The sequence below is a fragment of the Vreelandella hamiltonii genome (assembly GCF_014651795.1).
Taxonomy (GTDB): Bacteria; Pseudomonadota; Gammaproteobacteria; order Pseudomonadales; family Halomonadaceae; genus Vreelandella; species Vreelandella hamiltonii.
The window spans coordinates 1-57413 of sequence record NZ_BMXO01000004.1 but is presented as its reverse complement, the minus strand read 5'-3'; the positions used below and the strand labels follow the sequence as shown (position 1 = coordinate 57413).

Here is a 57413-nt window from a genome sequence, read left to right as displayed (position 1 = left end):
CCAGCACGCTGTCGGCGGGTTCGAAGAGGATGTTGTTCCACTCCAGCAGAGTGGCGTAGCCGCGCGACTGCTCGTCCTCGGGCAGGTACTTGCGCAGTAGGCGCTTGACCTGAAAGTCGTTGGCCAACTGGAAGGAGAGGATCGGGTCGTAGATCTCCTTGCGGGAGACCTTGTCGATGTACTGGGCCGGGGTCAGCTCGCCAGCATGCTGGTGATACTCGGGAATGCGCCCGCCGGCGAGAATGGCGCGCAGGTTGTGGGAGCGGCACAGCTCCTTGCGCGCTTCGTACAAACGGCGGCCCAAGCGGTAGCCACGGTAGTCGGGGTGGATCAGGACATCCAGCCCGTACATGGCGTCGCCGTCGGGGTTGTTGAGAATGATTTCCCGATGGCCGATCAGGTCGTCGTACTTGTGTGGGTTGGGGAACTCGTCGTAATCCACTTGTACCGTCAAGGCCACGCCCACCAGCACGCCGTCGTCTTCGATGGCAATCTGGCCATCAGGAAACTCCTGGATCAGCTTGGCGATGGTGTGCTCGGGCCAGGCGCCACCAATATCATGATACACCGCGTCCATCAGCGACTTCAGTTGTTCGTAATCGTCGCTACTCAGGTTACGCAGATTAAGGTGCAGTTCTTCCAGGGACATAGGTCAGGGGTTCCCATTCAGCGAATGATGTTAGCCCATTGTATCATTGCTGGGCGTTGCTCGTTTTACCGGCCGCCACGCGGCTGACCAAGGGGCGGGTCAAGGTCTGCGCCATGATCACGCCTGCCAGGATCAGCAGTCCGCCAATGAAGTGGAAGCCCGCCACCCGCTCACCCAAAAACGCCATGGCAATCAGAGCGCTGAACAGCGGCATCAGATTGATGAAAATACTCGACTGGTTGGCCCCGATTTGACGGACGGCACGCATCCACAGGAAGGTCGTGATCACCGAGGCCGGAATGCCCGCGTAGAGAATCAGCCAGACGTTGCTACTATCGACTGGGGTCATGGGACCCATCAGGTACGGTGGTAGCAGGAACAGCACGGCAAAACAGACCTGGGCATAGAGCATTACCCAAGGCGGAAGGTTCATGGCCCAGCGTTTCAACATGACGCCGTACAGCGCATAGCAGGTGGCCGCCACCACCATCAGCGCATCGCCCTGGGCCACCTGGAGTTGCAGCAGCGACAGCGGGTTGCCTCGCCCCAGCAGTACCGTCACGCCAATGAAGGCCAGTACGCCGCCCGCCACGCCGCCCAGCGTGGGGGGCTCACGCAGAATCAGCGCGCTGAGCAGCACCGTCAGCAGGGGTACCATGGCCGCCAGAATGCCCATGTTGGTGGCGGTGGTGGTTTCGGCTGCCACGTAGGCAAGCCCCTGCCACAGGCCCATGCCCAGCAGCCCAAGCAGCGCCAGCTTCAGCCAGTTGCGGCGAATCTCGTCGCGGTGACGCAATACCGCAGGCAGCACGAAAGGGGTCATGACCGCCAGCGCCAGCAGCCAGCGTAAAAAGGCGATACTGCTGGGCGCAATCGCGCCGACCGTCAACTGGTTGATGGTCATGTTCCCCGACCAGATCAGCACGGTGGCTAGTGGGGGCAAGAAGTAGATCAATGGCATAGCGCATTCCCTGAAGACAATCCCTTGGAGGATGTTTACAAATGTCACGAGCGACGGTCAGGCAAGGCGAAATCAGCCGAAAAAGCGGAGTTTACAGAGTGTAAATGAGCATTTTGAGGCTGATTTCAACGCCGCATGGCCTAGCGCAGTAGTTTGTAAGCATCCTCTTATCGTTAGTCGGTTAATGTGACCTTCTTTTCCATGATGAGCAAGGGGGCAACGGGGGTAAAAGGCTGTACGCCGAAGGAACTATGTCATACGCTTGTTTGAATATGAGAGGCTTGTCTTTCTAACAACTCCAAAGGAGCGCCGTGATGCACGCTTATCCGCACCTTTTTCGCCCCTTGACCGTGGGCCACCTGACGCTGCCCAACCGGGTGCTGATGGGCTCCATGCACACCAACCTGGAAGAGGCCCCCAACGGCTTTGCACGTTTGGCGGCGTTCTATGCCGAGCGGGCGCGGGCGGGGGTCAGCTTGATCGTCACTGGCGGCATTGCGCCGAATGCCGAGGGTGCGGTGTTCCAGGGGGCACATGCGCTCACCGAAGCCAGCCAGCTCGAAGAGCACCGCCAGGTGGTAGATGCCGTTCACCAAGCGGGCGGACATCTGTGCATGCAGATTCTGCACGCCGGTCGCTACGCTTACTCCCCTGAGCTGGTGGCGCCTTCGGCGTTGCAGGCACCCATCAATCCGTTCGTGCCCCGTGCGCTGACCAGCGACGAGGTCGAGCAGCAAATTGCCGACTACGTGCGCTGTGCCACGCTGGCCCAGCAGGCGGGCTACGATGGGGTCGAAGTGATGGGCTCCGAGGGGTACCTGATCAATCAGTTCATTTGTCGCCGCACCAACCACCGGGACGATGAGTGGGGCGGTGACTTCGCAGGGCGTATACGCTTTGCGGTGGAGATCGTCAGACGCGTTCGTGAAGCCGTGGGCAACCGCTTCCTGATCATCTTCCGGCTGTCGATGATCGACCTGGTGGAGGAGGGCAGCACTTGGGAAGAGGTCGTGCAGCTTGGCCAGGCCATCGAAGCGGCGGGCGCCAACCTGATCAATACCGGCATTGGCTGGCACGAAGCGCGGGTACCCACCATCGTCACCAGCGTGCCTCGCGCAGCCTTCAGCGAGGTGACCAAACGGATTCGCAGCGCGCTGTCGATCCCGCTGATCACCACCAACCGCATCAATATGCCCGATGTGGCCGAGCGTCTGCTGGCGTCAGGGCACGCGGACATGGTCTCCATGGCGCGGCCTTTCCTGGCAGACCCTGAATGGGTGCAGAAGGCCGAGGCCGACAAGGCCGAAGAGATCAATACCTGTATCGCCTGTAATCAGGCGTGCCTCGACCATACCTTCATGGGCAAGCTGACCTCTTGCCTGGTCAATCCGCGTGCATGCCACGAAACCGAACTGCCTTTGGTGGCTGCCGAGTCTCCCAAGCGAGTGGCCGTGGTCGGCGGTGGGCCTGCCGGGCTTGCCACCGCCGTGGAAGCCGCCCGCCGAGGTCATCGGGTGGTGCTGTTCGAACGGCGCAGCGAGCTTGGCGGGCAGTTCAACTTTGCGCGCAAGATTCCGGGCAAGGAAGAGTTCAACGAAACGCTGCGCTACTTCCGCGTCATGCTTGAGAAGCACGGCGTGGAGGTGCGCTTGAATACCGAGGCCACGCTGGAGGCGCTGGCTGCCTTCGACGACGTGGTGCTGGCCACCGGCGTGACGCCCCGCGAGCTGACCCTGCCCGGCGCCGACCATCCCAGTGTGTTGAGTTACGCCGAAGCCATCGCGCAGCCCGAGCGCGTGGGCCACCGGGTGGCCGTGATTGGTGCCGGAGGTATCGGCTTCGATGTGTCGGAACTGCTGGCGCATCATGGCCACCCGGCCCTGGATCTGCAGTCCTGGTGTGAAGAGTGGGGCGTGGACCTCACGGTGAGTGAGCCAGGCGGGCTGAAAGCTCCCACACCGCCCGTCTCGCCACGCAGCATCGTGATGTTGCAGCGCAAAAGCTCCAAACCGGGTAAAAATCTGGGCAAGACCTCGGGCTGGGTACATCGCGCGTCGCTCAAACAGCGTGGGGTGCGCACCCTGACCGGCTGCGAGTACCTGAAAATCGACGATGCCGGGCTGCATGTTCGCCAAGGCGAAGAGGCGCAGGTGCTGGCGGTGGACACCATCGTGGTGTGCGCGGGTCAGGAGTCGGTGCGTGACCTGCTGGCGCCTCTGGAGCAGGCGGGCAAACGTGTGCATGTGATTGGTGGCGCAGACGAAGCGGCCGAGCTGGATGCCAAGCGGGCGATTGACCAGGGCACCCGTCTGGCTGCCACGCTGTAGCGGCATTGAGCGCGTGACGTTAATGCTCAAATGACGATAGACTGAAGGTCAACCCTAACGACTAAGCCCTGTTAGGGAATTAAGGCGCAGGTGGCACCCAGCCTGCGCTGCACGACCGCCAGAGAAAAAGGATAATCGTCATGCCCTCGGAGTGTACCCCACGATTTTTAGCCAGTGACAACACCTCGGGTATTTGCCCGGAAGCGATGCAGTACCTGCTGGAAGCCAATCAGGCCGATGACCTGGCCTACGGCAACGACCGCTGGACTGCCCGTGCCGCCGACCGCTTTCGTGAGATGTTCGACTACGATTGCGATGTGTTCTTCGTGTTCAACGGCACCGCTGCCAATTCACTGGCGCTTTCCGCGATGGGGCGCAGCTACCACAGCGTGATTTGTCATGAGTTGGCCCACATCGAAACCGACGAGTGTGGCGGCCCGGAGTTCTTCTCCAACGGGGCCAAGCTGCTCACCTCCCCGGGTGCCAATGGCAAGCTGACCCCTCAAGGGATCGAGGCGCTGGTCACCAAGCGTAGCGATATCCACTACCCAAAACCCAAGGTCGTGTCGCTGACCCAGGCCACCGAAGTGGGTACGGTCTACTCCCGTGAAGAGCTGTTGGCGATTCGCGCCATGGCCGACAAGCATGACCTGCGCCTGCATATGGATGGCGCGCGCTTTGCCAATGCCTGCGCCAGCCTGAAGGCGTCACCGGCCGAGCTGACCTGGCAGGTTGGGGTGGATGCGCTGTGCTTTTCAGGCACCAAGAACGGCCTGGCGTTTGGCGAAGCCATCCTGTTTTTCAATCGGGAACTGGCCGAGGATTTCTCCTTCCGCTGCAAGCAGGCGGGCCAGCTCGCCTCCAAGATGCGCTATGTTTCGGCGCCCTGGCTGGGCTTGCTGGAAAGCGGCGCCTGGTTGACCAATGCCGAGCACGCCAACGCCATGGCCCGCTATCTGTCGGAAGGGTTGCAGGCGCTGCCAGGCGTCTCGCTGATGTTCCCCACCGAAGCCAACAGCGTTTTCGTTGAATTGCCTCCGCAAGCCATCGAAGCGTTGAAAGCGCGCGGATGGACCTTTTATACCTTCATTGGTGCGGGCGGCGCTCGCTTCGTGTGCGCCTGGAACACTACCATCGAGCTGCTGGACCAGCTGCTGGCCGACGTCAAATCCGTGCTGGAGTAAGCCGCCAGCAAGGCCCGGTTGTGGTCGTCGCGCCGCCTGTTCAGGCGGCGCGTTGCGTTGTTGGAGAGGATTCTTGTCAGCCCGGTGTTTTCAACGCAACTATTTTGCCTCGCCTTTGCTCATAGCCATATAAGACGCGGATCGTTGCGCTGCGTTGAAGGTTTCGTCATCACATTTTGCTAATGCTGACTACGCTGATAGAGCGACACTTCGCACGGCAGGCGGCCTGGGGGTTTGGGTCAGGCGATGGCTGCCGGGGATGGGCCACAGGAGAGTTCCATGAGCATCTTTGATCACGTTCAAGACCGTTTTGCCCGCGTTCAGCAAGAGGACATGAGCCTGGAGGAGTATCTGGCGCTGTGCCGCCGTGATCCCAAGGTGTATGCCAGCGCCGCCGAGCGCATGCTGGAAGCCATAGGCGAGCCTGAGGTGATCGACACGGCGAAAGACCCGCGTCTGTCACGTATCTTTTCCAACAAGGTGATTCGCCGTTACCCTGCGTTTGCCGAATTTCACGGCATGGAAGAGGCCATCGAGCAGATCGTGGCCTACTTCCGTCACGCCGCCCAGGGCCTGGAAGAGCGCAAGCAGATTCTCTACCTGCTGGGGCCGGTGGGCGGCGGTAAATCGTCGCTGGCCGAGCGTTTGAAGCTTCTCATGGAGCGTATCCCGTTTTACGCTATCAAGGGCTCGCCGGTGTACGAATCCCCGCTGGGGCTGTTTTCACCGGAAGAGGACGGCAAGCTGCTGGAGCAGGAGTACGGTATTGCCAGCCGCTACTTGCGCAGCGTCATGTCACCCTGGGCCGCCAAGCGTTTGAAGGAGTACGGTGGGGATATCTCCCAATTCCGCGTGGTGCGGCTCTATCCCTCGCGCTTGAACCAGATCGCCATCTCCAAGACCGAACCCGGTGACGAGAACAACCAGGATATCTCCTCGCTGGTGGGCAAGGTGGATATCCGCCAGCTGGAGCTCTACTCTCAGGACGACCCGGACGCGTATAGCTTCTCGGGCGGGCTGTGCCGCGCCAACCAGGGCCTGATGGAGTTCGTGGAGATGTTCAAGGCACCCATCAAGGTGCTGCATCCGCTGCTGACCGCCACCCAAGAGGGGAACTACAACCCCACCGAAGGCATGGGCGCGATCCCCTTCGATGGCGTCATTCTGGCCCACTCCAACGAATCCGAATGGCAGGCCTTCCGCAACAACCGCAATAACGAGGCGTTCCTCGACCGTGTATACATCGTCAAGGTGCCTTACTGCCTGCGCGTCTCCGAAGAGATCAAGATCTACCAGAAACTGCTGGAAGACTCGTCCCTGAACGCCGCGCCTTGTGCCCCGGACACGCTGCGCATGCTGGCCCAGTTCTCCGTGCTGTCCCGGCTGAAAGTGCCCGAAAACTCCAGTATCTACTCCAAGATGCGTGTCTATGACGGCGACAACCTCAAGGATACCGACCCCCGCGCCAAGTCCATTCAGGAGTATCGCGACGCGGCAGGCGTCGATGAAGGCATGCAGGGGCTGTCGACCCGCTTTGCCTTCAAGATCCTCTCGCGGGTATTCAACTTCGACAGCCAGGAAGTGGCAGCCAACCCGGTTCATCTGCTGTACGTGCTGGAGCAGGCGCTTGAGCGGGAGCAACTGCCGTCGGAAGTATTCGAGCGCTACCTGGGCTTCATCAAGGAGTTTCTGGCCCCGCGTTACGTGGATTTCATCGGCAAGGAGATTCAGACCGCGTACCTGGAGTCCTACAGCGAGTATGGTCAGAACATTTTCGACCGCTATGTCACCTATGCCGACTTCTGGATTCAGGATCAGGAGTACCGCGACCCCGAAACCGGCGAGCTGTTGAACCGCCAGTCGCTGAACGAAGAGCTGGAGAAGATCGAAAAACCGGCCGGGATCTCCAATCCCAAGGACTTCCGTCATGAAGTGGTCAACTTCGTGCTGCGGGCGCGGGCGCAGAACAACGGCATGAACCCTAGCTGGCAGTCCTACGAGAAGCTCAAGGGCGTCATCGAGCACAAGATGTTTGCCAATACCGAGGAGCTTTTGCCGGTCATCTCGTTCAACGCCAAGGCATCCAGGTCCGATCAGAAGAAACACGAGGATTTCGTGGCGCGCATGGTGGACCGCGGCTATACCGAAAAGCAGGTGCGGTTGCTTTCCGAGTGGTATCTGCGCGTTCGCAAGTCCCAGTAGCCAGCCGGTTACGGGGGTGACCCTCACGATGGGCGGGCGCGGATGTTCAGCGCTCCCGCCTGAGGTATCAAGGAGGTCGAATGACCTACTTCATTGATCGCAGACCTAACGCCAAGCACAAGAGTGCGGTCAATCGGCAGCGCTTTCTGGAGCGTTACCGCAAGCACATCAAGCGTTCGGTCGAGGAAACCGTGAACCGTCGCTCCATCACCGACATGGAGCGCGGCGAGAAAATCTCGATTCCCGCCAGAGACATCTCCGAGCCGGTGTTCCAGCACGGCAGCGGCGGCGCCCGCACCATCGTTTCCCCCGGCAACAAGGAGTTTCTGCAGGGGGACAAGATTCGTCGCCCCGGTGGGCAGGGCGGCGGCGGTGGCGGCGCGGGAGAAGGCGGGGCGGCCAACCAGGGGGAGGGCAACGACGAGTTTGCCTTCACCCTCAGCCGCGAGGAGTTTCTGGAATTCGTCTTCGACGGTCTGGAGCTGCCACACTTGCAGCGCAAGCCCTTGAAGTCGCTGGAAGAGATCAAGATGGTGCGGGCCGGGCTGGCCCGTGACGGCGTGCCTTCGCGCATCAGCATTACCCGCTCCATGCGCGAAGCCTACGCCCGCCGCATTGCCATGCGCGCCCCCATCAAACGGGCCTTGAAAGAGGCCGAAGAGGCGCTGGCGGCGGAAGAGCGCAAGGACCCCGTGCTGCGCAACCCGGCCCGGGTGGCGGAGCTCAAGGCCGAGGTGGAGCGGCTGGAGAAGCGCATCGAGGCGATTCCGTTCATCGATACCTACGACCTGCGCTATCACCAACTTGCCGCCCAGCCACAGCCCTCGAGCCAGGCGGTGATGTTTTGCGTGATGGACGTTTCCGGCTCGATGACCCAGAACCACAAGGATATCGCCAAGCGGTTTTTCCTGCTGCTCTACCTGTTTCTGGAGAAGCACTACGAAAAGGTCGAGCTGGTGTTCGTGCGCCACCATACTGCCGCTCGGGAGGTCAACGAGGAGGAGTTCTTCTACTCCCGCGAAACCGGCGGAACCATCGTCTCCAGCGCGCTGACGCTGGTAAACAGGATCATCGAAAAGCGCTACCCGGCAGGCCAGTGGAATCTATACGTGGCCCAGGCCTCCGACGGCGACAACTGGGACGATGACTCCAATATCTGCCGCGACTTGCTGGTCAAGCAGCTGATGCCGCAGCTGCAGTATTACGCCTACGTGGAGATCACTCCCCATGATCATCAGTCGCTGTGGCATGAGTATGAAACCGTGGCTGCCCAGTTTCCCGAGCGTTTTGCCATGCGCCAGATCGTCAATACCGGGGATATCTATCCCGTCTTCCGTGAGTTGTTCAAGCGCCGCTTGAGCCAGGAGCGCTAGCGCGCGTTAAGGAGTGGGCCATGAGTGTCGACCGCAACCCCATCGCGACGGGTTCCGACTGGAACTTCGGGATTCTGGAGCGCTTTGACGAAGCGCTGGCGCGGCTGGCTGACGAGTATCGGCTGGATACCTATCCCAATCAGATAGAAGTGATCACCACCGAGCAGATGATGGATGCCTACGCCAGCGTGGGGATGCCGGTGGGCTATCACCACTGGTCGTTTGGCAAGCAGTTTCTGGCCGTGGAACAGGCCTACAAGCGGGGCCAGATGGGCCTGGCCTACGAGTTGGTGATCAACTCCAACCCCTGTATCGCTTACCTGATGGAGGAGAACACGTTGATGATGCAGGTGCTGGTGATTGCCCACGCCTGCTACGGCCATAACTCCTTCTTCAAGGGCAACTACCTGTTTCGTACCTGGACCGATGCCGAGTCCATCGTCGATTATCTGGTATTTGCCCGCAAGTACATCGCCCAGTGCGAAGAGCGCCACGGTTCCCACGCCGTGGAGCAACTGCTGGATGCCTGCCACGCCCTGCAGAACTACGGGGTCGACCGTTACAAGCGGCCTTCGCCCATGTCGGCCGAGGAGGAGGCCAGGCGCCAGGAGGAGCGAGAGGCCTACCTGCAAACCCAGGTCAACATGCTCTGGCGTACCATTCCCGAGCCGCCGACGGGTGCCGTGCCGCTACCCGGGGCGCTGCACAGCGACGATGACCCGCTAGGGCTGCACAGTGGCGGGCGCTACCCCTCGGAGCCCCAGGAGAACCTGCTCTACTTCATCGAGAAGAACGCGCCGCTGTTGGCCCCCTGGCAGCGGGAGATCGTGCGCATCGTGCGCAAGCTGGCGCAGTACTTCTACCCTCAGCGGCAAACCCAGGTAATGAATGAGGGCTGGGCGTGCTTCTGGCACTACACCCTGATGAATCGGCTCTATGACGAGGGCAAGGTGGACGAAGGGCTGATGCTGGAGTTTCTGCAGTCCCACGCGGCGGTCATCAATCAGCCTGGGTTCGATAGCCCTTACTACAGCGGCCTGAACCCCTACGCGCTGGGCTTTGCGATGTTCATGGATATCAAGCGTATCTGCGAAGACCCCACTGCCGAAGATCGCGAATGGTTTCCGGACATTGCCGGCAGCCCCTGGCGAGCCACGCTGGAGTTCGCCATGCGTAACTTCAAGGACGAGTCGTTCATTCAGCAGTTTCTATCACCCAAGGTGATGCGTGACCTGAAGCTGTTCATGATCGTCGACGACGACCAGTCGGAAATGTTGGAAGTGGCGGCGATTCATGACGAACGGGGGTATCGGCGGGTGCGCGAAGCGCTATCGACCCAGTATGCGCTATCGGTACGCGAGCCCAATATTCAAGTGGTGGAGGCCGACATTCGGGGGGATCGTTCCCTGACACTGCATCACGTTCAGGACCATCGTCGTCCGCTGGCCAGAAGCGTGTATCCGGTGATTCGTCACCTTCAGCAGCTGTGGGGGTTTCCGGTGCACCTGGTGTCGCTGGACGAAGGGCGGGTGACTCGCCGCTACCAGTGGCCGGTAGAAGAAGAAAACAAGGAAAGCCATCCCTGAAAACAGTGACCCCGCGGCGAGCGCGGGGTCCAGGGCATCAGCCTTGTGCGGTCCAGGACTGGCACCAGCCGTCCGGCTCGACACTGCTTTCCGGGAACAGCTGGCAGCCTTCGGTGCCTTCCACGAAAAACATGCAGTTGGAGCACAGTTCACCCTCTTCGAAAGCCGGGTGGTCGCTGGCGTCGCTGGCATTTTCAACGTAGTTCAGTGCCTGGGCCGTCGGTGAGGACGGGTCCAGACGGGGCAGCTCCTGAGCAAAAGCAGTTTTCGACAGGATACCCGCACCAAACGGCAGGGCAGCAAGCCCCAGCACGCTGTTACGCATGAACTTACGACGGCTCTGATTAGCCATGGTGTCTCCTTATCGCCACGGTCTGACGGTGTGCTACGGTGATCGGGTGGTGGGCCACCTCTATAAAACTCCGACAGCGAAACGCTGCTGGAGATCTCTAGTACATGCTAGCGCAAGCGTAAAATTAGTGCGAATAACCTTATGAAAAGCGCGACAATTGACCACGCTGGTCGCCAAGGCTTGGCCCCGCCGGGCAGGCTGCTATACTCGCTGCGTCGTGCAGTATTCATCTTACCGCCACTCATTTGCGAGGACGCCATGCAAAGCGCAGTCATCCTGATCAATACCGAAAAAGGCCAGATCAAGGCCGTGGCCGAACGCCTGGCCGATGTGGAAGGCATCAGTGAGGTGTACTCCACCTGCGGCCGTTACGATCTGGTGGCCATTGCGCGCACCCGCGATTTCGAAAGCCTGGCCGAGCTGGTGACCGAGCGGTTGAATGCCGTGGAAGGCATCAGCGATACCGAGACGCTGAACGCCATGCAGGTTCACTCACGCCATGACCTGGAAACCATGTTTTCCGTTGGTTGGTAACGCCCCGGCTTTGCAAAGCCAATGAAACGAATGATGAAACGCCGCTGAGAGGGTGTTTACAAATGTCACGAGCGACGGCCAGGCAAGGCGAAATCAGCCGAAAAAGCGGAGTTTACGGGCTGTAAATGAGCATTTTGAGGTTGATTTCAACGCCGCATGGCCAAGCGCAGTAGTTTGAAAACACCCTCTGATAAGGCGTCTTGAAAGATAGCAGGGGAGTCCTCCGTTGGCTAAATCACTTTTGCGCTGGCGTCGTCAAGGGCGACGCCTGGGCATTGCCGTGCTGTTCGTGCTGGTCGGTACGGGCTTGTGGGAGTATCAGGGGCGCCAGCACCAGCAGGCTTATACCTGGATGGGCGTACCCACCTGGGAAACATTGCACCCTACCAGCCTGCACCGTGTACTGCGTAACGATGGCTTTTTAGTGGGGTGGTCGGATGTACGGGTGGGGGCCTTGTGGGTCAGCTACCAGGTAGAGGCCGTGCCTGAGGATATGCGCATTGGGCCCAGGCCCAATTTCCAGCCAGACTGGCGCATGCTGTGGCCGGTGAGTACCGATAGCTATTCCGGCAGTGGCTACGACAGAGGTCATCTGGCGCCCAACTACGCCATTGCTGCCGTGCATGGGCGCAGCGCGCAGGTGGACACGTTCTTGATGAGCAACATGCTGCCCCAGCGGCCGAATCTGAATCGCCAGCTCTGGCAGCGGCTCGAAGCCTCCGTCATGGATCACTTTGCGCCGCGTTTCGAGCGCTTGCAGGTGATTACCGGGCCGGTCTACCCCGAGCGCTTCATGGATAACGTCTTCAACCGCGTGGGGTGGGTGGAAATACCCGAAGCCTTTTACAAGATCATCGTGGCACCCCATGATGAGGCGCCCTTGGCGCTGGCCTTCATCATGCCCCAGGACGTGCAGGGCAATGAGCCACTAAACGACTACTTGGTGACCATCGATGAGATCGAAGCCCGCACCGGGCTGAATTTTTTCCCGAATCTCTCACCCCAGCTTGAAGCCGTGCTGGAAGGCGAGCTTCGCACCCAGGGGTGGGCGCTGGAGGAGGTATCTCGTCGCCCAGGCCGGTTCCAGTAGTACGATACGCTGCATGCTGGCAGGCCAAGGCGTTGCCCTGGCCTGCCGCTTGAGCGCAGATACGGCAATGCTCGAACGGCATGGGCTCGATATACATGAAATAGACAGGCAGAAGAGAAGGCAGGCAGAAGAGAAATAGTGGGGAAGAAAAAGTATCAGAGCAAAAGGGTATCAGAGAATAGAAGCATACAGATGAGAGTGCGCCAAAACAGGGCGACTAATGAGGGACAGCAAACAGATAGAAATGCATCAGAGGGGCTAATACGAAAGCAGGAGCGATACGGGGCATCAATGGTGCCCAGGAGAGGACTTGAACCTCCACGTCCGTACGGACACTAGCACCTGAAGCTAGCGCGTCTACCAATTCCGCCACCTGGGCGTATCGACTCTTTCACTGCGGTACTGCTTTCACAATACATTCGGCCATTACGTCAGTGTTCGCATGGTGCCCAGGAGAGGACTTGAACCTCCACGACCATACGGTCACTAGCACCTGAAGCTAGCGCGTCTACCAATTCCGCCACCTGGGCGAACACAAACGTACTGCCTTTCTTTCACTGCTTTACTTGCCGCCGCACCGTGCTGATTCATGAAAGGGGATAACATGAAACAGTTGGTGCCCAGAAGAGGACTTGAACCTCCACGACCATACGGTCACTAGCACCTGAAGCTAGCGCGTCTACCAATTCCGCCATCTGGGCAAGTGGCGCGTATGATACCGAGACTATGGCTAAATGCAAGCCCCTGGGTGATTTTTTAATGTAAAAAACCGGGGTTTGCAGCGCCAAGTGGTTGGGTGATTGAACGGGCGGCGCTATACTGCGCCCATGACCAAACAAAACATGACTTATTTCAACTCATCGTTAGTTGAACACGACGCCCTTCGAGGCGCACATGCCTTTCGCCCGCAGTGCACGCTGCTTGCGCTTTTTGTTCGCCTCCCGCAACCGTTATCAAGGATGTTGATCGCATGAAGTACTGGACGTTGAGTGATGATCCGCACGCCGAGCGCGAGGCGAAGAATTACGATAACCCGGCTCCTAGCCGTGAATACCTGTTGGCTGCCCTGGAAAGCTATGGCAAGCCGATTACCCATGAAAACATGAGCCGCATGCTGGGCATCGAAGATGAAGACCATCTGGAAGCGGTGCGTCGGCGTATGGCGGCCATGGAGCGCGACGGCCAGGTGCTGCGCGACCGCCGAGGCGCCTATGCCCTGATCGACAAGCTCGACCTGATCAAGGGCAAGGTGCTGGGCCATCGGGATGGATTTGGCTTCGTGCTGCGTGATGACGGCAAGAAGCCGGACCTGCTGCTGCCGCCCCGTCAGATGCGTCGCGTCTTCCACGGAGACCATGTGCTGGTACGCGTCAGTGGGCGAGACCGTCGCGGCCGCGACGAAGCCACGATTGCCGAAGTGATTGCCCGCAATACCGAGACCATGGTGGGCGTATACCGCAGCAATACGCCGGAATTCGGGATTCTCATTCCCGAAAACCCGCGGATTACCCAGGAAGTGATCATCCCGCACACCGTTAGTGGTGGTGCCAAGGATGGTCAGGTGATCTCTGCCAGGATCGTCCAGCAGCCCGCCACTCGGGTTCAGCCGGTGGGTGAAGTGATCGAAGTGTTGGGGGAGCGTATGGACCCCGGCATGGAGATCGATATCGCCATCCGCAGCTACGACATTCCTGCCGAGTTCCCGCCGGAGGTGCAGGACCAGATCAGCGAAATCTCCGCTGAAGTGCTGGAAGCCGACAAGCAGCACCGCGTCGATCTGCGCGATTTGCCGCTGGTGACCATCGACGACGAGTCCGCCAAGGATTTCGACGATGCGGTGTGTGCCTGGAAGACCAAGTCCGGTAGCTGGAAGCTGGTCGTCGCGATTGCCGACGTTTCTCATTATGTGCGCCCTGGTACCGCGCTGGATGACGAAGCGCGCACCCGCGGCAACTCGGTCTACTTCCCGGGGCAAGTGGTGCCCATGCTGCCCGAGCTGCTTTCCAACGGTCTTTGTTCATTGAATCCGCACGTCGACCGGCTGGTGATGGTGTGCGAAATGAACATTTCCAAGACCGGTGCCATCAGCCGCTACTCCTTCTATGAAGCCGTGATGAATTCCCATGCCCGACTCACCTATAACAAGGTGGCGGCCATGCTGGACGGCGATAGTGAAGAAGGGGAGGCGCTGCGTCGGGAGCACGCCGAGCTGGTCAAGCCGCTCAAGAACCTGCATGAGCTGTACGGCCTGCTGCGCGCTGCCCGGGAAGAGCGTGGGGCGATCGACTTCGATACCACGGAAACGGCGATCATCTTCAATGAAGAGCGCAAGATCGAGAAGATCGTGCCGCGCAGCCGTAATGATGCCCACAAGCTGATCGAGGAGTGCATGCTGGCCGCCAACGTGGCGACGGCGCGTTTCCTCGACAAGCACGACCTGCCGGCGCTGTATCGTATCCACGAGCGTCCAACGCCTGAGCGGCTCGACAAGCTGCGCCTGTTCCTGAGTGAGCTGGGGCTTTCGGTGGGCGGCGGCGACGAGCCGACGCCTCAGGATTACCAGGCACTGCGGGAAGCGATTGCCGACCGCCCGGATGCCGACATCATCCAGACCGTGATGCTGCGCTCGATGAATCAGGCGGTCTATTCGCCGCAGAACGAGGGGCACTTCGGCCTTGCTTACCAGGCCTACGCCCATTTCACGTCGCCCATTCGGCGTTATCCTGACCTGCTGGTGCACCGGGCCATTCGCTCGGTGATTCGCGGGCCGCGCCAGACCGCTACCGTGGTGCGGGTAGAGGGTGCGCCGGTGGATCCGCCGAGCAAGTGGTGCCCCTACACCTTCGAGCAGATGCTGGAGCTGGGCGAACACTGCTCCATGACCGAGCGGCGGGCCGATGAAGCCACCCGTGACGTGGAGAGCTGGCTCAAGTGCGAGTTCATGTCGGACAAGCTGGGCGAAACCTTTGAGGGCACCATCGCCTCGGTGACCCAGTTCGGGCTCTTCGTGCGTCTCGATGACTTCTTTGTGGAAGGGCTGGTGCACGTCACGTCACTGCCTTCCGACTACTACCACTACGAAGCCGAGAAGCATCGTCTCAAGGGTGAGCGCACCGGCACCACCTATCGCCTGGGCGATGGCCTGACCGTGCAAGTGGCGCGGGTGGACATGGATGATCGCAAGATCGACTTTGGTCTTGCCGATGACAAGCCGCGCCCGCAGCGTCAGCCGCGCAAGCGTCGTAGTGAAAGCTCTGGTGAAAAAGGCGCTGGAGCAGGAGCAAAGGCGGCTGCCGGTGAGCAGCCCGCCCGTCGTGGCCCGCGCCGTACGCGCAGCGGGTCGCGTAAACCATCTTCGAAAAAGGGTTGAGCATGAAATCGGCGTCGTCTCGACGTAGCCCGCGCCCGGCTACGCGCACTCCTGTCCGTACGCCTGATGGCCTGGATCACGTCTATGGAGTGCATGCCCTGGAGAGCCTGCTGGCACGGGGCGAGTCGCCCAAGGAGCTGTGGGTGCAGCAGGGCGCAGGTCAGCGTTTGCAAACGCTGGTGGCCGATGCCCGAGCCAGCGGTGCGGCGGTCAAGGAGCAGCCGCGTGACGTGCTCGACCAGTTGACCCAAGGGGCGGCGCATCAGGGGGTGGTTGCCTTCTGCGCACCCTTGATGGCAGAAGGAGAGGAGTCCTTGTGGCTCAAGCTCCGCGCCTGGCCGTCGGATACGCCTCCCTTGCTGCTGGTGCTGGATGGCGTCACCGACGTGCATAACTTTGGCGCGTGCCTGCGCAGTGCCGATGCCTCGGGTGCCCATGGAGTGATCGTAGCCAAGGACAAGGCGGCGCCGCTCAACGCCACGGTCAGAAAAGTCGCCTGTGGTGCCGCAGAGGTGGTGCCGGTCTATCAGGTCACCAATCTGGCGCGCACGCTGGCCAGGCTCAAGGAAGAGGGCGTGTGGATCACCGGCACCGCCGGTGAGGCACAGGCCAGCGTATTCGATATCGACTTCACCGGCCCGACCGCGCTGGTGATGGGTGCCGAAGGCAAGGGGTTGCGCCGGTTGACGCGGGAAGCGTGTGATCATCTGGCCAAGCTGCCCATGGCGGGGCAGGTATCTAGCCTGAATGTCTCGGTGGCTGCCGGAATCTGTCTGTTTGAAGCGGTGCGTCAGCGGCAGCTTGCAAGTTAGCCTCCGTCCCACTAGAATGCTTGCGCCCGTTTATACATAAGCGGGCGTTCGTATTGGTAACCCCTCTACGACACTGGTTTTATCTGCTTGATGTTCTTTTCAGCCATACGTGGCTTGCCAAGGGCATTTCAGTCAACTCCTTGCTTCCCAGTCGCTGTCAGAGCATATGCTCCGGCACACTCAGGAAGCTGCCAAACCGCAAGGAGATTCCATGCGTCATTATGAAATCGTGTTCATGGTCCACCCGGATCAGAGCGAGCAAGTACCGGCAATGGTCGAGCGCTACACCAGCATCGTCACCGAAAGCGGCGGTACTGTGCATCGTCTGGAAGATTGGGGCCGTCGTCACCTGGCTTACCCGATCAACAAGATCCACAAAGCCCACTACGTGCTGATGAACGTTGAGTGCACCGGCGAGACTCTCGAAGAAATCGAGAACATCTTCCGCTTCAACGACGCCATCATCCGCAGCCTGGTTGTGCGCTGCAAGGAAGCCGTTACCGAAGCTTCTCCGATGATGAAGCCGGCAGAAGAAAAGCGTCCGCGTCGCGAAGAAAAGCCGCGCGCTGAAGCTGAAGAAACTGCCTGATTCTATCCACTGCACGTTTTAAGGAGCTAGTCCATGGCACGTTTTTTCCGTCGCCGCAAGTTTTGCCGCTTCACTGCTGAAGGCGTCAAGCAGATCGACTACAAAGATCTCGACACGCTGAAGGCTTACATCACGGAAACCGGCAAGATCGTTCCGAGCCGTATCACCGGCACCAAAGCACGCTATCAGCGTCAGCTGGCGACCGCTATCAAGCGTTCACGCTACCTGGCACTGCTGCCCTACTCCGATAGCCATCAGTAAGCGTTTAACGTGATGCTGGCACTGGCAAGATGGCTGATGCGCGGAACGCCCTATGCCGTAGGCGGGGCGGCCCTGGCATCGCTGGTGCCCTGGCTGTTTTGGCTAGGCGCCGCCATTGCCGCGCTGGTGACCTTGCGCAAGGGGTTCGCTCCTGCGCTGCCGGTCATCATCGCCGCTGCTCTGCCTGCCGGTTTCTGGTGGGCACAAGGTGATGTGATACCACTGGCCAGCGTTCTGCTGGTCACGCTGATGTCCGTCATCCTGCGCGAGCGGATGCGCTGGAGCGAAGCCTTGATTGTGGGCACATTGGCTGCCGCCGTCATGGTTCAGCTGGGCATCTTCAGCCCGCCGGGGGGTACCCAGCTCATGCTGGAGCAGCTGCGGGAGAGCTCTACCGAGATCGACCGTATGCTCACCGAGTTTGCCAACCAGGGCGTCGACACGACGGCCTTGGCTGCCATGGTCATCGGTGGTGTGACGGGCTTGGTCGTGTTGCTGGCCGCCATTATCTGCCTGGCGCTGGCCCGCAGCTGGCAAGCCGGGCTGTACAACCCCGGTGGCTTTCGCGAAGAGTTTCATGCGTTGCGCCTGACCCCCCGTGAGCTTGTCGTTCTGGTGGTGCTGGGAGTGGCAGGCATGGCGCTTGGTGCGCAGGCACTGGCGATGCTGTGTTGGGTTCCGCTGCTGATTGCCGGTATTGCGTTGGTGCATGGTTTTATTGGAATAAAGGGGATGAACGGGCTGTGGCTGGTGGCATTTTATGTGCTGCTGATCACGACCTGGCCCACGATTCTCATTGTGCTGCTGTTGGGGCTGATCGATACATTTGCGAACGTTCGCGCACGCCTTGCCCGCAGCAACTGACAAGAGGTTTACGAGATGGAAGTCATTCTGCTCGACAAGATTGGTAAGCTGGGCGGCCTGGGTGACAAGGTCACTGTCAAGCCTGGTTATGGTCGTAACTACCTGGTGCCTTACGGCTTAGCCGTACCGGCCACCAAGGACAACATCGAAGCGTTCGAAGCGCAGCGTGCCGAGCTCGAAGCGCAAGCCGCTGAGCGTAAGGCAGAAGCCCAGGCGCGTGCCGAGCAACTCAACGACATCGAACTGTCGTTGGTGTCCAAGGCAGGCGACGAAGGCAAGCTGTTCGGCTCTATCGGTCCTCGTGACCTGGCCGACGCGATCTCCTCTGCGGGAATCGACGTCGCCAAGAGCGAAGTACGCATGCCGCAAGGCCCGATTCGTCAAACTGGCGAATACGACATCGACCTCCACCTGCATGCAGAAGTGGACGCCGTTGTACGCGTGGTCGTTGTCGCCGAGTAATCATACTCGCCAACGCTGACGCCTCAAAGGGCGCGGGTTCTCCCGCGCCCTTTGTCTTTTTAGGTACTTTGTCTTTATAGGTACTTTGTCTTTTTAGGCCCTGGGGCTCTTTTGGCAAGGGGCGACACAGCAGGCTTATAAAGCCCTCCCTTTACGTGGGGGCCAGTGGTGTTATCCGAGCCGCACGGCTAAGATAAGCGCCGTTGGCTATCGGGTAATTGTTAAGGAGCTCGCAATGCAGGACCAGCCTTCTGCTGATCAGGAAACGGCAGCGTTAAAACTGCCACCGCATTCATTGGAAGCGGAGCAGTCGGTGTTAGGCGGGCTCATGCTGGACAACCAGGCGTGGGACAACGTCTCCGAGCGTCTGGTGGCCGACGATTTTTACCGCTATGAACACCGGCTGGTGTTCAATGTGATGACACATCTGGCCGAATCGGGCCAACCGCTGGACGTCGTGACCCTTTCCGAGGCGCTGGAAGCCCGTGACCAGCTGGATACGGTGGGCGGACTGAGTTTCCTGGCCGAGCTGGCGCGCAACACGCCTTCGGCCAGCAACATACGCGCCTATGCCGATATCGTCCGTGAGCGTGCCACGCTGCGTAAGCTCATTCGGGCGGCCAACCAGATTGCTGAAGGGGCTTTTTCGCCTCAGGGCAGGCCCGCCGACGAGCTGCTCAACGAGGCCGAGCGGCTGGTGTTCCAGATTGCCGAAGAGCGGCCCAAGACCGGTGGCCCCATTGGCATGAGTGATCTGCTCACCAAGGCCGTGGATCGGATCGATGAGCTGTTCAACCTGAAAGGGGAAATGACCGGCCTTTCCACCGGCTTTCGTGATCTGGATGAGATGACCTCGGGCCTGCAGCCTTCCGATCTGGTCATCATTGCCGGGCGGCCCTCGATGGGCAAGACCACCTTCGCCATGAACCTGGTCGAGCATGCGGTCATTTCCAGTGACAAGCCGGTGATGGTGTTTTCCATGGAGATGCCCGCCGAATCGCTGATGCTGCGTGTGCTCTCGTCATTGGGGCGTATCGATCAGACCCGCGTGCGTTCGGGTCAGTTGGAAGACGAAGATTGGCCGCGGCTGACCTCGGCGGTGAACCTGCTGAAAGACAAGCAGCTGTTCATCGATGATACGGCAGCCTTGTCACCCAATGAGATGCGCTCACGGCTGCGTCGGGTGGTGCGTGAGCACGGCAATATCGCCTTGATCATGATCGACTATCTGCAGTTGATGCAGATTCCTGGCTTTAACGAAAACCGCACGGGCGAGATCTCGGAAATTTCGCGTTCGCTGAAAGGCCTGGCCAAGGAGTTCCAGTGTCCGGTGGTGGCGCTTTCCCAGCTGAACCGCTCGCTGGAGCAGCGTCCCAACAAGCGTCCAGTCATGTCGGACCTTCGCGAATCGGGCGCGATCGAGCAGGACGCAGACGTCATTGCCTTCGTGTATCGCGACGAAGTGTATAACCGCGATAACCCGGACAACCAGGGTCTGGCCGAGTTGATCATTGGTAAGCAGCGTAATGGTCCCATCGGGACGGTACACATGGCCTTCATAGGCAAATACACGCGCTTCGAAGACTTGGCGCCGGATAGTTACGGTGAAGCCTTCGGCGATTGACTTGAGGCTGAGGGGGGAGCACGTATAATGCGCTCCCCGTTGGCTGAGTCGTCTGGGTAACCCTCACTGGAAGGGCGGGATGAGAAGCGTGGGTCAATCGCATTGGTAGATAGACAGGAGTAACGCATGGCAGGTGGTTTTAGGCGCGGTAACCGTAAGCGGCTTCCCAAGCTGGAAGGTCGGGGTGAGCTCCAGTCGTTAGAGCGTGAAGGTCCCTTCAAAGAGTGGTTGGGCATGCCCGATCTCTACCGCTACCACTTGGTAGTGGAAGGGGAGCAGTACAGCTACCAGACAGAAGATGCGGAATTACCTGTCACCATTGGCGACAAGGTCGTGTTCCGTTACAAGGAAACCAAAGGGGGCAACTGGATCGATCGCAACTCGCTTGGCAAGGCCATCGACCCCTCGGAATATCAGTAATACGACACACATCTTGACGTTTCGGTCAGGAACTCTTTTCTGTTATTGCCCTCTTAGGGGGATAGTGCCAAGGTAATACTATTGTCATGGGGCAAAGGCATGCTGTGCTCCATGGCGATGACCAATAACAGGAGGGAACCATGGAACTTAAAGAGCTTAAACAGTTCGTCGAACGTCATGACAATTTTGAAATCCGGGTAATCACGCATTCGGGCAGCCGTTTCTATCAGGTCGAGCTCGAAGACGTCGAGGGTGAGCGTCATATGCTGACCCAGCGTGGCAAGCCTATGCTGTTTCGAGCGCTGGATGATGTGTACCTCGAACTCAAGCGGGCCGGTATCCACCGGGCTTACCTCGTTCAGCACGTGCCTCAGGATGAAGTCATTGGTCGCGACGCCCACTACAGCGCGCCGCTGACCTCGCGTATGCCGCTGGTATTCTGACGCCCAGGTATCACTGATTGCGCGAGCGTGACCCGCATTTTTCCCACCATTGGCCCAGCCGAATTCGGCGACGGGCAAAGAACCGATAGCCTGCATCCATGACGGCGCGCAGGCCAGGCAAGCAAGACAGTCTTACCAGCCGCCTGTAGCCCAACACGGCATACAGGGCCCGGCTGGCATCCATCCCGACATACCAATTTCCCTGCTGATCCTGAAGATGCAATTGCCCCATCATGGCTTCGAAGCTGAGCCCCAATGCGCCGGGGTCGAAATCCTCGTGCTGAATATCGACTAGACGAATGCGCTGCTGGTGTCGGTGTTTGGCCAGCCAGGCCACTTCGACGCGACAAAAGGGGCAGTGTCCATCGTGGTAGAGCGTGACCGGTGGTTCGGCATGCAGCGTGGCGAAACGGCTCATGAGGAGCGCTCCTCGTGGGTGTACCCTTGGGTGTGAACGGCTTGCCCGTAATCGGCGGCAGTGGGGAGCGATGCCAGGAACTGTTCTGCTTGCTGACGCATGGCGTCGCGTTTTTCCTCTTTCATGCGTGCCAGCGAGCCGTAGATCAGCTTCATGCGTGGATTCCGATTGAGCTGTTCGGCATGGGTCTCCAGAAAATGCCAGTAGAGACTGTTGAGCGGGCAGGCCTTGGGGCCGGTGACCAGCTTGGGGGAGTAGCGACAGTGCTGGCAGTGGTCGGACATCTTGTCGATGTATTTGCCGGAAGCGCAGTAGGGCTTGGAGCCCATCAAGCCGCCGTCCGCGTGCAGCACCATACCCAAGGTGTTGGGTAGCTCGACCCACTCGCAGGCGTCGGCGTAAACGGCCAGGTACCAGTCGCACAGCGCCTCTGGCTTGACCCCGCAGAGCAGGGCGAAGTTGCCCGTGACCATCAGGCGCTGAATATGATGCGCGTAGCTGTGGTCGATGGTCATCTGGATGGCGCGTTGCAGGCAGCGCATGTCGGTCTTCGCATCCCAGTAGAAGGCGGGCAAGTCGCGCTGAAAACCCAGCTGGTTCTCTCGTTTGTAATCCGGCATGCGCGTCCAGTAGAGGCCGCGCACGTACTCACGCCACCCGAGAATCTGCCGTATGAACCCTTCCACGGCGTTGATCGGTGCCTTGCCTGCCTGATATTGCGCAGCCGCTTCTTCGCATACTTCGAAGGGCGTGAGCAGGCCAATGTTCATGGCAGCAGAGAGGCGCGAGTGGTACAGGTAGGGTGACTGGTCGCTGATGGCATCCTGATAGCGGCCAAAGTCGGCCAGCCCGTGGGTGATGAAGTGCTTCAGGTCCACCAGTGCTTGACGTCGGGTGACCGGCAAATTGAAGGTCTCGATCTCGCCCATGTGCTCGGGGAACCACTCGGCGGCATTGGCCAGCGCTTCCTGAGTGGTTTCATCCTGCCCGTGCGCGGGGAGTTCAGGGAAGCTCAGCCCAGGCTGGACGGGTTCTCGGTTATCGTGGTCGAAATTCCACTGTCCGCCCATGGGGGCGTCGCCTTCCATCAGTAGCCCGGTACGTTTACGCTGTTCCCGGTAGAAGTATTCGAGGCGGATTTGCTTACGCCCCTTGGCCCATTGGGCAAAGTCGTCTGGGGTGGTGAAGAAGCGGTCGTCTTCCAGGATTTTCCAGGGCAGTGAGGCGGCCTGACGCTGCTGCATGGCGTTCCACAGCCGCCACTCGCCGGGGCGCGTCACACGAATTTCATCGCACTGGTACTGTCTTGTCAGCCGCTCGGCTTCATCGATCAATGATTGGGTGTTATCCGCATCGTCCATGCGGCTGTAATGCACGTTGAAGCCCTTGTCGCGCAGCTGTTGGGCAAAATGTCGCATGGCGGCCAGGAACAGGCCGATCTTGTGTATATGGTGAGGGACGTAGCGTGCTTCTTCAGCGACCTCACAGAGCGCCACCACCGCGCCTTCAGGGGCCTGGCGAAGGGTAGGCAGGGTCAGGGAAAGCTGGTCACCCAGAATGAGTAGCAAAGGCTTGGACATGAGTTCGCCTGTAGTTATACAAATTATGCTGATAGTATAACTTTATTCCGCGTCTTTGCTGAAAAGTGATAAGATTTAGACCATTGTGAATGATCGACAGCCCCCAGGAGTAAGTGAGATGGCCGACAGCGTTGTAAAGGATCAACCCGGTGAAGGGCGCTTGGCCCACGCGCCAAGCAGTCATCCTCCGGTTGCCCCCGCCAAGGTGGGCGTGGTGCTGGCCAATCTGGGGACGCCCAATGCGACTGACTACTGGTCCATGCGGCGCTATCTCAACGAATTCCTGTCGGATAAGCGGGTCGTGGACTATGCGGGTTGGAAATGGCAACCGCTGCTGCAGCTCATCATTCTGACCAAGCGCCCCTTTACGTCGGGCCATGCCTACAAAAGCATCTGGAACACCGAAAAAGACGAGAGCCCGCTGCTGACCATTACCCGTGCACAAACGGAAAAGATGACCGCCCGGCTGAAAGCGCTGTATGGCGACAGTGTCGAGGTCGATTTCTGCATGCGCTATGGCAACCCTTCCACGGAAAGCGTGCTGAATCGCATGAAAGAGAAGGGCTGCGAGCGCATCGTGTTCTTCCCGCTCTACCCGCAGTACGGCTCGCCCACCACGGCTACCGCCAACGATCAGGCGTTTCGCACGTTGATGAAGATGAAGTGGCAGCCCTACCTGCGCACGGTGCCGGCCTACTTTGAACACCCGGCTTACATCCAGGCGCTGGCCAACTCGGTGCAAGAGGCGTACGACGGCTTTGAAAGTCGCCCCACCAAGCTCGTGGCCAGCTACCACGGTGTGCCGGAACGCTATCTGATGGAAGGCGACCCTTACCACTGCCAGTGCCAGAAAACCACGCGCCTGCTACGTGAGCGTCTGGGGTTGAGCAAGGAGGAGGTCGATACCGCCTTCCAGTCACAGTTTGGCCCGGAAAAGTGGGTAGGCCCGCAAACCGTAGACCATGTGGCCGAGCTGGCCAGGCAGGGCCACAAGCACATTGCCATTCTGTCACCTGCCTTCTCCTCCGACTGTGTGGAAACCCTCGAAGAGATCAAGGAGGAGATTCACGACAGTTTCATGGAGGCCGGTGGCGAGACGTTCAGCTATATTCCTTGCCTGAATGATCGCGATGATCATATCGATGCCCTGTTGGCCGTGGTCAACAATGAGCTGTTGGGCTGGTTGCCCGTGCCCGCTCAGTAAGATTTCTGCTCGCGCTGACGCCGCTTTGGCCACTGGCCGAGCGGCTTTTTTATGCCAGCGAGGTGGCTGGAGTTTTTCGAAGGGCTGGTATAAGGTTTGTGCATATAAAATCACATTTATTCAACGTTTAAGCGGCACATGTCGTACCATGCGCCGCTCACGGGAATAGTTTGCGCTTATTTTAGGGAGAGAACGCCGGATGCAATTTGCCGTTTTAATAGGCTTCGTGCTGGCAGCGTCGTCACCGCTGCTCAACCTCTGGTGTAGGGAACGAACCAGCTTGGTGCTGGCGCTATTTCCAGCGCTGATGGCCGCGTGGCTGATTGGCCAGGCCCCGGTGGTGCTGAGTGAAGGGCCGCAGCTGCTGGAGTGGGCGTGGGTGCCGTCGCTGGGGATCAGCCTGAGCTTTTTGCTGGATGGCCTGTCGCTACTGTTTGGCCTGCTGATTTCCGTCATCGGTACTTGCGTACTGATCTATGCTGGCGGGTACTTGAAAGGCCATCCGGATATTGCCCGCTTCCATCTGGCGCTGGTGGCCTTCATGGCCTCCATGATGGGGCTGGTCATGGCCGATGGCCTGTTGACCCTGTTCGTGTTCTGGGAACTGACCAGTATCACCTCGTATCTGTTGATCGGCTTCAACCATAACGATATCGAGGCCAGAAAGTCGGCTCGCCAGGGCTTGTTCGTGACCGTGGCCGGTGGGCTGGCGCTGATGGCGGGACTGGTCCTGCTGGGTGTGGCCAGCGGCAGCTGGTCGCTGAGCGAGATTCTGCAGTCCGACGACAACCTGCGCGAGCATGCGCTCTATACGCCCATGTTGATCTGCCTGCTGCTCGGTGCGTTCACCAAGTCGGCGCAGTTTCCGTTTCATTTCTGGCTGCCGAACGCCATGGCGGCGCCAACGCCCGTATCGGCTTACCTGCACTCGGCCACCATGGTCAAGGCGGGTATCTACCTGCTGGCGCGCCTGCAGCCCGAGCTGGGCGGTACCGGCATGTGGGTGGGTATTCTCTCGGTGGTGGGTGCGACCACCATGCTGACGGGCGCCTTCCTGGCGATCCACCACACCAATATCAAGAAGCTGCTGGCCTACTCGACGATCATGGCGCTGGGCACCTTGACCATGCTGCTGGGCATTGGCTCCGACTATGCCATGACGGCGTTCGTCACCTTCCTGCTGGCGCACTCCATGTACAAAGGTGCGCTCTTCATGGTGGCGGGTATTCTGGACCATGAAACGGGTACCAAGGATGTCACGGCCATGGGGGGCTTACGGCGAGCCATGCCCGTGACGGCGACGATTGCCTTCGTGGCCGCGCTGTCGCTGGCCGGGGTGCCGCCGCTGTTCGGTTTCATTGGCAAGGAGCTGATGCTGGAGGCTGCCCTGGGCGCCGACAGCGTGCGTCTGATGCTGGTGCTGTTTGCGTTCTTCTCGGCCATTCTGACCATTGCCGTGGCGGCCATCATTGCGCTGCGCCCTTTCTTTGGCGCGCAGCATGCCACCCCCAAGGTCGCCCATGAAGCGCCGTTGAGCATGCTGGTGGGGCCAGCTCTGTTGGCCGGTGGCTCGCTACTGCTGGGGCTGGCGCCCGCGCTGCTGGGGGTGGATGCACTGCTGACCGCAGCGGCCACTTCGGTAGTGGGCGATGCGCTGACGGTTACCCTGTCGCTGTGGCACGGTATCAACGTGGCGCTAATCATGTCGCTGGTGAGCATGGCGCTGGGCTTTTTGCTGTTCAAGCGTTGGGACGATGTGCGCAGTCATTTGGCGCGATTGGCACCGGTCATGCGCTATGGGCCGGAAGCAGGCTATGAAGGCTTCATGAATGGCGTCGTACGCTTCTCCGAGTGGCAGACCCACATTCTGCAGAATGGCTACATGCGTAATTACATTCTGGTGATGCTGGTGGTGTTGATCGGCCTGATCGGTAATTCGATTCTGCTGCGCCACTCGCCCCAGCTGGCGCTGACGCTGGACGTGCGTTTCCATGAAATCATCGTGGTCGGTACCATGGCCATGGGGGCAATTTTTGCCACCATCTCGCGCTCGCGCCTGGGAGCCGTGGTGTCGGTTGGCATCATGGGCTTCTCGATTGCGCTGATCTTCATTCTGTTCAGTGCCCCCGATCTCGGCATCACCCAGCTGCTGGTAGAGACCATGACGGTCATTCTGCTGGTGCTGGTGCTGTTTCGCTTGCCGCGTTACTCCAACCTCTCGACCAGCCTCGAGCGCGTGCGTGACGGTGCCGTGGCAGCTGCCATGGGGGTCATGATCTTCCTGTTGATCATGACGGCATGGAGCATCGACCAGTTCGAAACCATTTCCACGTACATGGTCGAGAACAGCGCACCGCTGGCTCATGGGCGCAACATCGTCAACGTGATTCTGGTGGACTACCGTGCCCTGGATACGCTGGGCGAAATGTTCGTGCTGGCGCTGGCCGCCATTGGTGTCATTGCCATGTTGAAACTGCGTCACGATGGCCCCCAGGGCAAATCAGTAGAGGCGGAGAAGAGCAGCGTCAAGGAGCCCTACGATGGTTAAGTCAGGTACGATCATTCTCAATACGGCGGCACGCTTTTTGATGCCGCTGCAACTGATGTTCTCTATTTTTCTGTTGCTGCGTGGCCATGACGAGCCCGGCGGCGGCTTCATCGCCGGGCTGGTGGCGGCGGGGGCGTTTGCGCTTTACCTGTTCGCCTTTGGTGCCAGCGCCACCCGAGAAGTGCTGCGCATGGTCGACCCCCGCGACCTGGTCGGGGCGGGGCTGCTGTTGGGCATGATCTCGGTGGTGCCCGCCTGGTTCATGGGTGAGCCCTTCTTGACCGCACAGTGGTGGACGATTCCCGGTATCGAGTTCAAGGCCTCTACGCCGCTGATCTTCGACGTGGGCGTCTATCTGGCGGTGTTGGGTTCCGTCATGGGCATGGTCATGGCGTTGATGGAGGTGGACAAGGATGAGCCTTGAGCTGCATACCCCGGATAACACAGGAGGCTCCCCATGGAACCGTTAATGGCCCTGGCGATTGGTTTGCTGTACGCCACTGCCGTATTCATGATGCTACGACGTTCGATCGTCAAGCTGGTGATCGGTTTGCTGCTGCTTTCCAACGGCGCCAACTTGTTGATTTTTACCACCGCAGGCATGACCCGTGGCGCACCCCCTCTGATTCCCGAGGGCATGCTGCAGCCATTGGGGCCCGTGGCTGACCCGCTGCCCCAGGCAGTGGTGCTGACCGCCATCGTCATCGCGTTTGGCGTGCTGGCGTTTGCCGTCGTACTGATTCGCCGCGCCTATGAAATCGTCAAGGCGGATGATTTGGACAAGATGAAGGATACCGACACGTGAGGCCTGAAGTCGCACTTCCCGTTTTGTTGCCTCTGCTTTCGGGGGCAATATCGCTGCTGTTCTGGCGGTCGCGGCCCATGCAGCGTTTTGTGGCCGTTGCCGGTAATGTTGCGCTGCTGGCGGTCAGTCTCTGGCTGTTTGTCGCGGTACTGAACGACGGCTATATCACCATGCAGATGGGCAACTGGCCCGCGCCATTCGGCATTACGCTGGTGGCGGACATGCTCAGTGCCGTGATGATCCTGCTGACCGGCATCATCGGTCTGGCCATGGGTATTTACTCATTGGCCACCACCGGGCGTGGCCATGAAAAATTCGGCTACTACCCGCTGATGCACCTGCTGCTGGCCGGTGTGGCCGGAGCCTTCCTGACCGGCGACATGTTCAACCTCTACGTGTGGTTCGAGGTGATGCTGGTGGCATCGTTTGCGCTGCTGATTCTGGGTGGCGAGCGTGCCCAGATGGAAGGAGCCATCAAGTATGTGACGCTGAATCTGTTGGCATCGGTGATCTTTCTGACCGCCGTCGGTCTGCTGTATGGCACGGTCGGTTCGCTGAACATGGCCGATATCGCCCTGCGCATGGACGAAGCCGAACACAGTGGCATGGTGGAAGTGCTGGCCGTGATGTTCATGGTGGCCTTTGGCATCAAGGCAGCCGCGTTTCCGCTGTTTTTCTGGCTGCCCGCGTCCTATCACACGCCGCCCGTGGCGGTATCGGCGCTGTTTGCCGGGCTGCTGACGAAGGTCGGGGTGTACTCGCTGTTCCGCGTCTTCACGCTGATCTTCGATCAGACCATGGGCTATCTCCAGGACATCATGTTGTGGGGGGCCGTCTTGACCATGGTGACCGGCGTGCTGGGGGCGGCGGCGCAGTATGAATTCCGCCGTATTCTCTCGTTTCACATCGTCAGCCAGATTGGCTACATGATTCTTGGTCTGGCGCTCTATACCCCGCTGGCCATCGCCGGTGGCGTGTTTGCGATCATGCACAACATCATCGTGAAAACGAACCTGTTCCTGATCAGTGGTATCACGCACCGCTTGCAGGGTACCTATCAGCTCAAGAAGATGGGCGGGCTTTATCGCGAGCGCCCCTGGCTTGCCGTCGCGTTCTTCATTTCGGCTTTCTCGTTGGCAGGCATACCGCCGCTGTCCGGTTTCTTCGCCAAGTTCGTACTGGTGCGAGCAGGCCTGGAAGCGGGCGCCTATGTAGCCACCGGGATTGCTTTGGCCGTGGGCTTGATGACCCTCTACTCCATGGTCAAGATCTGGAACGAAGTGTTCTGGAAAGCCTTGCCGGAAGAGAACAAGGTGCCTGCAACCCAAACGCCCACAGGCGATGATGGCCGTATGCTCAAACCGAGCCTGTGGATGATGTATCTGCCGGTGATCGTATTGGCCATGATGTCGCTGCTGGTGGGTGTTTTCGCCGAGCCCATCATGCAGGTCATGAATCAGATTGGCGATCAATTGATGAACCCGGCAGGCTACATTGAAGCCGTGCTCGGCGAGTCAGCGAATGTCATCGATGCACTGCTGGAAGCGGCAGATGCGGGCGTGGATCAGGCGAGTGACGTTCAGGAGGAAGCTCCATGACCGGTGCAATTTGGAACTTGTTACTCGGCCTGGCCTGGGTACTGTTGAGCGGTGATTTCTCGGGCTTGAACCTGCTGGTAGGCATGGTGTTTGGTTATATTGCGCTGGTATTGATCGAGCCTCAGGTCGAGGCGCTGAAGGGATACCCTTTACGAGTGCCGCGCATCATCGGCTTCATCGGTTTCTTCATGAAGGAACTGGTGCAGGCCAATCTACGTGTCGCGTTCGACATCCTGACGCCACCCTGGCACATGCAGCCAGGCGTCATTGCACTGCCGCTGGCGGCACGCACGGAAATGGAGATCACCATGGTGGCCAACCTGATTTCGCTGACGCCGGGTACCTTGAGTCTGGACGTCTCCGATGATCGCCGAGTGCTCTATATCCATGCCATGTTCCTGGACGATGAAGATGAGCTGAGACGCAGCCTCAAAGAGATGGAGCACCGAGCCCTGGAGTTATTTCGCTGATGGATACCGTGATTTTGATTAGCCAGGTCTTGATGGGCTGCGCCCTGATATTGACCTTTGTGCGCGTGGTGCGAGGCCCCAGCTTGCCGGACCGAGTGGTGGCGCTGGAGCTGTTTTCCACCACGGTAGTGGGGCTGGTGGGGGTGTACGCCATTCAGTCAGGTGTATCGAGCTTTCTGGATGCCGCCATCGTCATCGCGCTGATGGGCTTCTTGGCCGCCATAGGATTCGCTCGCTTTCTGGAACGTGGGGGACCGCGTGATGATTGATTTTGTCAAAGGAACGCTGGTGTTGACCGGCGCCAGCTTCATGCTGCTGGCTTCCATCGGTTTGCTGCGCCTGCCTGACTTGTTGACCCGTATGCATGCCACCACCAAGGCTGCTGCACTGGGGGTGATCCTGATCATGCTGGCGGCAGCCATGCACTTTGCCGAAGTGGGGGTCGTGGCGCGGGCATTCGCGATCATCGTATTCATCTTGATCACCGCACCTATTGCCGCCCATGTGATTGGCAGGGCGGGTTACTTCGTCGGCTCTCGACTGTGGAGCGGTACGGTGAAGGATGAACTCAGGCCCAATTATGATCCGCTCACCCATGAATTGAAGAGCGGATTGGAGACCCATGAAAATGCCAAGCGTCAACCTCGGCCTACAGATCCCGACTGACCATTAATCAACGAGTTAACCAAAAGCCACCTTCGGGTGGCTTTTTTTATGCGGAGTTAATAAGGCGCTGCTGTTTAACCAAAGTGCGCAGTGCCACTAAATGCCTGTTAATTTATATACAATATATGTACTGTATAAGATATAGTGTCCATGTATGAAAGCGTGGCGCGGTGCTTTACGCGCAGCGAGATGGACAGATGAGACGAAAACAAGACCTACCGGAAAAAGACTGCGTTCAATGCCAGCGCCCATTTACTTGGCGGAAAAAATGGGCGCGCTGTTGAGAGGAAGTGCGTTTTTGCAGCGAACGCTGCCGACGCGAAGCCAGACAGCACAGCACGCCGAGGAGGCACGAGCATGAACAGCACGACTGATATTGTCTGGCTACAGGATAACCTCCGTGTAGCGGACAACCCTCTACTACATTTCACATCCGCCCCTGATCAACTGGTTTGCCTTTACGTACTGGACCGGGCGTGGTTACGTTCCAATATGGCAGGCGAGGAGACTTGCCGCCTTGGCCCGGCGCGCCTGCGCTTCTTATGGCAAAGCCTGATGGAACTGCGTGGCGAGCTGCTGCAATTAGGCAGCGATCTGCTGGTACGTATTGGTCACCCTGCCGAAGAGGTAGTGGCCATGGCCACGCGCCTCAAAGCCCGGCAAGTGCTGGTCGCCGAACACTCGGGCTGCGAAGAACGGGCGCACATTGGTCAGGTGGCCGAGACGCTGCCTGAGCACTGCTCGCTGGTGCGTTCCGATAGCGGCTACCTGATTGACGCCTCGGCGCTGCCGTTTGCGTTGGAGGAGCTGCCTGCCAGCTTTTCGGCGTTTCGTCGTCAGGTGGAGAAACATTGTGAGATCCCCGCGCCGCTCAGTATGCCGGTGACGCTGCCCGGGTGGCCAGACGACGCCCCCCGTGGCTTCCCGCCGCTCAGGGATGTATGTCAGCAGAGTGCGGCCTGGCAGCCAGACAAGCGTCAGGGGCTTGTATTCGTCGGCGGTGAATCCGCAGCTCGAGACCGGCTGCAGCACTATCTGTGGCGGCAGAACGGCGCTGAGTCCTACAAGAAAACCCGCAATGGTTTGTTGGGAGCCAACTTTTCGACGCGGTTTTCGCCTTGGCTGGCCAAGGGCTGTCTCTCGGCTCGCCAGGTACACCGTGAGGTCAAGGCCTGGGAAGCCATCAATGGTAGCTGCGAGTCCAGCTACTGGATCGTGTTCGAACTATTGTGGCGTGACTACTTTCACCGTGCAGCGCAGCTGGAAGGCCCTGCGCTATTCGGCCGCGAGCAGCTCCCCGTGCCTAACGAGGCGTTCAACCGTTGGCGCGATGGCAAGACAGGGGTCCCGTTCATCGATGCGGCGATGATCGAGCTCAAAGGGACCGGATGGATATCCAATCGCGCACGCCAGAACGTGGCCAGTTTCCTGGTCAAGGATCTCGGCGTGGACTGGCGTTTGGGCGCTGGCTGGTTCGAGCACTGTCTGATCGATTACGATGTGGCCAGTAACTGGGGTAATTGGCGCTATATCGCCGGAGTAGGGCGAGATCCCCGGCAGGATCGCTACTTCAACGTGTTGAAGCAGGCAGGACATTATGACCCAAAAGGCCTCTATGTCGCATACTGGCTGCCCGCCCTCGAGTCCTTGCCCTTTGGCCTCGAACGGCACCAGCCTTGGCGCGCGGCGCCTTCCAGGTTCGATCCTCCCTGCGTCATGCCAAGTGAGTGGCACCGCTGGCTGATTGCTGCCGAAGAGTTCGAGGAGACGGATGAGTAAGCAAGCAGGAAGCGTTGTGAGTGAACGCCGATTGGCCTGGGGGCTGGGCCTTGCTGGGCTGATCCCGTTCATTGCGGCGAGTGGCGCAGCATGGTGGGCGCCTACCGCCTGGCAGGTCACGGCGATTTACGGGTTTACTTACTACAGTGCGGTGATTCTGTCATTTCTGGGTGGCGTTCATTGGGGCAGTGCGCTGCAGGTCTCGCGGCTGGGTAACGGTAGGCGCTTGGTACTGGCCATGGTGCCTAGCCTGATTGCCTGGCCTGCGCTGATGTTCGATGTGGTGACGGGGCTATGGGTGCTGTTGGCAGGCTTTGTGCTCATTGGTCTTTACGATGTCAGCCGCGATGGCCGTGAAGGATTTCCTCGCTGGTACACAGGGTTACGCTGTGTGCTGACCGGTATCGTGGGGGCTGCCCACCTGGTGGTGCTGTGGCGGCTCATGGTTGGAGGCTGGCATCAGACCCGTTTCTGAGCCATTATCACAGCCACGCCAAGGACAGCCATGAGACGATGACATGTTATTGAAATCCCAGGTATCACCCGCTTTCGCGCCCACCTTCAAGCCAGCCTTGATACTGGCAACGATGCTGGCTTTGGGGGGGCAATCTGCCCAAGCCAGCCCGCAACTGATGACCGAAGTCGATGCGCGAGCCGCCGAGCAAGTGCAGTATGCCAGCTTCAACCAGTGGCTGAGTGATTTCCGCCGTTACGCCGCCAATCAAGGGATCAGTGAAGCCACTCTGGCCAAAGCGCTGGACGGTGTGCGTTATCGCGAGCGCGTGATCGAGCTGGACCGTCATCAGCCTGAGTTCGTCAGGCCCATCTGGCAATACCTCGATAGCGCCGTGTCCAGTACGCGCATTGCCAATGGTCGTGAAAAGTATGCTCAGCATCGCGATACTGCTCAACAGATGCAGCAGCGCTATGGGGTGCCTGCCGAAATCATCGTTGCCATCTGGGGTGTCGAGAGTAATTACGGCAGCAACTTTGGTGACTTTTCGACGCTGGAGTCCCTCGCCACCCTGGCCTACGATGGCCGTCGCCGTGACTTTGCCCGCGGAGAGCTTCTGGCCGCGCTGCGTATCATCGAACAGGGGGATATCGCCGCCGATGAGATGCGCGGCTCCTGGGCCGGGGCCATGGGGCATACTCAATTCATCCCCAGCAGCTTCGAAGCCTATGCGGTGGACGGCGACAACGATGGACGACGTGACATCTGGGGCAGCATTCCCGACGTTATGGCCTCGACGGCCAACTACCTGGCCCGCGCCGGTTGGCAAGCAGGCCAGCCCTGGGGAGCTGAGGTAGTACTGCCTGATACGTTCGACTACTCGCAAACTGAGCGTCTGAGCTCGGCCCAGTGGGCCGCGCAGGGCGTACGGGCGGTGAGCGGCGATTTGCCCGCCTTCGATAGCGCCGCCGTCATCGTACCAGCGGGTGCCAGTGGCCCAGCCTTTATCGTAGGCCCCAACTTCCGTGCCATTTTGCGCTACAACAATGCGACCAGCTATGCGTTGGCGGTGGCGACACTGGCCGATGCCATTGCCGGACGTCAGGGCATTACTCAATCCTGGCCCACCCATGAGGCACCTTTGACGCGCGACGATGTCAGAACGCTGCAACAGCGGTTGAACAACGCCGGTTATTCGGTGGGCACCGCCGATGGCATCATGGGTCCCAACACTCAGGCAGGTGTGCGTGCTTTTCAGCGTGATCAAGGACTGGTGCCCGACGGTTTTGCCACTCAGTCGCTGCTTGAGCGACTTCCATAATCCAACTACCTCTTTAATCCAACTATCAAGGATGCGTTGCGATGGTGAATAGATTGCGAAAGGCCATGGGCATGACGGCTCTGGCGAGTGTGCTGATGGCGAGTGCCAGCGTACAGGCTGAGGACAAGGTGTTCGGCTGGGTGGAGAACGTGTTCATCGAGCCCTGGGGCATTGGCGTCAAGGCCAAGCTGGACAGCGGTGCGCTGACCTCGTCGTTGGACGCCCGTGACATCGAGATTTTCGAGAAGGATGGCGAAGACTGGGTGCGCTTTCGCTTAAAGCTGGAGGATCAGGCCAGCGGTGAGACCTTTAGCGACGAAATCGAACGTCCGCTGTATCGTGAGCAAGCCGTGCGCGGCGCCGGTGGGCGCGATGAACGCCCCGTGGTGCTGATGGATGTGTGCATGGGCGACACCATCTATGAAGAGCAGTTCAGCCTGCGCGACCGCGAAGAGATGATTTACCCGCTGCTGCTGGGGCGTCGCACGATCAGCCATCTTGGGTTACTGGATGTGCGCAGAACGTTCCTGCAGACACCGGAGTGTGGGGAGAATGCCGAGTACGTTCCCCACGACCCCGAAGATGATCAAACCTGATCAATAGGGTGAGTCAGAACAGCCGTGCCAGCAGCGCCGTCACGGCGGTTTCTACTCTCAGGATGCGCGGGCCCAGGTGCATGCCCTTGCATCCTGCTGCCAGCAGTTGCTCGACTTCCCATTCGATAAAACCACCCTCTGGCCCCACGAAAAGCGCACAGGGCTCATCGATGCCGCGTGGGCAGGCGTCGGGCATGCCGGGGTGAGCAACGAGCCCCCGTCGCTCGTGTAGTACGCCGTTCAGGTGATCTTCCAGAAAAGGGCGAAAGCCCTTGCACAGCGTGACCTGCGGGAGCTGCGTGTCGCGTGCCTGCTCCAACCCGAGCAGGAGATGCTGGTGCACCTTTTCTGGGCGTAGCTCCGGCGATTGCCAGTAGCTTTTCTCCACCCGCTGGGTGTGTAGTAGGGTAATCTGTTTCACGCCTAGCGCAGTGACATGTTCCAGCGTGCGGGCCAGCATGCGCGGGCGCGGCAAGGCCAGCACCAGATGCACCGGTAGCGGGGGCGGTGGAGGCGTTTCCAGCGGGCCCAGGTGGAAGGTGGCAACGCTGTCGCTCAGCTCGATCAGCTCGGCCTTGCCCATGTTGCCTCCCTGAACGCCCACGCTCAGTTGGTCCCCCGGCTGGGCGCGATGTACGTCGCGCAGATGCGTCAGGCGGCGGGTGTCGGTCAGGCGGGCTCGTTGGCCGTTCACCTCACTGGGGTCGAGCAAAATCAGATTCATGATGGTCGTCTATTAGTCGTGGGCAGGCCGCGCATCGCGGCACTAATCCGTTAAGCTGGCTTGCATGGGCATGTGTTGCAGGCACAATAGCAGCCATGGCGACAAAAGCCTTTATCGCGTTTAAGGAGATACGCTGTGCGCGTCATTCGTAAATATGCCAACCGCAGGTTGTACGACACACAACAAAGCCGCTACGTGACGCTGGAAGATTTGCGCCGTCTGATCATCGACGAAGAGCCTTTTCGTGTCGAAGATGCCAAAAGTGGCGAAGACCTCACGCGCACGATTCTACTGTCGATCATTATCGAACAGGAGCAGGCCGATAGTGAAGCGGAAGTGTTCTCCAACGACCTGCTGGCCCAGTTGATTCGCGTGTATGACATGTCGTCACCACTGCCTCTGGCGCGCTATCTGGAACAGGGCACCCAGCTGATGCTGGAGCAGCAGAAGCGCCTTCAGAGCCAGTGGCAGCAGGCCATGCGGCATACGCCCATGGAGTTCATGCGTGAACTGGCCGAGGAGAATATGCGCTTTTGGCAGAACACGCTCAACCAGCCTTCCACCAAGGAAGACGACGACCCAACGGATGGCAAGCCTTAGCTTTAAAACAGCCTTGGGCGGCAGCCAGCGCTTGTCGCCCCGCTAGCGGCTACGTTATGGCATAATGCGCCCATCGACGCTCTCCTGTTTTGAGAAGGATACCCATGAAAGTTTTGATGATCGGTGGCGGTGGCCGTGAACATGCCCTTGCCTGGAAGCTTGCCCAATCCCCCCAGGTTGAGCAGGTGTTCGTGGCACCTGGTAATGCAGGTACGGCCACGGAGCCCAAGCTGAGCAATGTGGCCATTGCCGCAACCGACCTGCCGGCACTGGTGGCGTTTGCTCAGCAAGAGCAGGTCGCCCTGACGGTCGTTGGCCCGGAAGCGCCGCTGGTGGAAGGGGTGGTCGATCAATTTCAGGCAGCGGGCCTGACCATCTTTGGCCCTACCCAGGGGGCTGCCCAGTTGGAAGGCTCCAAGTCCTTCACCAAGGACTTCCTGGCCCGCCACGCCATTCCCACCGCCGACTACCAGACCTTCACGGCGGTCGAGCCAGCGCTTGAGTACCTGGCCCGCATGGGCGCGCCCATCGTCATCAAGGCCGATGGTCTGGCCGCCGGCAAGGGCGTGATCGTGGCCATGAGCGAAGCCGAAGCCGAAGCCGCCATTCGCGATATGCTGGAAGCCAACGCCTTTGGCGATGCTGGCGCGCGGGTCGTCATCGAAGAGTTTCTGGATGGCGAAGAAGCCAGCTTCATTGTCATGGTCGACGGTGAGCATGTCGTCCCCATGGCCACCAGCCAGGATCACAAGCGTGCCTACGATGGTGATACCGGTCCCAATACCGGCGGCATGGGGGCTTACTCACCGGCACCTGTGGTCACGCCCGAGGTGGATGCCCGCATCATGGAGCAGGTGATCCTGCCTACCGTACGAGGCATGGCCGAAGAGGGCAATGCGTACACGGGCTTCTTGTATGCCGGTTTGATGATCGACGCTGCAGGCCAACCCAAAGTGATCGAATACAACTGCCGCTTTGGTGACCCGGAAACCCAGCCCATCATGATGCGTCTGGTGTCGGATCTGGCGGAGCTTTGTCTGGCAGGTGCCAAAGGCGAGCTGGCAGGCAAGCAGTGTGAATGGGACAGCCGTGCGGCGGTGGGCGTGGTCATGGCGGCGGGCGGTTATCCCGGCAGCTATCGCAAAGGCGATGTGATTCACGGTCTGGCCGATGCCGAGCAGGCCCAGTGCAAGGTGTTCCACGCCGGCACTGCCCTGACCGATGAAGGCGAGATCGCCACGGCCGGAGGGCGCGTGCTGTGTGTCACGGCGCTGGGCGACAGCGTGTCGGCTGCTCAGCAGCAGGCCTATCAGGGGGTCAAGGCCATCCAGTGGGAAGGTGCCGAGTTCCGCCGTGACATCGCCTTCCGCGCCATTGCCCGGGAAGTGAATCACTAACGACCCCTTTCGTCACCCAAGCAGGAGAGCCGTCATGGAACGCGTTGCTATCGAATTTCCCGCAGACGCGGTGATCCACCGCCATACCCTCTCGGTGCGGGTGACCGACATGAACTATGGCCGCCACCTGGGGCATGATGCCCTGGTGTCGCTGCTGCATGAAGCCAGGGCACAAGCACTGGGTAGCCTGCACTTGCCCGAGTGGGACATGGGCGGCTATCCCAGCGTCGTGGTGGACCTGGCGATACAGTATCAGCAGGAAGCGCGCTTCCCAGAGGTGCTGGTTATCGAGACGGCGGTGCCTGAACCTCAGGGCAAGGCATTGACTGTCTATCAGCGTGTCTTGAAGGAAGGCAGCGAGAGCGTGGTCGCCATGGCCCGAATCAACAAGCTGCTGCTGGATCTGGGGGCGGGCAAGCCGGTGCCCATTCCTGACGCGGTGAAGCAGACACTCGCCGAGGCAAGGGGGAGCTGATGTCCCGAGAGTACCCCATCATTGCCATCACCGGCTCCTCCGGGGCTGGCACCACGACGGTGCGTCGCAGCTTCGAGCGCATGTTCCTGAGAGAAGACGTTCACGCGGCCATGGTGGATGGCGATGCCTTCCATCGCTATACCCGCGATGACCTCAAGCGCATCTTCCGCGAAGAGCCCGAGCGCAAGGATGAGCTTTCTCACTTTGCCGTCGAGGCCAACTTGCTGGATCGTCTGGAAAGCCTGTTCGTCGAGTACGGTGAACACGGCACTGGCACCTATCGGCACTACATCCATGCAGAGGACAAGCAGAAGATCGAAGCCGGTTACCGAGTGGGCACCTTTACCGAATGGCAGGCACTGCCCTGTGGTACCGACCTGCTGTTTTATGAAGGGCTGCACGGCGGGTTGGTGACTCAGGAGTATGACATAGCTCGGCACGTGGATTTGCTGGTGGGCGTTGCGCCGACCATGAACCTGGAGTGGATTCAGAAGATCGATCGTGACACCAAGCTGCGTGGCTACTCACAGGAAGCGGTCATCGACACCATTCTGGGGCGCATGGACGATTACGTGCGCTATATCCAGCCGCAGTTTTCGCGTACCCATATCAACTTTCAGCGCGTGCCTACCGTCGACACCTCCAACCCCTTCGAAGTGCAGGATATCCCGACCGATGCCGAGTCTTTCGTGGTGATTCGCTTTCGCGACCCCTCGACCGTGGATTTCCCCTGGCTGCTGGCCATGATCAAGGATGCGTTCATGACGCGGCCCCATACGCTGGTGGTGCCCGGTGCACGCATGTCGTTGGCGATGGAGTTGATCCTCGCCCCGTTGGTTCGCCACCTGCTGGCTCAGCGCCGTTTCCGATAGGCGCGCTTAGCTGGCTCTTTTGACAATAACGCGCCACACCAAGGAGGCTGCGATGGAGTGCCTGTTTTGTAAAATCATCAACCGCGAGATTCCTGCGGATATCGTTTTCGAAGACGAGCATGTGCTTGCCTTTAACGATATTAGCCCTCAAGCGCCTACGCATCAGCTCATCATCCCCAAAAAGCACATTGCTACGCTCAATGACATTGCGCCTGACGATCTGCCGGTGATCGGCCGCTTGCAATATACCGCTGCCCAGTTGGCCAAACAGCAGGGGTTTGCCGAGGACGGCTATCGGGTGGTCATGAACTGTAACGAAATGGGCGGGCAGACGGTCTACCACATCCATATGCATCTGATGGGCGGGCGCCAGTTCACTTGGCCAGCAGGCTAAGTCTAACGCGGGAGGCTCGCTTTGGCGGGGAAGAAGCACCTGGTGGGAGCCGCTTTTTTTCGGGCGAGAGGCACTAATGGAAGGCCGCTTTAGCGGGCGAAGGGCGCCGTCAGGCGCCCTGGCAAAGTCAGCCATCGCGAGCTGAAGCCCCTCCCACACCCGCCCTGTCAGGTACTGGTGGGAGGTCGCTTTAGCGGGCGAAAGGCGCCCGCGGTCAAGCGTCGATACGCTTGTACTTCATGCGCTTCGGCGTGTCGTTGCCGACTCGTTTCTTGTGATCTTCTTCGTATTCCGTGTAATTGCCGTCGAAGAACACCACTTCCGAGTCGCCCTCGAAGGCCAGGATGTGCGTGGCGATACGATCCAGGAACCAACGGTCATGGGAGATCACCATGGCGCAGCCGGGGAAGGCCAGCAGGGCTTCTTCCAGGGCGCGCAGTGTCTCGATGTCCAGGTCGTTGGACGGTTCGTCTAGCAGCAATACGTTGGCACCCTGCTTGAGGGTTTGCGCCAGCTGCAGGCGCCCGCGCTCACCGCCCGATAGCTCGTCCAGGCGCTTCTGCTGGTCGTTGCCCTTGAAGTTGAAGCGACCCACGTAGGCACGCGAAGAGACTTCGTAGCCGTTGATGTTGAGAATGTCCTGGCCGTCGGACACCGCTTCCCAGACCGTCTGCTTGTCATCCAGCGCATCGCGCAACTGCTCGACGTAGGCGATATCCACGGTTTCACCGATTACCACGTCGCCCGCATCCGGCTGCTCCTTGCCGGTGACCAGCTTGAACAGCGTCGATTTACCCGCGCCGTTACCGCCGACGATGCCGACAATGGCACCTTGGGGAATGGTGAAGGAGAGGTCCTGGTAGAGCAGCTTGTCATCGAAACGCTTGGTGACGTTGTGGAATTCGATGACCTTGTCACCCAGGCGCGGGCCAGGCGGAATGTAGATTTCGTTGGTTTCGTTGCGCTTCTGGTAGTCGCCGGACTGCATCTCTTCAAAGCGATTGAGACGTGCCTTGCTTTTGGCCTGACGGCCTTTGGCGTTGCTGCGTACCCACTCCAGCTCCTGCTTGATGGCCTTCTGGCGCGAGGCTTCCTGCTTGGCTTCCTGGGTCAGGCGCTGCTCTTTCTGCTCCAGCCACTGCGAGTAGTTGCCCTCGAAGGGGATACCCTGGCCGCGGTCCAGCTCGAGAATCCAGCCCGCCACGTTGTCCAGGAAGTAACGGTCGTGAGTGATGGCCACGACGGTGCCGTTGTAGTCGTGCAGGAAGCGCTCCAGCCAGGCCACCGATTCCGCATCCAGGTGGTTGGTAGGCTCGTCCAGCAGCAGCATGTCCGGGCTGGACAGCAGCAGGCGACAGAGGGCAACACGGCGGCGCTCACCCCCGGAAAGGTTACCTACCTTGGCGTCCCAGGGCGGCAGACGCAGCGCTTCGGCGGCCACTTCCAGCTTACGCTCGATGTTATGGGCGTCGGCGGCTTCGATGATGTTTTCGAGCCGCGCCTGTTCGCTGGCGAGGGCATCGAAGTCTGCATCCGGTTCTGCGTAAGCGGCGTACACGGCATCCAGTTTCTGCTGAGCTTCCTTGAGGGCACCCAGCGCTTCCTCGACGGTATCTCGGACGTTTTTCTCGTCGTCCAACTGCGGCTCTTGGGGCAAGTAGCCCACGTTGATGCCGGGCATCGGACGAGCTTCACCTTCAAACTCTTTATCGACACCGGCCATGATGCGCAGCAGCGTGGATTTACCAGCGCCGTTCAAGCCCAGTACGCCAATCTTGGCCCCCGGGAAAAACGACAGCGAGATATCCTTGAGAATTTGCTTCTTGGGCGGCACGACTTTGCCAACCCGATTCATGGTGAATACGTATTGCGCCATGGAAATCCGTTAGGTTGTGGTAAAAGCGGGGCCAGCGGTGCTGGCTTGGTGTACAGATGATAGTGCCCAGCGCGGCTAAAGGCCAGCCGCACGGTACTGAGTCAGGTGAGCAGGATGAAACGAAAAAACGTACGGAAATGAAAAGTTCTACGCAGACTGGTTTGCATCTATTGGCCCCCACAGGCTGGCCTGGAGGCACTCACTGCTGTGGGAGGGGGTTGTTGTGGGAGGGAGCTTTAGCTCGCGACGATTCAGGCACCAGTGCCTGCCCAGACAGTCGCCCAATGAAATTGGCCTCCCACAAGCTGGCCTGGAGGCACTCACTGCTGTGGGAGGGAGCGTTCTGTTCGAACGACAGAGCATCTGCCCGTAAGGCGCTACTCTTCCTCATCCCAGTCGTCTTTGATGGCACGCTGCAGGCGTCGCTCTTCTAGCCATGCTTCCACCTGGCGCCGTGCGCGCAGGGTGTCGGCCTTGCTGGGTTTGCTCTTGGCGTATTGATCGTCGTTGACCGCGTCCAGGTTGTCGAAGTCGTCGGCGTCCAGCCCGTCGCTGGTGTAGGTCTCACGATTCAAGGGGTCACGGCTCATGGTATGCCCTCCAACCCAGGCCGGCGCACCGGCATCACAACGGCTCCCTTCCGCAGGGAGCACCTAACGCTAAACAAGCGCCTAGGCGCTATATAACGCCAGTTGGGATGAAGTTCAAGCACAAACTTGCCTTGGCCGCCATTAAATCCCCCAGAGCTACCAAAATCCCCAGAGCTACCAAAATCCCCAGAGCTACCAACAGCAGCATGGCCACAAACGCTATTCGGCCAGCGCCTGCTGCTTTTTCAACGCTGCCAAAGCCAGCTGGGCTTCGACCCGTTCGGTGACGTCTTTCTGCACGCCGATGAAGTACATCAGGTTATCGGCTTCATCATAAACCGGCGTAATCGATAGCTCGTTCCAGAACATCGTGCCGTCTTTACGATAGTTGCGCAGCACTTCGCGAGAGGGGCGGCCATCCTGTAGGGCATCACGAATCGACGCGAGGGCATCCTGATCGCGGTCTTCGTTCTGCAGAAAACGACAATCTCGATACAGGATTTCGTCTGCGCTGTAGCCGGTCAGTCGTTCGAAGCCTTTGTTGACATAAATCAGAATGTTTTCGTCACCTTCCTGCTCTGCAACGACAATGCCATCTTCAGAAGCATCAACAATGCGTTCGAGTAACTCCGGGCTGATCAAGGGAGATCGTTTCATCAATGGATTCCTGTTGCTTCTCGTCATTCTAGCCGTGTCGCTGTTCGTCAGCGCGAGGCGCGTATAGGTAGGGTAGGCGATGCCACTTACCACTGATTACCGCTAGGATAGCAAAAAAACCACGTTACGCCGTGATCCCCGCCCATCAGCGAGCATTGCACGGGTTTGCAATCCTTGAAGATCACTCTGCTTCTGGAAGGCGCTGAGCGCTTACCATGGCACCCAATGCAGTGACCGCCAGCACCAGCAGCAGAAGGCTGCTGCCAAGCCACTGGGCCAGCCCGCCAATCAGGCCACCCACTGCCAGCATGAGCACTCCTGTGAAAGTGTTGGACAGCGCCACATAGAGTGCTCGGTTGTCCTGACTGGCTATATCGACCAGGTAGGTTTTGCGGCCCAGGCGAACCCCATGGTGAATGATCATCAGCAGGGCATAAACGCAGGCGTAGGGCAGTACGCTGCGGGTCCACTCGCCCGGTAGCCAGGCAATGCCCGCGCCTAGGCAGCAACACAGAGCGGTACCGGCGGCAGCATCACGCATGACGCGGCGGCTGGAGTGGTCCGCGCGTTTGCCCCAGATGGGGCTGGCAATCATCGCTGACAACCCGGACACCACCACCATGATGCCTAGCCCGCCCAGCTCACTGCCGCTTTGTTGTTGGCCCAGCAGCGCCAGGTAGGGCAGGGCAAGCGCACTGGAAAGCAATAAGGCCCTGGCCAGATTGAAGTGCAGGAAGGTGCGATCCTCGCGCATCAGGGTGGCCCCGAGCTTGATACTGTCCCAGGCGTTTTCACCGCCTTCTACGGCCCCCGGCATTTCCTTGATGCGCGCGGCGCTGAACGCGTTGAGCAACCATCCCGCCGCCGCGACACATAGCAGCATGGCCAGCGCCACGTTACCTGGGCGATCACCGAACCACAGCAACACACCGCCCGCCGCCAGCGTGGCGGCACCTGCTACGCTGCCACTCCAGCCCATGAGGGTCCCTCGCCGGCGCTTGGCAATGGTCTTGCCCAATACGTCCTTGGTGGCGATCGACGAAAGCCCCCTCGCCAATGACAGCACCACCAGTACCGCCAACACCAGAAATCCGCCCACTGTTCCATTGCCCCAGAGCGCCAGTAGCGCGAGGCACAGTGCGGCCAAGGCTTGAAGCAGCGCTCCGGTGACCCATACCCACTTGCGCTGAGGTTTCAAGCGGATAAATCCTGCCACGAAAAGCTGAGGTAGCAGCGCACCAGCCTCGCGGATGGGGACCAGCATGCCCACCATCCAGACCGGCGCACCAATAATGCCCATCAACCAGGGCAGCACCAGCCGTGCACTGGAAAGTTCATCCGCCAGCTTGTTGCCCAATGCCGCCCACAAATGATGAAAAAAATTGCGCGGCTGCTCTTGGCAGGCGCCGTCAGGAATATCGGCGCACATGCGGCTATCATCATCGCCCGTCAGCCACTCATAGAGACGCGTTTGTGTAACATCCGGCTGGGCCATGGGGGTTCCTTGGCAGTTGCTAATATAAGATGACAGAATGGTTGATCAACATCATAGCGTAAGCAACACGATAATTTAGCTTGCCTGGGAATCGACCGATAAGGAGTACGTCATGCCGCAGATCCGGATTCGCTACTGCACCCAGTGCCAATGGCTGCTGCGCAGCGGCTGGTACGCTCAAGAGTTACTTTCTACCTTTGGTGAGCAGCTCGATCAGGTGGCGTTGGTGCCTTCCCATGGCGGCAGCTTCGAAATCTGGTGCGATGATACGCTGCTTTGGGAGCGTAAACGTGACGGCGGCTTTCCAGACATCAAGACCCTCAAGCAGCAGGTGCGTGATCATATCGACCCCGAGCGTGATCTTGGGCACATAGACCGATGAGTCAGGACAGAACAGCCATCCTGTATGGGCTGGGGGCCGTGGCGCTATGGTCAACGGTCGCGACTGCCTTCAAGCTGGCGCTCTCCTGGATGAGCCCGATAGAGCTGATGTGGCTGGCGGCGCTGGTGTCGTGGCTGCTGATGGGGGGGCTGGTGGCCGTTCAGGGGCACATGCGCCAGGCGCTCAGGCATGGATGGCGTACGGCCCTGTGGGCGGGGCTGATGAACCCCGTAGCATATTATCTGGTGTTGTTTGCAGCCTACGACCGCCTGCCGGGACAAGAGGCCATGGCCTTGAACTACACCTGGGCATTGGCCATGGCGTTTTTGGCAGTCCCCTTGTTAGGACATCGGTTGACGCGTAGAGACATCGTGGCAGGGCTCATTGCCTATGCGGGCGTATGGGTGATTGCGACCCGAGGCGACGTATTGAACGTTGCGTTCGAAGATGCATTAGGGGTAGCGCTGGCCCTTGCGTCAACGTTGTTGTGGGCACTGTACTGGTTGCTGAATGCGCGGGATGCACGTCCGCCGTTGGTAGGGCAGTGGCAAAATTTCAGTGTCGGGTTACCCGTTTTAACCGTTCTGTTACTTTTGGGGCCTGGCTTTCAGTGGCATGGCATGGTGGCACTGGCATCCGGGGTTTACGTGGGGCTATTCGAGATGGGCATTGCCTTCGTGCTTTGGCAGTTGGCAATCCACAAAACTTCTCGAACCGCCAAGGTATCTACGCTGATATTCCTCTCTCCACCGGTGTCACTCATGCTGCTTTATGTCGTGGTAGGCGAGCCGCTGCTGGGCTCGACGCTGATTGGCCTGTTGCTGATATTGATGGGCCTGGCTTTCCAGCAATGGCCCAGAAAAGCGCCTCTCGAGACGGGCTGAATGTTTTTTTCAGCACTTTATTGTAAATTTTTGTGACTTTTGTTTTTATGGCTTGCGACTGGCGCTCAGACGTTTAATTTTAGCTAATGTCAATTTGCCAGGGTGTTTTGTCTAGGTAACACTCATGGTCAATTGAGCTCGGCGACAACAAAGCGCGATGAGTCAGTGTCGGCGGGTAAGCAGCCAAGGGGGTAACAATGCGCGGCAGCGTTGTTGCATAGGGAAAAGGCTACTTGCTCATCTGCAGCGAGAAACGTTCATAAGGGATCCATGGCCATGAAGAACAACGCGACAACACCAACAACACCCACTTTTCTACAACGCGGCTTGCTCCCCGCAGTCGTGGCAACGCTCAGTTGCCTGCCGCTGACTGTGCTGGCTCAAAACCTGCCTTCCACGCTGTACGCGCCGGGCTCGACAGATGTGGTCAGCACCATTCAGCAAAGCATCGTCAGTAACCCCCAGGTCAATGCTGCGTGGGCCAATTTCAGCGCGACAGGCAGCGACGTGCGTGTTGCCCAAGGCAATTATCTGCCTTCCATCGATGTCTCGGCGGGGGTCGGTCGCAGGGACCAGCAGAACGATGGCCGGGGCAGTTACAACAGTGACTTCGCCGAGCTGACCCTGACCCAGATGGTCTTCGATGGCTTCGCGACGCGTAGTGAAGTGGAGCGTCTGGATCGTACGCGGCTGATTGCCTATTTCGAGCTGCTGGGGGCCAGTGAAAATATTGCGTTGGAAACGTTCCAAGCGTATCTGGATGTCATGCGTTTCCGTGAAATGGTGCGTTTGGCGCAGGATAACTACCGTGAACACCGCCGCGTGTTTTCGCAGATCGAAGAGCGCGCCCTTTCGGGTGCGGGCAGAGGGGTAGACCTAGCGCAAATCAGTGGCCGTCTGGCGCTTGCCGAGTCCAACCTGATGACCGAAGCCTCCAACCTTCATGACGTGACGGCGCGCTATCAGCGCCTGGTCGGCCAGCTGCCGCCTCAGAACATGACGCCTGCGCCCTCACTGGCGGCTGATTTGCCTGCCGATGTGGGTCAAGCGATCCAGATGGCGTTCCAGGGTAACCCTGAATTCCATGCGGCCATCGAGAACATTGCTGCCCAGCGTGCCGTGCAGAGCGCAGAGCGTGCTGCGTTCATGCCGCGTCTGGATATCCAAGGGCGTACCGGCACCAATAATCAGGATGACGCCATTTCAGGACGTCGCGACGAGCACAGCATCCAGCTGGTCGCGAGCATGAACCTTTACCGCGGTGGTGCTGACAGTGCTGCCTTCGAGGCGGCCACTACCCGTATCGAGCAGGCGGTCAACCAGCGCGAAGTCGCCTGTACCAACGTGCGTCAGACCACGCAAATTGCTTACAACGATACCCAGCGCATCGGTGAGCAGCTGCGCTATTTGAATGACCATCGTCAGTCCATCGACCGAGTTCGGGGGGCCTATCAGCAGCAGTTCGACATTGGGCAGCGCACTCTGCTGGACGTGCTGGACAGCGAAAACGAGTTCTTCGAGGCCAGCCGTGCCTATGCCAACGCAGAGTTTGACCTGACGCTGGCCCAGGCCCGCACCTTGGCTGCCATGGGCCAGTTGATGCAAACCCTGGAGGTCGCCCGTGACGACATCCCCAGCCTGGCAGAGCTTGGCTACGAAGGCATGGCGCAGAATCCCGAAATGGCGTGTGGTACGGAAGGGCCGCGCGGGTTTACGCTGGAAGACTTCACTCGAGGTATCAGTGCCCAGTTCAGTCACGAGTCAACTAGCCAGTCACCGGTGTACGCGTCAGCAGCCACCTATGTGATGATGCCTGACGTCTAAACAGTGTCGCTACGGCTGACGGTGTTCCATGGTTTTGAAAACGCCGTCAGTCTAGCTATCCATTATTATCCGGCTCACAAAAGCCCACCGCTGGCGGCCACTTTTTAGTCGTCAGGCATGTATAGTTAAGCGCTTCCCTGAGGATACGAGGTCTGTGTGACACAAGCGAAGCTAACGAAGACAGACGCAGCAAACTCATTTGCCAGCGAGCCGCCAGGTGGCGATGAATTGCTGGAATGCCTCAAGGCAATTGCCTCGTTTCATCAGCATGAAGTCTCTGCAGAAGCATTGCGAGCGGGGTTGCCGCTGGAAGACGGCAAGCTAACGCCTTCTGTGTTTGGCCGGGCAGCCTCCAGAGCTGGGCTGACTGCGCGTATCGTCAAAAGCCCACTCTCAGGGCTCAATCCAGCACTGCTACCTGCTGTGCTGCTACTCGAACCTGGCCGGGCCTGTGTGCTGTTGGCCATTGATCTCAAACAGCAAAAAGCCCGTGTGCTGTTTCCTGAACTGACGGAATCCGAAGTCGAAATCCCTTTAGCGGAGCTCCATGCGGGCTATAGCGGCGATGCCATTTACGTTCGCCCGAAGTTTCTGACGGACAATGCTTCCGAACCAGGCGTCAATAGTAAGAAGCGCCGGGATCAGCACTGGTTTTGGGGCGTAATTCGCGAGAATCGGCGGTTATATAGAGACATCGTATTGGGGTCGGTGGCCATCAACCTGTTTGCCATCGCCATGCCGCTTTTCGTGCTCAACGTATACGACCGCGTCGTACCCAATCAGGCGACTGAAACATTGTGGGTGCTGGCTGTCGGTATTTTTATCGTCTTGTGTTTCGATTTGGCGCTGCGACTGATGCGCAGCAGCTTCGTTGATCTGGCGGCCAGTCGTGCGGATGTCAAGCTGTCATCGTCCATTATGGCGAAATCGCTAGGGCTGCGGCTCGAAGAGCGGCCTGCTTCCACCGGCTCGTTTACCTCGACGCTTCAATCCTTCGAGTCGGTGCGGGCCTTCATTGGTTCTGCGACCATTCTGGGCATCGTCGATCTGCCGTTCGTGCTGATGTTTGCGGCGATCATCGCGCTGATCAACCCTTGGCTGGTGCTGCCCGTGCTGGTGGGCATTGTGTTCGTTCTGCTTTACGCGCTGGCTGCTCAAGGCAAGTTGCACGAGTTGTCAAAAACCACTTGGGAAGTGGGGGCGCAGCGTAACTCCTTGCTTGTAGAGTCAATTTCCCAGCTGGAGAACGTCAAGGCCCTGCGAGCCGAAAGCCGCATTCAGCGGCAATGGGAAAAAGCATCTGCATTTCTGGCCAAAACCGGTAGCCAGCTGAAAATGGTCAGTACGTCGGTATCCAACGTGGCGCTATGGGCTCAGCATAGCGTCGCGGTCTGCGTGATCATTATCGGTGTCTACCAGATTATCGAAGGTAATCTCACCCAAGGGGGGCTAATCGCGGCCTACATGCTGTCTTCCCGTGCCATGTCGCCCATTAGCCAAACGGCAGCGCTACTGGCGCAGTACCATCAGTCTGCTACTACCTTGGAAACGCTCAACACCGTAATGGATAAGAAAAGCGAGCGTCATGAGGGCAAGTCCTACGTCGAAAAACCCAGCTTCGAAGGTAATATCCGTCTCGAGAAAGTCACCCTGCGCTACCCGGATGAAGAGCGCGATGCTTTGCGTGAGGTCTCGATTCACATCAAGGCAGGAGAGAAAGTCGCCCTGCTGGGTCGTATTGGCTGTGGCAAGTCATCTCTCAATAAGCTGATCATGGGGTTCTATCAGCCAACGGCAGGTGCCGTGCTGGTCGACAACGTCGATATCCGCCAGCTGGATCCGCTGCATCTGCGCCGCCATATTGGCTATGTGCCGCAGGATGTCAGTCTGTTCTCGGGTTCCTTGCGCGAGAACATCGTAGCCGGGGGTGGGAATGACCGCGTCGATGACGAAGCATTGCTCAGGGCGCTGGAACTCGCCGGGCTGGAAACACTGGTGAATGGCCACCCTCACGGGGTGGATTTGCAGGTGGGCGAGCGCGGTCAGGCATTGTCTGGTGGGCAAAAGCAGGCGGTGGCCATTGCCCGAGCGCTGGTGCAGGACCCGCCCATCTTGCTGTTGGACGAGCCGACCAGCTCCATGGACAACGCCAGTGAAGAAGCCTTCAAGGCCAATCTGACCCGCATATCGGCAGGCAAGACGATTCTCGTGGTGACCCACCGCACATCGCTGCTGTCGCTGGTCGATCGCATCATCGTCATGGATGCGGGCAAAGTGGTGGCCGATGGCCCCCGCGATACCGTGGTGGAGGCCTTGCGTAAAGGGCAAATCGGGAGGGCTTCCTGATGGCACGCAAGCCTTCCGTGACACCAGAGCAAAAAGGCTTCGATGCGATTGGCCGTTTTTCCGAAAAGGGTCAAAAACCGTTCCGACCTTTCATGGATCGACTGTTCGCCAAACGGGTCACCTCTGCGCACCTGAATCGGGATTGGGCAAGCGACACCGACTGGGCGCGCATGCAGCAAGAGCCTATCCGTGCGCGCCTGTTTCTCTATACGGTACTGCTGACCATCGTAGCCCTGCTGACATGGTCCTATTTCGCCGCCATCGATGAAGTGACCCGAGGCACGGGCCGCGTCATCCCCGCCAGCCAGCTCCAGCGGATCCAATCCTTCGACGGCGGGGTGGTCAATCAGATCATGATCCGTGAAGGGCAGCTGGTCAGTGCGGGAGATGTGCTGATGCAGATCGACCCTACCCGCTTCGTCTCGGATTTCAGGGAAAACCGCGCCCAGCGCTTTGCGCTGGAGGCACGTGCCGAGCGGTTAAGGGCGCTGGCCACCAATTCACCCTTCGAACCCTCCGATGAGCTGCGCGAAGAAGTGCCGCATATCGTCATGCAAGAGCGCGAGGTGTACGAGAGTCGTCGCGAAGAGCTGCGCGAGCAGGAAAACGTACTCAATGACCGTATCCGTCAGCGTCGAGAAGAGCTACGTGAAGCACAGGCACGGCGCGACACGGCTCAGCGTGAAGCGAACATGGCTAGCCAGGAACTGAACCTGACGCGCCCCTTGCTGGCATCCGGTGCGGTGTCGGAAGTGGAAGTGCTGCGTTTGCAGCGGGAAGTATCGCGTGCCACGGGTGAGCGCAACCAGGCAGATGCCTCGGTGTCACGTTTGCAAGCTGCCGTGGAAGAAGCCGAAACTCAGTTGAGGGAACTGGGGGCCGAGCGTCGCAGCGAGTGGCGTAATGATTTGGCCCAAGCGCTGGGTGATTTGAATGCCCTGCAGCAGTCAGGCACTGGCTTGCAGGATCGCGTCCGGTTGACGGAGATCCGGTCACCGGTAGACGGCATCGTACAGCGTATCCACATCAATACGATTGGTGGTGTCGCTCAGCCGGGCCAGGAAGTTGTGGAAATCGTGCCGACCGATGATCAACTTCTGGTGGAGGCACGCATCGCCCCGCAGGATATCGCCTTCCTGCACCCGGGCCAGCCAGCCACCATCAAGCTCACCGCCTACGACTACGCGATTTATGGTGGGTTGCAGGCCGAACTCGAGCATATCAGCGCTGACACTATTACCGATGATGATGGCAATACCTTCTATCTGGTTCGCGTGCGCAGCCAGGAGAATGAAAACGTAGCCGACCGGCTGCAGGTCATACCGGGGATGACCGCACAAGTGGATATCGTCACCGGTAAGCGAACCGTCATGCAGTTCATGCTGAAACCTGTTTTAAGGGCGTGGCGAGATTCCATGGGAGAGCGCTGATGAAACACTGGTTTATAACAACAGACGGGAGTTTGAAGGCGCGCTGGAAAAAAGCGTTTCAGGATGTGGGAGCCCTGACGCCTGACACCCTGGGCCAGCACGTAGTGCCCAATGATCTTGTGTGGCTTTCCACTACCGTGGATAGCTGGCCACTCATGGTTCCTGCGCTGATAGAGCAGGGTGCCATCGTGGTGGTGCTGAGCTACACCCCCGACGACCGTGAAGCGCTAAGGGCATTGGACCTGGGCGCCAGAGGCTATGTGCACACCTTGGCGGCGGCTGATGTGCTGAACCAGGTGGCTCTGGTCGTAACCCATCAGGGTGTTTGGGTAGGGCAAGAGTTACTGGCGAAAGTCCTCGGTGGTACGTTCAAGGCTCTTCAGCAGCGCGTTGACCATGACCGTTATCAACACAGCGACTACCTGCAGCTGCTCACCGAGCGAGAGCGTGGCGTTGCGTTGGCCGTGGCGCGTGGCGCCACGAACAAAGAGGTGGCCCGCCAGCTGGAGATCACGGAGCGCACGGTCAAAGCGCATCTGAGCGCTATTTTTCGAAAGCTGTCAGTACGCGACCGGCTGCAGCTGATTCTCAAGTTGGCGCCGGTGGCGGAGCATGCCCCTGACAACGTTGAGTGACCCGCTGTGGCTGCGTTTTTGGGGGCCACATCGTTGCACACCAAAGCGTCCGCTGCCAGTACCTCACCTCGTTCGTCACTTACACCCTCACTACTTACGCGAGCCATGACATGTCGGATCACGCCGTTCAGGAAGCACACGTTGCCCGTGAGGCTATCCACTCAGCCTTGCATGATGCTTTGCATGCTGTGGGATCTGACGTGTTGTCACAATGGCGGCATCAGCATGCCAGCGTAGCCCCTTTCGATTCACTGTTACTGGTCTCGGTGAGCGACGGCTATACGCGAGCTCAGGTCACGACGCTGACGGTCGATGTCAGCGCACTGCGGGCTGGCCAGTGGGAAGTACTGGTGCCTGCGCTTGAACAAGCGATTACCCGACTGCAGCGCAAATTCGAGCATCCGTTGGTGGGGTGTCGCATCGAGTGGCCTTTCGCCGTGCGTGAAGGTCGTTGGGGGGCCTTCAAGCAGGAACTCACGCGCTATAAGCGTAGCTACTTTCGCAGTGGTTTGGCGTTTGAAGGCAAGCGCGAAGCCAGGCTACTGCTCAGTGAAATGGAGCTGAATGCCAACGCCTGCCTGTATGGCGGGCACCAGGTGGGCCATGCGCAAATCAACCAGGCCCACCTGGAGCGCTACCTCAAGGCCCGCCACGGCTCTAGCCAGATGCCAAGCTTTACCGACGATATGCCCATGTGGAGTTTTGCCACGGCTGGCGTCTTTTTGGCGTTTGGCGGTGAACAGCCGAGCCATCATCTTCTGAGCACGCAGCCTCGCTGCTGGGGGCGTCGTGAAACTCCGCCGTTGACGCCTGCCTCCACCGCTGAACTGATAGCCCGCTCGACGCGCTTTCTGGGTAGGCAGGTACAGGCGAATGGCCGCTATGTGTATGGTTATTTTCCCTGTTTCAATCGTGACATTGGCACCTATAACATCCTCCGCCATGCCAGCAGTACTTATGCGCTCCTGGAAGGTTATGAAAGCTGCCTTACTCAACGGCTTCTTGACGATGAACAGCTCCGCCAGTTGCATGGCCAGATAGACCGCGCGTTGGAGAGCTTGCGCGATCGGGACATCATCGAGCGTGATGGCGCGGCCTATGTGGTCGACACGGGAAACATCATCAAACTAGGGGCTAATGCAGTGGCTATCCTGGCCCTGGTCAAGTATCAGCAGGTGATGGACGATGACCGCTATGCTGCGTTGGCCGACGCGCTGGCGTTGGGGATCGTCCGCATGCAGGAGGCTGATGGCAGCTTCGTGCATGTGCTGAATGCGGCGGATTTATCGCTCAAGGAAAAGAGCCGAATCATCTACTACGATGGCGAAGCGGCCTTTGCGCTGATGCGGCTTTACGGCCAGACTCGTAACCCCCAGTGGCTTGCGTGTGTCGTCAAGGCCTTTGACTATTTTATCGACAACGGCCATGAGCAGGCCCACGATCACTGGCTGGCCTACTGTACCAATGAGCTGGTGATGTACCGCCCCGAGCGCCGCTATTTTGAATTCGCAGTGCGCAACGTAGCAGGGTACATCGACTTCATCCGTGACCGGATCACCACTTTCCCAACGCTGTTGGAACTCTCCATGGCGTTCCACAAGACACTGCTCACGCTGGAGCAGATGCCGGAGCTTGCCGATGTGCTCGATGGCCTAGACATCGATGCGTTCTATCACGCGCTGCATACCCGCGCGAACTACCTGCAAAATGGATTTTTCTGGCCGGAAGTGGCCATGTACTTCAAGGCACCGCATACCGTTCAAGATGCCTTTTTCATCCGTCATCATGGCTTCCGCGTGCGCATCGACGATGTCGAGCACTATCTCTCTGGCTTGGTGGCCTATCAGCAATTGCTTGGCCATGGTCGGCAGGCGAGTTTCAGGGTGGGCGAGGGCAAGCTGGAGGCCGAACCACTGGCATCGATGACCAAGGGGCGCTGGCATGTGATGCCGCCAATGGGCTGGCAGGCCACAGGGCTATGTTGCAAACAATCGTTTTTCGAGCCAGGTCATCTCGTGGTGGCGAGAGGCAGGGCTGATAAAGGCTTTTTTACGGAAGCCGCCATAAAAGTGCTGGTGGAGCAGGGGGCCTCGGCCATCATATGTGAACAAGGCGAGGTTTACCAAGCGCTTGGGGTGCCCATTCTGCAGGTAGAGGATGTCAGGGCCGCGGTGCTCGCCATTGGGCAACATCAGCGCCGCCAGTTTCGTGGGCGAGTGGTCGGAGTCACGGGAAGCGCGGGCAAGACCACCGTGGTAGCGATGTTGGCACACGCTTTGGATGACGGCCCCGTGGGGCAGAGTCGAGGGAGTGCCAACTTGCCCATCGGGGTGGCCTGGAATCTGGCGTCCATGCCGCAAACGGCAAACTATTGGGCCGTCGAGATGGCCATTGGCTCCATGGCGGTCAATACAGCGCTGGCGCGGCCTGACCTTGCCATCATCACCAACATTGCCGCGTCGCATCTTGTCTATCACCACTCTCTCGATGAAATTGCTCGAAAGAAAGCGCGCATCTTCAGGAGCATGGCGCCCGGTGGAGTGGCGATTCTCTATCGCGACAGTGCCCATTTCGCGTACCTTGCAGGGCAAGCACGACATTACCGCTTGACGGTGATCAGTTTTGGAGAGCATGAGGAAGCGGATGTTCGACTGCTGGAATATCAGGGGCAGGTCGGACAAGTCTGTATCGATGGCAATGCATATACCGTCGAGCTGGCCGCGGCAGGGCGCCATATGATGTTGAATGCCCTCGCCATATTGGCCGTCGCCCAGCATGACCGGCTGCCTTTGTCGAAGGTCATCGAGCGGTTGCGCACTTTTCAGGCAGTCCCGGGCCGAGGTGCCGTCACGCCTCTGCACTACCAGGGGATGCACATCACTCTGCATGATGAAGCCTACAACGCCAACCCGCTTTCCATGCGTATGGCGCTGGAAGCCTTTGCTGCCTTGCCGGTCAAGGGGGAAAGTAAGCTGTTGATCATGGGCGACATGCTTGAGTTGGGCGAGGAGGCAGAAGTGCTGCACCGTGAGTTGTCGCCGTTGATTGCCGCCTTGGCCACACGGCTTGTGCTGCTATGTGGCCCGCTGAGCCAAACGCTGTTGGCGACGTTGGGCGGTGAAGAAGAGGGCGTTTATCACTACTCGGAGGTCAAGGCGCTCAAGGCGGACCTCGTGAAGCACCTGCAGCCAGGTGATCATGTGCTTGTCAAAGCGTCCCATGGCGTGGGGCTTTCATCGCTGTTTGCACCGTCGAACCATGGGTAGGCAGGCCGTGCGGACGACCCAGCGCCGCTGGTTGACGTTCGCCGCCTTGCTGGTGAGTGCGGTTCCCGCCCTGGCACAGCCTTCTCAGGAAGCGGGTGTTTGTCATACGCTGACACGTGAACCTGCCTTGTCGATAGTGGAAGCGGTGCAGATGCCAGATGTGTCGGGTGCGGTGACCCATTTTGCCGTACAGGCGCCCGAGCCGCCGGTCTCCAGGGATACCCTCAGGCAGGATGATATCGCCACTCAACTAGCGGCTGCCCACGCGCTATTTCAGGAGGTGCTGGGCCTGACGCCACCGCTACACATGCCACGTTATCGACATGCCGAGGCGATGGTGGTGATTCTGCGAGACGATCAGGTGCGCGGCGGGCAAGCCTATGACGAAGTGGTGCGTAACCCTGCTACGCCAGGGTGCCATATTCGCATGGCGCTGGGAGGTGGCGTGGACGCCTCTGGCAATCTGACGCCTGCCCACGAGCTTTTTCATCTCTACCAAAACGCCCATATGATGTTCAAACAGGGGTGGTTACACGAAGGCTTGGCGCGCTGGTCGGAGTCGCTGTTGAGTGGCGACGTGCAGCCCGGCCCACCTTTACCCACGGATAGCCTTGCATTGGAAAGGGTCATGCAGTCCAGCTATGGTGCGGTGAGTTTTTGGCAGCGGCTATTCTATTTGCTCGACCCTCAAGGCAGTATTTCCTTGCCCAGGTCACTGATATCGCTGCGCTACCAAGATGGTAGCCACGTCGTTGAGCTTGAACGCCTGTACGGCAGCCGTTTCGTGGCGCCCCTGTTCGACGCGCTCCACCAGGCCAGTATCGCTTTGGCTCAACAGCAGCAGTGGCCCCTCTATGGGTGGGCCGAAGCCGAACAGCGCAGTACACACTACAACGACGTTATCCTGGCCGCCTTACGACACGCGATATCGACCTATACATTGCAGCCAGACCAGCCGGATGAGCTGCGAGCGTTCATGCAACTGATCGATGCCAGGTTGGAGTAATGTACCTCATGTTCGCGAATGCAGAGCAGGTGGCTCATCGTCAGCATCTGCGTGCCTTGATGGGCGCACTCTTGCAGGAAGTGATTTATCCGTTTCGCTGGCGAGTGCTCGTCATTATCGTCATGCAGGTAGCGGCACAAGCGCTGCTGCTGGCCAGCTTGTTATTGCCCTGGCAACTGTTGCAGGTATTGATGACCGGTCAAAGCCGCTTGACCAATGGGCTACCGGCGCGGTTTGGCGATAATGACAAGATCGTCATGCTGTTGGCATTGGCTGTCCTCTGCTTTTGTGCCTTCGCTCTGCTTCAGTGGCTGATCAAGCGCTGCATTTCACGCTTCTTCGATACCTTACTGAAAACGCTCAACAAGACGCGCCTGGTGGCCAATCATCGCGCCTTGGGTAGGCGCGTGCTGACCATCGTGCTGGGAGCGCTATCCTCGGCCTGCATTGCGCTGCTGTTTTGCCTGGTCATTGGGTCATTACACCCTGTGCTGGGATTGCTGGCGGCGGCCTGTGTGGCGACCCTGATGGGCATCGTGGTGCGGCATTATCGTTTCGAAAAAGTGCCCCAGATTCAGGAAAAGCTGCAAAGCAACGTGTTGACGGTGATCAATGTCAGCTTTGCGCTGGGGTTCGGCATCCTGGTCATCGATTATATTTATGGCTCGGTGCGCCCCCTGTTCATGCTGTTCATCCTGCTGATTGCCCTGCGTCAAATGATGGCTGCCAGCGTCAATGGCATCGTCAACGTGCTAGGGATCATCAAGCATTTTCAGCACATCAATATGCTGCTGCTGCCCCGTACACGGCAAGTATTCATAGAGGAGGCCACAGATTTCCTCCAACGCTTCGAAGCAGCAAGGTTGGCTCAATGGTTGCCCGGCTGGCTTGCCGAACGTCATCATGGCGTCTTCGAGATCGTCGAATGCCGCCTGCTTCATGGGCGTACCGTTTCCCACGTGCTGCTACGTGCTCAACACGGCAGCGCGCCACCCGCTTACTGGCTGTTGAAATGCTACGTGCCCGCTCGGGAGAACGAGGCGCATCATGAAGTGGCATTGCTCGAAGAGCATCATATGACAGCCTGCGCAGTACAGCCCGAAGTGCCCAGGCTGCTCGAGCATGGTGGCTTGCTCTGGTGCCGTTACGTGGTGCTGAACGTCGGGAGCCAGCGCCCACAGTGGCTAAACTCTGAAGAGCGCAAACCCTGGATGGCCCCACTTCGCAAGGCGCTGCTGCAACTACCGGTCTCCCAGGGGCTCGTGATGCAATATCGAGCCACCTTCGCTTCGCTGCCTGAGCGCATGAGGAGCATCGACACCGCCTGGTTTGATTACCTTGCCCATGAAGACAGGGAAGCCTTTCAGGTAGCGCGTTTCAAAGAGTGCTGGCCACATATCATTGCCTTGGTCGAGAAGGTGCCTCAATGCCTGACCATCCATAATCCCGCCAGCGCGCGCCTGGCCTTGGTAGATAATAAGCAGTTGCTGCTGTTGGATTGGCATGGGTGGGCTCATGACACGCTGGGAAGCTACTGGCCTCTCTCGGCCAAGCTGGCGTCAGAGGTGCAAACGCTGCTGGCAGCCCAATGGCCAATGCTGTGCGCCTGCCCCAGGTGGGCGGAGTTACAGACCCCTGACGTGGCGGCACATCATGTTGCTCTTGCTGCCCGTGCCCATGAGTTTTGCCACCGTTGCCGAGCCAGTAACGATGCGGGTGCGCTCAACATGTTGCCAGGTATTCTGAAAGCGCAAGAGGCTCTTCTCACAGCGACGGGACACGACGTTTCGTACGCCGCCAAATAAGCCCGATTCATCCTTTTTTCTTATTGGCCACCAGTACAATAGGCAGCCCCGTTCGCTACCACTATCTTGTTTAAAATGCCGCTAATAGGCATCGCTACGTTCGTGGCGACTAGGGAGCGTTAACAATTAGGCCAGCCATATGACGGCGGATACAAGGTTGAGTAGCGACTGGTAGTTTCTCGCCAGTCGCTCATAGCGTGTTGCCAGCCGCCT

At 59.2% G+C, this 57413-nt stretch carries 53 protein-coding genes and 3 tRNA genes (1 of these 56 running past the window's edge); 43 read left to right on the top strand and 13 right to left on the bottom strand.

The features are described 5' to 3' along the window. Together IE061_RS06065 and IE061_RS06060 are read right to left on the bottom strand one after the other, a co-directional pair. A protein-coding gene (locus tag IE061_RS06065; RefSeq protein WP_193461242.1) for a bifunctional GNAT family N-acetyltransferase/carbon-nitrogen hydrolase family protein crosses the window boundary here: on the bottom strand, positions 1 to 649 show its 5' portion. The gene continues 920 nt to the left of window position 1, outside the view; the window shows 649 of its 1569 coding nt (coding positions 1-649); the start codon lies at positions 647 to 649; its stop codon lies beyond the left edge, outside the window. A gap of 43 nt (positions 650 to 692) precedes the next feature. Then, positions 693 to 1610 carry a DMT family transporter gene (locus tag IE061_RS06060; protein WP_016916543.1) on the bottom strand — a complete coding sequence of 306 codons (918 nt, stop codon included), beginning with the start codon at positions 1608 to 1610 and terminating at the stop codon, positions 693 to 695. Between the two features lie 314 nt (positions 1611 to 1924). Between IE061_RS06060 and IE061_RS06055 the strand changes: the two genes are divergently transcribed. From IE061_RS06055 to IE061_RS06035, 5 genes are all read left to right on the top strand, one after another. Then, a complete protein-coding gene (locus IE061_RS06055) occupies positions 1925 to 3937 on the top strand; it encodes an NADPH-dependent 2,4-dienoyl-CoA reductase (protein WP_193461241.1) in 2013 nt (670 codons plus the stop codon). 140 nt (positions 3938 to 4077) lie between these two features. Beyond that, positions 4078 to 5121: a threonine aldolase family protein gene (locus IE061_RS06050; protein WP_193461240.1), complete on the top strand. Its 1044-nt coding sequence runs from the start codon at positions 4078 to 4080 to the stop codon at positions 5119 to 5121. A gap of 279 nt (positions 5122 to 5400) precedes the next feature. Then, positions 5401 to 7323 carry a PrkA family serine protein kinase gene (locus IE061_RS06045; protein ID WP_039181971.1) on the top strand — a complete coding sequence of 641 codons (1923 nt, stop codon included), beginning with the start codon at positions 5401 to 5403 and terminating at the stop codon, positions 7321 to 7323. 80 nt (positions 7324 to 7403) lie between these two features. Beyond that, a complete protein-coding gene (locus IE061_RS06040) occupies positions 7404 to 8696 on the top strand; it encodes a YeaH/YhbH family protein (protein WP_193461239.1) in 1293 nt (430 codons plus the stop codon). 20 nt (positions 8697 to 8716) lie between these two features. Continuing rightward, complete coding sequence (locus tag IE061_RS06035) at positions 8717 to 10282, top strand: SpoVR family protein (protein WP_016916548.1); 1566 nt, start codon at positions 8717 to 8719, stop codon at positions 10280 to 10282. Between the two features lie 37 nt (positions 10283 to 10319). Here IE061_RS06035 and IE061_RS06030 read toward each other — a convergent pair whose 3' ends face one another. Then, positions 10320 to 10634 carry a high-potential iron-sulfur protein gene (locus tag IE061_RS06030; protein ID WP_016916549.1) on the bottom strand — a complete coding sequence of 105 codons (315 nt, stop codon included), beginning with the start codon at positions 10632 to 10634 and terminating at the stop codon, positions 10320 to 10322. Between the two features lie 258 nt (positions 10635 to 10892). On the opposite strand from IE061_RS06030, the gene IE061_RS06025 reads away from it, so the two are divergent. Together IE061_RS06025 and IE061_RS06020 are read left to right on the top strand one after the other, a co-directional pair. After that, positions 10893 to 11168 (top strand): Lrp/AsnC family transcriptional regulator, encoded by a 276-nt coding sequence (locus IE061_RS06025; RefSeq protein ID WP_026002022.1) that lies wholly within the window; start codon positions 10893 to 10895, stop codon positions 11166 to 11168. A 226-nt stretch (positions 11169 to 11394) separates the two neighbouring features. Further along, positions 11395 to 12258 (top strand): DNA/RNA non-specific endonuclease, encoded by an 864-nt coding sequence (locus IE061_RS06020; protein ID WP_230478394.1) that lies wholly within the window; start codon positions 11395 to 11397, stop codon positions 12256 to 12258. Between the two features lie 292 nt (positions 12259 to 12550). On the opposite strand, the gene IE061_RS06015 is transcribed toward IE061_RS06020, so the two are convergent. From IE061_RS06015 to IE061_RS06005, 3 genes are all read right to left on the bottom strand, one after another. Further along, positions 12551 to 12637: transfer RNA gene (locus tag IE061_RS06015), tRNA-Leu, on the bottom strand. Between the two features lie 64 nt (positions 12638 to 12701). Continuing rightward, a tRNA-Leu gene (locus IE061_RS06010) sits at positions 12702 to 12788 on the bottom strand. 84 nt (positions 12789 to 12872) lie between these two features. Then, positions 12873 to 12959 (bottom strand) — tRNA-Leu (locus IE061_RS06005). A 269-nt stretch (positions 12960 to 13228) separates the two neighbouring features. Between IE061_RS06005 and rnr the strand changes: the two genes are divergently transcribed. The 9 genes from rnr (at position 13229) to IE061_RS05960 (ending at position 21103) form a co-directional block, all read left to right on the top strand. Further along, positions 13229 to 15628, top strand: a complete 2400-nt coding sequence (rnr, locus tag IE061_RS06000; protein WP_193461238.1) for a ribonuclease R — start codon at positions 13229 to 13231, stop codon at positions 15626 to 15628. A gap of 2 nt (positions 15629 to 15630) precedes the next feature. After that, positions 15631 to 16440: a 23S rRNA (guanosine(2251)-2'-O)-methyltransferase RlmB gene (gene rlmB, locus IE061_RS05995; RefSeq protein ID WP_096921232.1), complete on the top strand. Its 810-nt coding sequence runs from the start codon at positions 15631 to 15633 to the stop codon at positions 16438 to 16440. A gap of 211 nt (positions 16441 to 16651) precedes the next feature. Further along, on the top strand, positions 16652 to 17029 hold the full coding sequence (rpsF, locus tag IE061_RS05990) for a 30S ribosomal protein S6 (RefSeq protein ID WP_016916554.1): 378 nt from the start codon (positions 16652 to 16654) through the stop codon (positions 17027 to 17029). 33 nt (positions 17030 to 17062) lie between these two features. Next, entirely contained in the window at positions 17063 to 17290 is a 228-nt protein-coding gene (gene rpsR / locus IE061_RS05985; protein WP_009097135.1) for a 30S ribosomal protein S18, read from the top strand. A gap of 12 nt (positions 17291 to 17302) precedes the next feature. Beyond that, on the top strand, positions 17303 to 18154 hold the full coding sequence (locus IE061_RS05980; RefSeq protein WP_096921231.1) for a hypothetical protein: 852 nt from the start codon (positions 17303 to 17305) through the stop codon (positions 18152 to 18154). A 15-nt stretch (positions 18155 to 18169) separates the two neighbouring features. Further along, a complete protein-coding gene (rplI, locus tag IE061_RS05975; protein WP_016916556.1) occupies positions 18170 to 18616 on the top strand; it encodes a 50S ribosomal protein L9 in 447 nt (148 codons plus the stop codon). Positions 18617 to 18851: 235 nt separating this feature from the next. Continuing rightward, positions 18852 to 20240, top strand: coding sequence for a replicative DNA helicase (gene dnaB / locus IE061_RS05970; RefSeq protein WP_039182000.1), 1389 nt, complete (start codon positions 18852 to 18854; stop codon positions 20238 to 20240). Between the two features lie 126 nt (positions 20241 to 20366). Then, entirely contained in the window at positions 20367 to 20660 is a 294-nt protein-coding gene (locus tag IE061_RS05965) for a hypothetical protein (protein WP_039182003.1), read from the top strand. Positions 20661 to 20800: 140 nt separating this feature from the next. Then, entirely contained in the window at positions 20801 to 21103 is a 303-nt protein-coding gene (locus tag IE061_RS05960) for a DUF6482 family protein (RefSeq protein WP_039182006.1), read from the top strand. A gap of 10 nt (positions 21104 to 21113) precedes the next feature. Here the strand turns inward: IE061_RS05960 and IE061_RS05955 are convergent, their stop codons facing one another. Continuing rightward, a complete protein-coding gene (locus IE061_RS05955) occupies positions 21114 to 21521 on the bottom strand; it encodes a thiol-disulfide oxidoreductase DCC family protein (RefSeq protein WP_039182008.1) in 408 nt (135 codons plus the stop codon). After that, the gene (locus IE061_RS05950; protein ID WP_193461237.1) at positions 21518 to 23101 is read right to left on the bottom strand and encodes a cryptochrome/photolyase family protein; all 1584 of its coding nucleotides are present in this window, start codon (positions 23099 to 23101) and stop codon (positions 21518 to 21520) included. Before IE061_RS05950 ends, IE061_RS05955 begins: the two co-directional genes overlap by 4 nt. Positions 23102 to 23219: 118 nt before the next feature. Between IE061_RS05950 and hemH the strand changes: the two genes are divergently transcribed. From hemH to rloA3, 13 genes are all read left to right on the top strand, one after another. Then, positions 23220 to 24305: a ferrochelatase gene (hemH, locus tag IE061_RS05945; RefSeq protein WP_193461236.1), complete on the top strand. Its 1086-nt coding sequence runs from the start codon at positions 23220 to 23222 to the stop codon at positions 24303 to 24305. 199 nt (positions 24306 to 24504) lie between these two features. After that, positions 24505 to 26853, top strand: a complete 2349-nt coding sequence (locus IE061_RS05940) for a putative monovalent cation/H+ antiporter subunit A (RefSeq protein WP_193461235.1) — start codon at positions 24505 to 24507, stop codon at positions 26851 to 26853. Next, positions 26846 to 27277 carry a Na+/H+ antiporter subunit B gene (locus tag IE061_RS05935; protein WP_016916564.1) on the top strand — a complete coding sequence of 144 codons (432 nt, stop codon included), beginning with the start codon at positions 26846 to 26848 and terminating at the stop codon, positions 27275 to 27277. Before IE061_RS05940 ends, IE061_RS05935 begins: the two co-directional genes overlap by 8 nt. A gap of 33 nt (positions 27278 to 27310) precedes the next feature. After that, positions 27311 to 27658 (top strand): Na+/H+ antiporter subunit C, encoded by a 348-nt coding sequence (locus IE061_RS05930; protein ID WP_039182023.1) that lies wholly within the window; start codon positions 27311 to 27313, stop codon positions 27656 to 27658. Further along, positions 27655 to 29256 carry a Na+/H+ antiporter subunit D gene (locus tag IE061_RS05925; protein WP_193461234.1) on the top strand — a complete coding sequence of 534 codons (1602 nt, stop codon included), beginning with the start codon at positions 27655 to 27657 and terminating at the stop codon, positions 29254 to 29256. Before IE061_RS05930 ends, IE061_RS05925 begins: the two co-directional genes overlap by 4 nt. After that, positions 29253 to 29726: a Na+/H+ antiporter subunit E gene (locus tag IE061_RS05920; RefSeq protein ID WP_039182030.1), complete on the top strand. Its 474-nt coding sequence runs from the start codon at positions 29253 to 29255 to the stop codon at positions 29724 to 29726. The genes IE061_RS05925 and IE061_RS05920 overlap by 4 nt, the downstream gene beginning before the upstream one ends. Next, positions 29726 to 29995, top strand: coding sequence for a monovalent cation/H+ antiporter complex subunit F (locus IE061_RS05915; protein WP_039182034.1), 270 nt, complete (start codon positions 29726 to 29728; stop codon positions 29993 to 29995). Before IE061_RS05920 ends, IE061_RS05915 begins: the two co-directional genes overlap by 1 nt. Then, a complete protein-coding gene (gene mnhG / locus IE061_RS05910) occupies positions 29988 to 30392 on the top strand; it encodes a monovalent cation/H(+) antiporter subunit G (RefSeq protein WP_016916569.1) in 405 nt (134 codons plus the stop codon). The genes IE061_RS05915 and mnhG overlap by 8 nt, the downstream gene beginning before the upstream one ends. 197 nt (positions 30393 to 30589) lie before the next feature. After that, positions 30590 to 30676 (top strand): DUF2256 domain-containing protein, encoded by an 87-nt coding sequence (locus IE061_RS05905; RefSeq protein WP_081192809.1) that lies wholly within the window; start codon positions 30590 to 30592, stop codon positions 30674 to 30676. A gap of 73 nt (positions 30677 to 30749) precedes the next feature. Beyond that, positions 30750 to 32171 (top strand): DASH family cryptochrome, encoded by a 1422-nt coding sequence (locus IE061_RS05900; protein WP_016916570.1) that lies wholly within the window; start codon positions 30750 to 30752, stop codon positions 32169 to 32171. Between the two features lie 16 nt (positions 32172 to 32187). After that, positions 32188 to 32646: a DUF3429 domain-containing protein gene (locus IE061_RS05895; RefSeq protein ID WP_081192222.1), complete on the top strand. Its 459-nt coding sequence runs from the start codon at positions 32188 to 32190 to the stop codon at positions 32644 to 32646. 43 nt (positions 32647 to 32689) lie between these two features. Beyond that, positions 32690 to 33946, top strand: coding sequence for a lytic murein transglycosylase (locus IE061_RS05890; protein WP_016916572.1), 1257 nt, complete (start codon positions 32690 to 32692; stop codon positions 33944 to 33946). 65 nt (positions 33947 to 34011) lie between these two features. After that, entirely contained in the window at positions 34012 to 34542 is a 531-nt protein-coding gene (gene rloA3, locus IE061_RS05885; protein ID WP_193461283.1) for a retropepsin-like aspartic peptidase RloA3, read from the top strand. 13 nt (positions 34543 to 34555) lie between these two features. On the opposite strand, the gene IE061_RS05880 is transcribed toward rloA3, so the two are convergent. Further along, on the bottom strand, positions 34556 to 35266 hold the full coding sequence (locus IE061_RS05880; protein ID WP_193461233.1) for a 16S rRNA (uracil(1498)-N(3))-methyltransferase: 711 nt from the start codon (positions 35264 to 35266) through the stop codon (positions 34556 to 34558). Between the two features lie 135 nt (positions 35267 to 35401). Here IE061_RS05880 and phaR point away from each other — a divergent pair, with 135 nt between their 5' ends. The 5 genes from phaR to IE061_RS05855 all read left to right on the top strand — a co-directional run bounded on the left by phaR (position 35402) and on the right by IE061_RS05855 (position 39004). Next, on the top strand, positions 35402 to 35866 hold the full coding sequence (phaR, locus tag IE061_RS05875) for a polyhydroxyalkanoate synthesis repressor PhaR (protein WP_016916575.1): 465 nt from the start codon (positions 35402 to 35404) through the stop codon (positions 35864 to 35866). A 104-nt stretch (positions 35867 to 35970) separates the two neighbouring features. Further along, on the top strand, positions 35971 to 37263 hold the full coding sequence (purD, locus tag IE061_RS05870) for a phosphoribosylamine--glycine ligase (protein WP_193461232.1): 1293 nt from the start codon (positions 35971 to 35973) through the stop codon (positions 37261 to 37263). A 34-nt stretch (positions 37264 to 37297) separates the two neighbouring features. Next, entirely contained in the window at positions 37298 to 37738 is a 441-nt protein-coding gene (locus IE061_RS05865) for an acyl-CoA thioesterase (protein WP_193461231.1), read from the top strand. Beyond that, positions 37738 to 38610, top strand: a complete 873-nt coding sequence (locus tag IE061_RS05860; RefSeq protein ID WP_193461230.1) for a phosphoribulokinase — start codon at positions 37738 to 37740, stop codon at positions 38608 to 38610. Before IE061_RS05865 ends, IE061_RS05860 begins: the two co-directional genes overlap by 1 nt. 52 nt (positions 38611 to 38662) lie before the next feature. Further along, a complete protein-coding gene (locus IE061_RS05855) occupies positions 38663 to 39004 on the top strand; it encodes a histidine triad nucleotide-binding protein (RefSeq protein ID WP_039182057.1) in 342 nt (113 codons plus the stop codon). Positions 39005 to 39218: 214 nt separating this feature from the next. On the opposite strand, the gene ettA is transcribed toward IE061_RS05855, so the two are convergent. From ettA to IE061_RS05835, 4 genes are all read right to left on the bottom strand, one after another. Beyond that, entirely contained in the window at positions 39219 to 40880 is a 1662-nt protein-coding gene (ettA, locus tag IE061_RS05850) for an energy-dependent translational throttle protein EttA (RefSeq protein ID WP_016916580.1), read from the bottom strand. Positions 40881 to 41257: 377 nt separating this feature from the next. Further along, positions 41258 to 41470, bottom strand: coding sequence for a PA3496 family putative envelope integrity protein (locus IE061_RS05845; protein ID WP_016916581.1), 213 nt, complete (start codon positions 41468 to 41470; stop codon positions 41258 to 41260). A gap of 219 nt (positions 41471 to 41689) precedes the next feature. Beyond that, a complete protein-coding gene (locus tag IE061_RS05840) occupies positions 41690 to 42127 on the bottom strand; it encodes a PAS domain S-box protein (RefSeq protein WP_081192212.1) in 438 nt (145 codons plus the stop codon). 181 nt (positions 42128 to 42308) lie between these two features. Further along, positions 42309 to 43622 (bottom strand): MFS transporter, encoded by a 1314-nt coding sequence (locus IE061_RS05835; protein ID WP_193461229.1) that lies wholly within the window; start codon positions 43620 to 43622, stop codon positions 42309 to 42311. A 112-nt stretch (positions 43623 to 43734) separates the two neighbouring features. On the opposite strand from IE061_RS05835, the gene IE061_RS05830 reads away from it, so the two are divergent. The 9 genes from IE061_RS05830 (at position 43735) to IE061_RS05790 (ending at position 57200) form a co-directional block, all read left to right on the top strand. Next, entirely contained in the window at positions 43735 to 44004 is a 270-nt protein-coding gene (locus IE061_RS05830) for an Rdx family protein (RefSeq protein ID WP_039182071.1), read from the top strand. Next, a complete protein-coding gene (locus IE061_RS05825; protein ID WP_193461228.1) occupies positions 44001 to 44888 on the top strand; it encodes a DMT family transporter in 888 nt (295 codons plus the stop codon). Before IE061_RS05830 ends, IE061_RS05825 begins: the two co-directional genes overlap by 4 nt. A gap of 276 nt (positions 44889 to 45164) precedes the next feature. Then, a complete protein-coding gene (locus IE061_RS05820) occupies positions 45165 to 46712 on the top strand; it encodes a TolC family outer membrane protein (RefSeq protein ID WP_193461227.1) in 1548 nt (515 codons plus the stop codon). A 228-nt stretch (positions 46713 to 46940) separates the two neighbouring features. Beyond that, entirely contained in the window at positions 46941 to 49058 is a 2118-nt protein-coding gene (locus IE061_RS05815; RefSeq protein WP_230478392.1) for a type I secretion system permease/ATPase, read from the top strand. Beyond that, positions 49058 to 50488, top strand: coding sequence for an HlyD family type I secretion periplasmic adaptor subunit (locus tag IE061_RS05810; protein WP_016916588.1), 1431 nt, complete (start codon positions 49058 to 49060; stop codon positions 50486 to 50488). Before IE061_RS05815 ends, IE061_RS05810 begins: the two co-directional genes overlap by 1 nt. Then, on the top strand, positions 50488 to 51123 hold the full coding sequence (locus tag IE061_RS05805) for a response regulator transcription factor (protein WP_040461386.1): 636 nt from the start codon (positions 50488 to 50490) through the stop codon (positions 51121 to 51123). The genes IE061_RS05810 and IE061_RS05805 overlap by 1 nt, the downstream gene beginning before the upstream one ends. 200 nt (positions 51124 to 51323) lie before the next feature. Continuing rightward, on the top strand, positions 51324 to 54389 hold the full coding sequence (locus tag IE061_RS05800; RefSeq protein WP_230478391.1) for a UDP-N-acetylmuramoyl-tripeptide--D-alanyl-D-alanine ligase: 3066 nt from the start codon (positions 51324 to 51326) through the stop codon (positions 54387 to 54389). A 7-nt stretch (positions 54390 to 54396) separates the two neighbouring features. Then, positions 54397 to 55395, top strand: coding sequence for a hypothetical protein (locus IE061_RS05795; RefSeq protein ID WP_193461224.1), 999 nt, complete (start codon positions 54397 to 54399; stop codon positions 55393 to 55395). Between the two features lie 8 nt (positions 55396 to 55403). After that, on the top strand, positions 55404 to 57200 hold the full coding sequence (locus tag IE061_RS05790; protein ID WP_230478390.1) for an ABC transporter ATP-binding protein: 1797 nt from the start codon (positions 55404 to 55406) through the stop codon (positions 57198 to 57200). Positions 57201 to 57413: the final 213 nt, after the last annotated feature.

Excerpts from the sequence above, each read along its gene's own strand:
- IE061_RS05900 (WP_016916570.1), top strand. The coding sequence starts at position 30,750 with ATGAACAGCACGACTGATATTGTCTGGCTACAGGATAACCTCCGTGTA.
- IE061_RS05810 (WP_016916588.1), top strand. The coding sequence starts at position 49,058 with ATGGCACGCAAGCCTTCCGTGACACCAGAGCAAAAAGGCTTCGATGCG.
- IE061_RS05835 (WP_193461229.1), bottom strand. The coding sequence starts at position 43,622 with ATGGCCCAGCCGGATGTTACACAAACGCGTCTCTATGAGTGGCTGACG.
- rplI (WP_016916556.1), top strand. The coding sequence starts at position 18,170 with ATGGAAGTCATTCTGCTCGACAAGATTGGTAAGCTGGGCGGCCTGGGT.
- IE061_RS05950 (WP_193461237.1), bottom strand. The coding sequence starts at position 23,101 with ATGTCCAAGCCTTTGCTACTCATTCTGGGTGACCAGCTTTCCCTGACC.
- IE061_RS06035 (WP_016916548.1), top strand. The coding sequence starts at position 8,717 with ATGAGTGTCGACCGCAACCCCATCGCGACGGGTTCCGACTGGAACTTC.
- IE061_RS05905 (WP_081192809.1), top strand. The coding sequence starts at position 30,590 with ATGAGACGAAAACAAGACCTACCGGAAAAAGACTGCGTTCAATGCCAG.
- IE061_RS05880 (WP_193461233.1), bottom strand. The coding sequence starts at position 35,266 with ATGAATCTGATTTTGCTCGACCCCAGTGAGGTGAACGGCCAACGAGCC.
- IE061_RS05960 (WP_039182006.1), top strand. The coding sequence starts at position 20,801 with ATGGAACTTAAAGAGCTTAAACAGTTCGTCGAACGTCATGACAATTTT.
- IE061_RS05955 (WP_039182008.1), bottom strand. The coding sequence starts at position 21,521 with ATGAGCCGTTTCGCCACGCTGCATGCCGAACCACCGGTCACGCTCTAC.
- rpsF (WP_016916554.1), top strand. The coding sequence starts at position 16,652 with ATGCGTCATTATGAAATCGTGTTCATGGTCCACCCGGATCAGAGCGAG.
- IE061_RS06040 (WP_193461239.1), top strand. The coding sequence starts at position 7,404 with ATGACCTACTTCATTGATCGCAGACCTAACGCCAAGCACAAGAGTGCG.
- IE061_RS05840 (WP_081192212.1), bottom strand. The coding sequence starts at position 42,127 with ATGAAACGATCTCCCTTGATCAGCCCGGAGTTACTCGAACGCATTGTT.
- IE061_RS05825 (WP_193461228.1), top strand. The coding sequence starts at position 44,001 with ATGAGTCAGGACAGAACAGCCATCCTGTATGGGCTGGGGGCCGTGGCG.
- hemH (WP_193461236.1), top strand. The coding sequence starts at position 23,220 with ATGGCCGACAGCGTTGTAAAGGATCAACCCGGTGAAGGGCGCTTGGCC.
- mnhG (WP_016916569.1), top strand. The coding sequence starts at position 29,988 with ATGATTGATTTTGTCAAAGGAACGCTGGTGTTGACCGGCGCCAGCTTC.
- rlmB (WP_096921232.1), top strand. The coding sequence starts at position 15,631 with ATGAAATCGGCGTCGTCTCGACGTAGCCCGCGCCCGGCTACGCGCACT.
- IE061_RS05805 (WP_040461386.1), top strand. The coding sequence starts at position 50,488 with ATGAAACACTGGTTTATAACAACAGACGGGAGTTTGAAGGCGCGCTGG.
- purD (WP_193461232.1), top strand. The coding sequence starts at position 35,971 with ATGAAAGTTTTGATGATCGGTGGCGGTGGCCGTGAACATGCCCTTGCC.
- IE061_RS05890 (WP_016916572.1), top strand. The coding sequence starts at position 32,690 with ATGTTATTGAAATCCCAGGTATCACCCGCTTTCGCGCCCACCTTCAAG.
- IE061_RS05980 (WP_096921231.1), top strand. The coding sequence starts at position 17,303 with ATGCTGGCACTGGCAAGATGGCTGATGCGCGGAACGCCCTATGCCGTA.
- IE061_RS05830 (WP_039182071.1), top strand. The coding sequence starts at position 43,735 with ATGCCGCAGATCCGGATTCGCTACTGCACCCAGTGCCAATGGCTGCTG.
- IE061_RS06030 (WP_016916549.1), bottom strand. The coding sequence starts at position 10,634 with ATGGCTAATCAGAGCCGTCGTAAGTTCATGCGTAACAGCGTGCTGGGG.
- IE061_RS05820 (WP_193461227.1), top strand. The coding sequence starts at position 45,165 with ATGAAGAACAACGCGACAACACCAACAACACCCACTTTTCTACAACGC.
- IE061_RS05860 (WP_193461230.1), top strand. The coding sequence starts at position 37,738 with ATGTCCCGAGAGTACCCCATCATTGCCATCACCGGCTCCTCCGGGGCT.
- IE061_RS05845 (WP_016916581.1), bottom strand. The coding sequence starts at position 41,470 with ATGAGCCGTGACCCCTTGAATCGTGAGACCTACACCAGCGACGGGCTG.
- rpsR (WP_009097135.1), top strand. The coding sequence starts at position 17,063 with ATGGCACGTTTTTTCCGTCGCCGCAAGTTTTGCCGCTTCACTGCTGAA.
- IE061_RS06060 (WP_016916543.1), bottom strand. The coding sequence starts at position 1,610 with ATGCCATTGATCTACTTCTTGCCCCCACTAGCCACCGTGCTGATCTGG.
- IE061_RS05930 (WP_039182023.1), top strand. The coding sequence starts at position 27,311 with ATGGAACCGTTAATGGCCCTGGCGATTGGTTTGCTGTACGCCACTGCC.
- dnaB (WP_039182000.1), top strand. The coding sequence starts at position 18,852 with ATGCAGGACCAGCCTTCTGCTGATCAGGAAACGGCAGCGTTAAAACTG.
- IE061_RS06025 (WP_026002022.1), top strand. The coding sequence starts at position 10,893 with ATGCAAAGCGCAGTCATCCTGATCAATACCGAAAAAGGCCAGATCAAG.
- IE061_RS05915 (WP_039182034.1), top strand. The coding sequence starts at position 29,726 with ATGGATACCGTGATTTTGATTAGCCAGGTCTTGATGGGCTGCGCCCTG.
- IE061_RS06045 (WP_039181971.1), top strand. The coding sequence starts at position 5,401 with ATGAGCATCTTTGATCACGTTCAAGACCGTTTTGCCCGCGTTCAGCAA.
- rnr (WP_193461238.1), top strand. The coding sequence starts at position 13,229 with ATGAAGTACTGGACGTTGAGTGATGATCCGCACGCCGAGCGCGAGGCG.
- IE061_RS05855 (WP_039182057.1), top strand. The coding sequence starts at position 38,663 with ATGGAGTGCCTGTTTTGTAAAATCATCAACCGCGAGATTCCTGCGGAT.
- ettA (WP_016916580.1), bottom strand. The coding sequence starts at position 40,880 with ATGGCGCAATACGTATTCACCATGAATCGGGTTGGCAAAGTCGTGCCG.
- IE061_RS05935 (WP_016916564.1), top strand. The coding sequence starts at position 26,846 with ATGGTTAAGTCAGGTACGATCATTCTCAATACGGCGGCACGCTTTTTG.
- rloA3 (WP_193461283.1), top strand. The coding sequence starts at position 34,012 with ATGGGCATGACGGCTCTGGCGAGTGTGCTGATGGCGAGTGCCAGCGTA.
- IE061_RS05920 (WP_039182030.1), top strand. The coding sequence starts at position 29,253 with ATGACCGGTGCAATTTGGAACTTGTTACTCGGCCTGGCCTGGGTACTG.
- IE061_RS05965 (WP_039182003.1), top strand. The coding sequence starts at position 20,367 with ATGGCAGGTGGTTTTAGGCGCGGTAACCGTAAGCGGCTTCCCAAGCTG.
- IE061_RS06050 (WP_193461240.1), top strand. The coding sequence starts at position 4,078 with ATGCCCTCGGAGTGTACCCCACGATTTTTAGCCAGTGACAACACCTCG.
- IE061_RS05940 (WP_193461235.1), top strand. The coding sequence starts at position 24,505 with ATGCAATTTGCCGTTTTAATAGGCTTCGTGCTGGCAGCGTCGTCACCG.
- IE061_RS06055 (WP_193461241.1), top strand. The coding sequence starts at position 1,925 with ATGCACGCTTATCCGCACCTTTTTCGCCCCTTGACCGTGGGCCACCTG.
- IE061_RS05865 (WP_193461231.1), top strand. The coding sequence starts at position 37,298 with ATGGAACGCGTTGCTATCGAATTTCCCGCAGACGCGGTGATCCACCGC.
- IE061_RS05790 (WP_230478390.1), top strand. The coding sequence starts at position 55,404 with ATGTTCGCGAATGCAGAGCAGGTGGCTCATCGTCAGCATCTGCGTGCC.